This window comes from Streptomyces sp. NPDC033177 (assembly GCF_055577715.1).
Window position 1 is genome coordinate 1,076,124 of the sequence record NZ_JBVIPS010000002.1, and the last position, 57,671, is coordinate 1,133,794.

General features: G+C 71.4%; 34 protein-coding genes and 1 pseudogene (1 of these 35 only partly in view). 17 read left to right on the forward strand and 18 right to left on the reverse strand.

The annotated features are described in order from the left end of the window. Positions 1 to 171: 171 nt before the first annotated feature. From prfB to ACZ5U5_RS10905, 3 genes are all read right to left on the reverse strand, one after another. Positions 172 to 1,278 carry a peptide chain release factor 2 gene (gene prfB, locus ACZ5U5_RS10895; protein WP_363211507.1) on the reverse strand — a complete coding sequence of 369 codons (1,107 nt, stop codon included), beginning with the start codon at positions 1,276 to 1,278 and terminating at the stop codon, positions 172 to 174. A gap of 740 nt (positions 1,279 to 2,018) precedes the next feature. Then, the gene (locus ACZ5U5_RS10900; RefSeq protein WP_469019153.1) at positions 2,019 to 3,254 is read right to left on the reverse strand and encodes a serine/threonine-protein kinase; all 1,236 of its coding nucleotides are present in this window, start codon (positions 3,252 to 3,254) and stop codon (positions 2,019 to 2,021) included. A gap of 142 nt (positions 3,255 to 3,396) precedes the next feature. Beyond that, positions 3,397 to 5,040, reverse strand: coding sequence for a serine/threonine-protein kinase (locus ACZ5U5_RS10905; protein WP_469019155.1), 1,644 nt, complete (start codon positions 5,038 to 5,040; stop codon positions 3,397 to 3,399). A 425-nt stretch (positions 5,041 to 5,465) separates the two neighbouring features. On the opposite strand from ACZ5U5_RS10905, the gene ACZ5U5_RS10910 reads away from it, so the two are divergent. The 6 genes from ACZ5U5_RS10910 (at position 5,466) to ACZ5U5_RS10935 (ending at position 15,805) form a co-directional block, all read left to right on the forward strand. Next, a complete protein-coding gene (locus ACZ5U5_RS10910; RefSeq protein WP_469019158.1) occupies positions 5,466 to 8,669 on the forward strand; it encodes an FHA domain-containing protein in 3,204 nt (1,067 codons plus the stop codon). 174 nt (positions 8,670 to 8,843) lie between these two features. Next, positions 8,844 to 10,238 carry an ABC transporter substrate-binding protein gene (locus ACZ5U5_RS10915; protein WP_469019161.1) on the forward strand — a complete coding sequence of 465 codons (1,395 nt, stop codon included), beginning with the start codon at positions 8,844 to 8,846 and terminating at the stop codon, positions 10,236 to 10,238. 73 nt (positions 10,239 to 10,311) lie between these two features. Then, a complete protein-coding gene (locus ACZ5U5_RS10920) occupies positions 10,312 to 11,592 on the forward strand; it encodes a carbohydrate ABC transporter permease (protein WP_469019431.1) in 1,281 nt (426 codons plus the stop codon). Continuing rightward, complete coding sequence (locus ACZ5U5_RS10925; protein WP_469019164.1) at positions 11,589 to 12,470, forward strand: carbohydrate ABC transporter permease; 882 nt, start codon at positions 11,589 to 11,591, stop codon at positions 12,468 to 12,470. Before ACZ5U5_RS10920 ends, ACZ5U5_RS10925 begins: the two co-directional genes overlap by 4 nt. 162 nt (positions 12,471 to 12,632) lie before the next feature. After that, entirely contained in the window at positions 12,633 to 14,882 is a 2,250-nt protein-coding gene (locus ACZ5U5_RS10930; protein ID WP_469019168.1) for a bifunctional glycosyltransferase/CDP-glycerol:glycerophosphate glycerophosphotransferase, read from the forward strand. A 41-nt stretch (positions 14,883 to 14,923) separates the two neighbouring features. Continuing rightward, a complete protein-coding gene (locus ACZ5U5_RS10935) occupies positions 14,924 to 15,805 on the forward strand; it encodes a class I SAM-dependent methyltransferase (RefSeq protein WP_469019171.1) in 882 nt (293 codons plus the stop codon). An 8-nt stretch (positions 15,806 to 15,813) separates the two neighbouring features. Here the strand turns inward: ACZ5U5_RS10935 and ACZ5U5_RS10940 are convergent, their stop codons facing one another. From ACZ5U5_RS10940 to ACZ5U5_RS10970, 7 genes are all read right to left on the reverse strand, one after another. Continuing rightward, positions 15,814 to 16,995, reverse strand: coding sequence for a glycosyltransferase (locus tag ACZ5U5_RS10940; protein ID WP_469019173.1), 1,182 nt, complete (start codon positions 16,993 to 16,995; stop codon positions 15,814 to 15,816). Continuing rightward, positions 16,992 to 19,814 (reverse strand): bifunctional glycosyltransferase/CDP-glycerol:glycerophosphate glycerophosphotransferase, encoded by a 2,823-nt coding sequence (locus ACZ5U5_RS10945; RefSeq protein WP_469019176.1) that lies wholly within the window; start codon positions 19,812 to 19,814, stop codon positions 16,992 to 16,994. The genes ACZ5U5_RS10940 and ACZ5U5_RS10945 overlap by 4 nt, the downstream gene beginning before the upstream one ends. Continuing rightward, positions 19,811 to 23,305 (reverse strand): bifunctional glycosyltransferase/CDP-glycerol:glycerophosphate glycerophosphotransferase, encoded by a 3,495-nt coding sequence (locus ACZ5U5_RS10950; RefSeq protein ID WP_469019179.1) that lies wholly within the window; start codon positions 23,303 to 23,305, stop codon positions 19,811 to 19,813. Before ACZ5U5_RS10950 ends, ACZ5U5_RS10945 begins: the two co-directional genes overlap by 4 nt. Positions 23,306 to 23,492: 187 nt before the next feature. Further along, the gene (locus ACZ5U5_RS10955; protein ID WP_469019182.1) at positions 23,493 to 24,311 is read right to left on the reverse strand and encodes a TylF/MycF/NovP-related O-methyltransferase; all 819 of its coding nucleotides are present in this window, start codon (positions 24,309 to 24,311) and stop codon (positions 23,493 to 23,495) included. 55 nt (positions 24,312 to 24,366) lie between these two features. After that, positions 24,367 to 25,107: a class I SAM-dependent methyltransferase gene (locus ACZ5U5_RS10960; RefSeq protein WP_469019185.1), complete on the reverse strand. Its 741-nt coding sequence runs from the start codon at positions 25,105 to 25,107 to the stop codon at positions 24,367 to 24,369. A gap of 52 nt (positions 25,108 to 25,159) precedes the next feature. Further along, the gene (locus ACZ5U5_RS10965) at positions 25,160 to 26,323 is read right to left on the reverse strand and encodes an acyltransferase family protein (RefSeq protein ID WP_469019189.1); all 1,164 of its coding nucleotides are present in this window, start codon (positions 26,321 to 26,323) and stop codon (positions 25,160 to 25,162) included. Next, positions 26,320 to 28,053: a hypothetical protein gene (locus ACZ5U5_RS10970; protein ID WP_469019191.1), complete on the reverse strand. Its 1,734-nt coding sequence runs from the start codon at positions 28,051 to 28,053 to the stop codon at positions 26,320 to 26,322. Before ACZ5U5_RS10970 ends, ACZ5U5_RS10965 begins: the two co-directional genes overlap by 4 nt. Before the next feature lie 133 nt (positions 28,054 to 28,186). On the opposite strand from ACZ5U5_RS10970, the gene ACZ5U5_RS10975 reads away from it, so the two are divergent. Both ACZ5U5_RS10975 and ACZ5U5_RS10980 read left to right on the forward strand, forming a co-directional pair. Further along, complete coding sequence (locus ACZ5U5_RS10975; protein ID WP_469019193.1) at positions 28,187 to 29,137, forward strand: hypothetical protein; 951 nt, start codon at positions 28,187 to 28,189, stop codon at positions 29,135 to 29,137. Beyond that, a complete protein-coding gene (locus ACZ5U5_RS10980; protein ID WP_469019196.1) occupies positions 29,134 to 31,962 on the forward strand; it encodes a stealth conserved region 3 domain-containing protein in 2,829 nt (942 codons plus the stop codon). Before ACZ5U5_RS10975 ends, ACZ5U5_RS10980 begins: the two co-directional genes overlap by 4 nt. A gap of 1,558 nt (positions 31,963 to 33,520) precedes the next feature. On the opposite strand, the pseudogene ACZ5U5_RS10985 reads toward ACZ5U5_RS10980, so the two are convergent. Then, positions 33,521 to 33,959: pseudogene (locus ACZ5U5_RS10985) on the reverse strand (ATP-binding protein). A 157-nt stretch (positions 33,960 to 34,116) separates the two neighbouring features. On the opposite strand from ACZ5U5_RS10985, the gene ACZ5U5_RS10990 reads away from it, so the two are divergent. Beyond that, entirely contained in the window at positions 34,117 to 34,980 is an 864-nt protein-coding gene (locus ACZ5U5_RS10990; RefSeq protein ID WP_469019199.1) for a helix-turn-helix domain-containing protein, read from the forward strand. Beyond that, positions 34,977 to 35,186 carry a DUF397 domain-containing protein gene (locus ACZ5U5_RS10995; RefSeq protein ID WP_469019202.1) on the forward strand — a complete coding sequence of 70 codons (210 nt, stop codon included), beginning with the start codon at positions 34,977 to 34,979 and terminating at the stop codon, positions 35,184 to 35,186. The genes ACZ5U5_RS10990 and ACZ5U5_RS10995 overlap by 4 nt, the downstream gene beginning before the upstream one ends. On the opposite strand, the gene ACZ5U5_RS11000 is transcribed toward ACZ5U5_RS10995, so the two are convergent. Next, positions 35,183 to 37,282 (reverse strand): bifunctional glycosyltransferase/CDP-glycerol:glycerophosphate glycerophosphotransferase, encoded by a 2,100-nt coding sequence (locus ACZ5U5_RS11000; RefSeq protein WP_469019205.1) that lies wholly within the window; start codon positions 37,280 to 37,282, stop codon positions 35,183 to 35,185. The genes ACZ5U5_RS10995 and ACZ5U5_RS11000 overlap by 4 nt on opposite strands. Positions 37,283 to 37,433: 151 nt before the next feature. Between ACZ5U5_RS11000 and ACZ5U5_RS11005 the strand changes: the two genes are divergently transcribed. The 4 genes from ACZ5U5_RS11005 to galE all read left to right on the forward strand — a co-directional run bounded on the left by ACZ5U5_RS11005 (position 37,434) and on the right by galE (position 45,259). Then, on the forward strand, positions 37,434 to 40,916 hold the full coding sequence (locus ACZ5U5_RS11005; RefSeq protein ID WP_469019208.1) for a bifunctional glycosyltransferase/CDP-glycerol:glycerophosphate glycerophosphotransferase: 3,483 nt from the start codon (positions 37,434 to 37,436) through the stop codon (positions 40,914 to 40,916). Beyond that, entirely contained in the window at positions 40,913 to 42,505 is a 1,593-nt protein-coding gene (locus ACZ5U5_RS11010; protein WP_469019212.1) for a hypothetical protein, read from the forward strand. Before ACZ5U5_RS11005 ends, ACZ5U5_RS11010 begins: the two co-directional genes overlap by 4 nt. Positions 42,506 to 42,539: 34 nt before the next feature. After that, entirely contained in the window at positions 42,540 to 44,180 is a 1,641-nt protein-coding gene (locus ACZ5U5_RS11015; protein WP_469019215.1) for a glycosyltransferase family 2 protein, read from the forward strand. Positions 44,181 to 44,275: 95 nt separating this feature from the next. Beyond that, positions 44,276 to 45,259 carry a UDP-glucose 4-epimerase GalE gene (gene galE / locus ACZ5U5_RS11020; RefSeq protein WP_469019218.1) on the forward strand — a complete coding sequence of 328 codons (984 nt, stop codon included), beginning with the start codon at positions 44,276 to 44,278 and terminating at the stop codon, positions 45,257 to 45,259. Between the two features lie 171 nt (positions 45,260 to 45,430). Here galE and ACZ5U5_RS11025 read toward each other — a convergent pair whose 3' ends face one another. Together ACZ5U5_RS11025 and ACZ5U5_RS11030 are read right to left on the reverse strand one after the other, a co-directional pair. Next, on the reverse strand, positions 45,431 to 46,075 hold the full coding sequence (locus ACZ5U5_RS11025) for a response regulator transcription factor (protein WP_469019221.1): 645 nt from the start codon (positions 46,073 to 46,075) through the stop codon (positions 45,431 to 45,433). Continuing rightward, positions 46,063 to 47,229: a sensor histidine kinase gene (locus ACZ5U5_RS11030; protein WP_469019224.1), complete on the reverse strand. Its 1,167-nt coding sequence runs from the start codon at positions 47,227 to 47,229 to the stop codon at positions 46,063 to 46,065. Before ACZ5U5_RS11030 ends, ACZ5U5_RS11025 begins: the two co-directional genes overlap by 13 nt. Positions 47,230 to 47,412: 183 nt before the next feature. Here ACZ5U5_RS11030 and ACZ5U5_RS11035 point away from each other — a divergent pair, with 183 nt between their 5' ends. Beyond that, positions 47,413 to 47,595 carry a hypothetical protein gene (locus ACZ5U5_RS11035; protein WP_469019227.1) on the forward strand — a complete coding sequence of 61 codons (183 nt, stop codon included), beginning with the start codon at positions 47,413 to 47,415 and terminating at the stop codon, positions 47,593 to 47,595. An 18-nt stretch (positions 47,596 to 47,613) separates the two neighbouring features. Here ACZ5U5_RS11035 and ACZ5U5_RS11040 read toward each other — a convergent pair whose 3' ends face one another. Then, the gene (locus ACZ5U5_RS11040) at positions 47,614 to 48,234 is read right to left on the reverse strand and encodes a TetR/AcrR family transcriptional regulator (protein WP_469019230.1); all 621 of its coding nucleotides are present in this window, start codon (positions 48,232 to 48,234) and stop codon (positions 47,614 to 47,616) included. 115 nt (positions 48,235 to 48,349) lie between these two features. On the opposite strand from ACZ5U5_RS11040, the gene ACZ5U5_RS11045 reads away from it, so the two are divergent. Further along, on the forward strand, positions 48,350 to 49,261 hold the full coding sequence (locus tag ACZ5U5_RS11045) for an ABC transporter permease (RefSeq protein WP_469019233.1): 912 nt from the start codon (positions 48,350 to 48,352) through the stop codon (positions 49,259 to 49,261). Then, a complete protein-coding gene (locus tag ACZ5U5_RS11050; RefSeq protein ID WP_469019236.1) occupies positions 49,254 to 50,063 on the forward strand; it encodes an ABC transporter ATP-binding protein in 810 nt (269 codons plus the stop codon). Before ACZ5U5_RS11045 ends, ACZ5U5_RS11050 begins: the two co-directional genes overlap by 8 nt. 18 nt (positions 50,064 to 50,081) lie before the next feature. Here ACZ5U5_RS11050 and ACZ5U5_RS11055 read toward each other — a convergent pair whose 3' ends face one another. The 3 genes from ACZ5U5_RS11055 to ACZ5U5_RS11065 all read right to left on the reverse strand — a co-directional run. Next, positions 50,082 to 51,242, reverse strand: coding sequence for a glycosyltransferase (locus ACZ5U5_RS11055; RefSeq protein WP_469019238.1), 1,161 nt, complete (start codon positions 51,240 to 51,242; stop codon positions 50,082 to 50,084). Beyond that, a complete protein-coding gene (locus ACZ5U5_RS11060) occupies positions 51,239 to 54,127 on the reverse strand; it encodes a bifunctional glycosyltransferase/CDP-glycerol:glycerophosphate glycerophosphotransferase (RefSeq protein ID WP_469019241.1) in 2,889 nt (962 codons plus the stop codon). The genes ACZ5U5_RS11055 and ACZ5U5_RS11060 overlap by 4 nt, the downstream gene beginning before the upstream one ends. A gap of 187 nt (positions 54,128 to 54,314) precedes the next feature. After that, on the reverse strand, positions 54,315 to 57,671 hold the 3' portion of the coding sequence (locus ACZ5U5_RS11065; protein ID WP_469019243.1) for an NAD-glutamate dehydrogenase. Its footprint extends 1,590 nt past the window's final position; 3,357 of the gene's 4,947 nt are visible here — the last part of the coding sequence; its start codon lies off the right edge, out of view; it ends in the stop codon at positions 54,315 to 54,317.

Consider the following 57,671-nt stretch of genomic DNA (forward strand, 5'->3'; position numbering starts at 1 on the left):
AGAGATACGCATGCCGCTCGCTAGCCTTTCCAGTTTCCCCAGACACGTCAAGGTCGTTGCGTACGCGATGTCTGAAATAGCAGCAGTTGACCGGCCTACGGAGATGTGACTGTGACGTAAAAGGCAACTGCCGCCTCATGGGCGGCAGTTGCCTTGTCGATAAAGCGGCGCTTACTTCTCCTGCTGCTTGCGCCAGCGAATTCCGGCCTCAAGGAAACCGTCGATCTCGCCGTTGAACACGGACTCGGGGTTGCCCACTTCGCACTCCGTGCGCAGGTCCTTGACCATTTGGTACGGGTGCAGGACGTACGAACGCATCTGGTTGCCCCAGGAGTTGCCGCCGTCCCCCTTGAGGGCATTCATCTTCGCCTGCTCCTCCTGGCGGCGGCGCTCGAGGAGCTTGGCCTGGAGGACGTTCATGGCGCTCGCCTTGTTCTGGATCTGGGAGCGCTCGTTCTGACAGGAGACGACGATGCCGGTGGGGATGTGCGTCAGGCGGACCGCGGAGTCCGTCGTGTTGACGCCCTGGCCGCCGGGGCCCGACGAGCGGTAGACGTCGATGCGCAGCTCGGACTCGTCGATCTCGATGTGGTCGGTCTGCTCGACCACCGGCAGGATCTCGACTCCGGCGAAGGAGGTCTGGCGGCGCCCCTGGTTGTCGAAGGGCGAGATGCGGACGAGGCGGTGCGTGCCCTGCTCGACCGAGAGCGTCCCGTACGCGTACGGGACCTGGACGGCGAAGGTGGTCGACTTGATGCCGGCCTCTTCCGCGTACGAGGTTTCGTAGAGCTCCGTCTTGTAGCCGTGGCGCTCGGCCCAGCGGAGGTACATGCGCTGCAGCTTCTCGGCGAAGTCGGAGGCGTCGACGCCGCCGGCCTCGGCGCGGATGGTGACGAGTGCCTCGCGGGCGTCGTACTCGCCGGAGAGGAGGGTGCGGACTTCCATTTCGTCCAGCGCCTTCTTGACGGCCGTGAGCTCGGTCTCGGCCTCGGCCCGGGTGTCCGGGTCGTCCTCCTCCTCTGCCATCTCGAAGAGCACGCTGAGGTCGTCGATACGCCCGCGCAGGGCCTCGGCCTTCCGTACCTCCGCCTGGAGGTGGCTCAGCTTGCTGGTGATCTTCTGTGCCGCATCCGGGTCGTCCCACAGGGACGGCGCGGCCGCCTGCTCCTCGAGCACGGCGATGTCTGCCCTCAGCTTGTCGAGGTCCAGGACGGCCTCGATCGACTCCATGGTCGAGGAGAGGGACTTGAGCTCTTCGGATACATCGACGACTGCCACGGGACCAGCCTAACGGCTGCACGCAAGCGGTCGGGCCCCCCGGCCTGGGGGTGGCTCTCTCCTTGCCCCGGGGCCCACCCCTCGGGCCCCGGCCGGTGGCCGCCCCCGCTCGGCGGTACGCCTGCCGTCTGGCGGGTGCGGAGGACCCCCGCTCCGGTGGCACGCCTGCCGTCTGGCGGGTGCGGAGGCCCTCCGCTCGGCGGCACGCCTGCCCTCCGGCGGGCGGCTGGGGTCGGTCTGGGCCGCCGCTTCGCGCCGGATCTTTCCCGCCCACCCACCCGATCACCCCGCAGTCGCCCCGGTACCCAGGGGCTTGGGTGGGTGGACGGGGGGGGCTCCGGGGCCGTCACGCGGGTACCGAGGTCTCCGCGGTGATCGGGTGGGCGGGACACCCCGGGCCGCTGGCGCCGGTACCGATGTGGTGCCGGGTGATCGGGTCGGTGGGAGACCCCGGGCCCACACACGCCCGTACCGATGTGATGCCGGGAGATCGGGTCGGTGGGAGACCCCGGGCCCACACACGCCAGTACCGATGTGATGCCGGGTGATCGGGTCGGTGGGAGACCCCGGGCCCACACACGCCCGGACCGATGTGATGCCGGGTGATCGGGTCGGTGGGAGGCCCCGGGCCCGCACACGCCAGTACCGATGTGGTGCCGGGTGATCGGGTGGGTGGGTGGGAGACATCCGGCGCGGAGCGGCGGATCAGGGGAGCCCCCCCCGCAGGGGGGCGTAGAGAGTTAGGGCGCCGAAGGTGCGGAGTTCTTTGTGTCCTGGGGGGTGCCGTCCGCGTTGTCGCTGTTCGTGGCCGCCCAGGTGCCGATGCCCGCGGCTGCCACCAGGACCGCTCCCGCCACGCCCAGCGTGATCCTGCGGCGGCGGGCGGAGGAGCGGTGGCGGGCCGAGCCGGGGCGGGCCGCGCCGGACGCGCGAGGGGCGCGGGCCGTGCCACGGGCGCCCCCGGCGAGCTCGTCCGGGCCCGGGACGCGCATGGAGGTGTGGGTGTCGCGGTTCGAGTCGGGGGACGAACCGGGGACGAGGGGGACCGCTCCGCGCCGGGGGGTGACGGCGGACGGCTCCGGTGCCGGGTCCTCCTCCGCCTCTTCCGGAAGCGGCTCCGTGTCCGGCTCGTCCACGTCCAGCGGCGGCATCCCCGCCACCAGGGACTGCAGCTCCCGCAGCCGCGCCGCCAGCTCCGAGGCGCGCAGCCGGGACGCCGGGGCCTTCGCCAGGCACTGGACCATCAGCTGCCAGAGTTCGTCCGGGATGCCGGGGAGGGGGACGACCGTTTCTGTCACGTGGCGGCGCAGGACCGCTCCGGGGTGGCCGCCCCCGAAGGGGGTGAAGCCCGCGAGCAGCTCGTACAGGACGGTGGCGAGGGCGTAGATGTCGACTGCCGCGCGCGGGGGCAGGCCCTCGATGATCTCGGGGGCGAGGTAGTCCGGCGTACCGATGATCTTCGTCGCGCGGGTCCTGCGCGGGGAGTCGATCAGCTTGGCGACGCCGAAGTCCGTCAGCAGGGCGGGATGCGAGCCACCGGGGCCCAGCGGACCCTGCATGTCGAGCAGGACGTTCTCCGGCTTCACGTCACGGTGCACGATCCCCGCCGCGTGCGCCGCCGCGAGGCCGTCCGCCACGTCCGCCACGATCGCCACCGCGGCCTCGGGGGCGAGGCGGCGCTCACGGTCGAGGCGGGTCCGCAGGTCCGTGCCCCGGACGAGGTCCATGACCAGGGCGAGGTCGTTCCCGTCGACCACCAGGTCGTGGACGCCCACCACGCGCGCGTGGTCGAGGCTGAGCAGGGCCGTGCGCTCCTGGACGAAGCGGCCGACCAGCTCCTGGTCGGACGCCAGGTCCTCGCGCAGCAGCTTGATGGCGACGGGACCCTCGGGTCCCTCACCGAGCCACACCGTGCCGGCGCTGCCCCGACCAAGGATCTGGTGGGCGGTGTACCGGCTGCCGATCTTGCGTGCCAAGACTGCTCCTACGGATGCGTGTTGGCGACAAAACTACGCGGCCTCGACGCCAACCTTCACTCCAGGAGCAGAAATCACCCCGCAGGTGTCGACAAATCCCCAGAGTCGGGAGGGGATTCGCCCACCGCTGTCCGCCGGGCGGCTACTTGCCGCCCAGTTTGCCCATCCAGCCGGAGACCGTGTCGTACCAGTCCGTCAGCTGTTCCCAGTAGCCCTTCGTCGTGCCGATCCACTCCTGGAGCGGGCTCAGCTCCCAGACGAGCCAGCTCGCCACGAAGAGGATGATGAGCGTGAAGAGGCATCCCTTGAGACAGCCGAGACCCGGGATCTTCATGCGGTTCGGGTTCGAGCCGCGCTGCCTGGGCTCACGCGGCGGCCGGCCCGCGGGCGGCTGCTGGGGCGGCGTCTGCTGCGGCGGCGCGTACTGCTGACGCTGCGGCTGCTGGGGCTGCTGCGGCTGGGGCGCGTACTGCTGACGCTGGTGCTGCGGCGCGTACTGCTGGGGACGCTGCTGCGGCTGCGGCTGCTGCACCTGGCGCTGGGGACGCCGGCGGCGCAGCGGGTCGTCGTTCGGGTCCAGGTACTGGACCTGCGTCTGGTCGTTGCGGTCGCGGGCCGCCCGCATCTGGTTCTGCCAGGGGTGCGGGTCGTTCGGGTCGGCGCCCGGCTGGTTCGGCGGTACCGGCGGCATGACGGCCGTCGGGTCGGCGGCGCCGCGGCTGCCGGAAGGAAGCACCGACGTGGGGTCCGCGTCCCCGGAGCCGGTGTTCTGCATGACGCTCGTCGCCGCGTTCGGGTCGTACGAGCCGGCGTTGTGCGGAAGCGCCTGGGTCGGGTCGGCCGCTCCGGCCGTCCCCGGCACCATGGCGGGGTCCGGGTCCGGCATCAGGAGGGCGCCCACGCCCTCGGCCGCGGCGATCTGCGCGCTGGACGCGTGCACGCCCACGCCGTCCGCCACGGCCCGCAGGCCGCGCGCGAGGTTCTCGGCGCTGGGGCGGTGGTCGGGGTTCTTGCTGAGGCACCGCTCTATGACCGTCCACAGCGGGTCCGGGACCGTGGAGGGGCGGCGCGGTTCGGCGCTCAGGTGCTGGTGCAGGACCTCGAGGGCCGAGCCGCCGCCGAACGGCGGGCGTCCGGTGACGAGCTCGTACAGGAGGATGCCCGCGCCGTAGATGTCGACCGCGCTGGTCTGCGGGCGGCCCTCGGCGGACTCGGGCGCCACGTACGCGGGCGTGCCGACGAACTCGTGGGTGCGGGTCAGGCCCGGGGAGTCGGCCAGGCGCGCGATGCCGAAGTCGGTGAGCATCGGGTGCATCGCACCGTCGGGGTCCTGCTTGAGCAGGACGTTCGCGGGCTTCAGGTCCCGGTGCACGACCCCGTCCGCGTGACTCGCGGCGAGGGCGTCGGCGATCTGGGCCGTCATGAGGGCCGCCGCGACCGGCGTGAACGGGCCGTTCTCACGGAGGTAGCGGTGCAGGTCGGGGCCCTCCACCAAGTCCATGACGAGGGCCAGGAGCTCTCCCTCGACGACCAGGTCACGGGTCCGCACGATGTTCGGGTGCGTGAGCCTGAGCAGGACGGATCGCTCGCGGAGGAACCGCATCACGATGTCCGCGTCGTTGGCGAGCTCCTCCTTCAGGACCTTGATCGCGACGGTCTCGCCGGGCTGGCCGGCAACAGCCGCCTCGGCACCCGCGGTCTCACGCTGGCGGGCTCGCCAGACGGTGCCCGTGGCGCCGCGCCCGAGCGGCTCCTCGAGCAGGTACTTGCTGCCTACCGGCCGCACGTCATGCTCCCTGCTGATCTGCTGATCTCGCTGGTGTGTCCGGACCCGGCTACCCGCCGGAAGATGTTCCGACCCACTGTAATGCCGCCGAACGGGGCACCAGCCGGTCACATTCCGCCCCGGCCGCCGGGTGACCGGATAGCTGTTCGGTGGAAAGACGCCTCATGGGTGCCGTTGGTTGCCGAATGGCGTCGAATTGACCTTCGTCACGAAGGGATGACCGGTGATCGCATCGGTCCAAGCAGGCACTTTTCCGAGCAGAGCCGACCAATCAAGATCACTTACGGGTGGCCGCCGGGCGTGTTGTCAGTGGCAGGTGCGAGGATGCTTCTCTGTTACTGGCCGACGTGGCCGTGTGCGGTGGGGGGAATCACAGCGCGAGTCCCCGTGCCCGGCGGCAAGGGCAGAAGGGACCGCTGACGGCGATGCAGATCCGGCTGACCGTCCTCGGGCCGCGCAGCGGCCAGACCGCCGAGCCCCATGGCCGCCTCGCCGCGCCGCGCGGCGCCTGTGACGTGCTGGTCACCGCCCCCGCGGGGACCGCTCTGGCCACCGTCGCCTCCGGTCTCGCCGCCGCCGTCGCGGGCGGCGAAGGACCCGTCGTCCTGTACGCGGAGTCGGAGCGTCTGGACGCCCAGCGCTGCACCCTCGGGGAGCCCCCGCTGATAGACGGGGCGGTGCTCTCCCTCGGCTCCCCCGCGGAGCCCGGGCCCGAACTCGCCGGAGCCGCCGCCCAGTTGCATGTGGTCGCGGGGCCCGACGCGGGCGGTGTGCACCTCCTGCACGGCGGCCAGATCCGCGTCGGCCGCTCGGCGGACGCGGACGTCCCGCTGGACGACCCTGACGTCTCGCGGCTGCACTGCGCGGTGACACTCACCCCGGACGGCCAGGTCACCGTCACGGACCTGGGGTCCACGAACGGCACGACGGTGGACGGCCACGAGATCACCGACCGCCCGGTGCGCCTGACCCCCGGCTCCCTGCTGCGGCTCGGCGAATCCGCGCTGCGGTTCACCGCCGGGGACGGCACGGGCGGCGCGCTGCCGACGGCTCCGGACGGCGAAGGGCACGTGCGCGTGCGAGTCACCGCGAGCGCCGAGGCCCCGCACAGCGCGCCCCCCGAAGCGGGCCGCACGCCCGCGGACGGCACCCGTCACGCGTACGGCTCCGCGGGCTGGGGCGCCGCGGGCGAAGGCGGGCAGGGCGATCAGAGCGGTCAAGGCGCGACCCACGGGGCGTTCGGCCAGACGTCCCTCACCGATGCGGCGCACGTGCCGCAAGTGCCGCATCAGGGCGGCGCCCCCGACGCCGAGTACACCCGCGTCGGCACCCCCTTGCGCGGGACGCCCGTGCCGCGCGCGCTCCGCAAGCGGGGCGGCCTCTCGGCCTGGGCCCGGCGGCTGACGGGCGCCCGCGACGACGAGTACGGCCCCGCGGGCCACGAGGACGACGCGTACGGGACGGGGAGCGAAGCCCCGTTCCCCGCACCGGCGGCCCCCACCCCGGAGGATCTCGCGATGGCCGCCGCCGCGCGGACCCCGGAGTCCTGGCCCGACCCCGCAGCCCTGCTGCTCACGGCGCTCGGCCCCGGTCCCCGGCTCTGGGAGCGCGGGCCAGGCCACCCCGAGGCGCTCGCGGTCCGGCTCGGCACTGTGGACCGCGCGACCCCCGACGAGCGTGGCCTGCTGCCCGCCGTCCCCGTGACGGTCAGCCTGCGCGAGGCGGGCGCGCTCGGCCTCGCGGGACCGCGCGAGCGGCTCGCGGGCCTCACCCGTGCCGTCGTCGCCCAGCTCGCTGCGCTGCACTCCCCCGACGCCCTGGAGATCGTGCTGCTCAGCACGGACCGGGCACGGCCCGCGCCGGAGCGCACCGCCGAGTGGTCCTGGCTCGGCTGGCTCCCGCACCTGCGGCCCACCCACGGCCAGGACTGCCGCCTCCTCCTGGCCTACGACCGCGAGCAGGCGGCCGCGCGCACCGGAGAGCTGCTGCGCCGCCTGGACGACCACGTGGCGGACCGGGCGTCCGCCAGCGCCGCCACCGCCACCGCCGACGACGACGAGGTCAGCGCCGCCGCGAGCACCCCGGACGCCGGGCCCCGCACCGTCGTCGTGGTGGACGGCGATCCCGGGTCGGCCGGGCTGCGCGAAGCCGTGGTGCGGCTGACGCGGGAAGGTGCCGGTGCCGGCATCCATGTCGTCTGCCTTGCGGAGACCCCCGCCGCGTCGCCCGCCTCCCCGGTGACGGCCACGTACGAAGCCGCGTGCTCCGTGTCGCCCGCCTTCCGCGCCTGTGGTGCCGTCGCGCTGCTCAGCGGCGACGTGGCCACCGCGCTGCGGCTGCTGCGGGCCGTGGACGGCCGCCTTGCGGGGCACGGGACGGTCGCCGCGGTGGACGCGGTGTCAGAGGCCTGGGCCGAGCGGTTCGCCCGTGCCCTCGCGCCATTCCGCACGGACGGGGCGCACGGCGACGGGCACGCGCGTGTGTCCGCTCCTCTGCCTCAAATGGCGCGGCTCCTGGACGAGTTGGGCCTCGCCCGCGCCACCCCCGCGTCCCTGATGGCGCGGTGGGCCGCTGCCGCCGATGACGCCGAGGCGCTGGGCGGGCGCGCCTGGACGGTGCTCGGCGCGGGCCCGCGCGGACCCGTGGTCGTGGACCTCGCCACCGAGGGACCGCATGTCCTGGCCGAGGGCCCTTCGGGCAGCGGGCGTACGGAACTGCTGCGATCCGTCGCCGCCTCGCTGGCCGCGGCCGAGCGCCCGGACCGTCTCGGCATGGTCCTGATCGACGGACGCGACACCACGGGAAGCGCAGGCAGCGGCACGAACGGCGGGAACGTCCGGCTGGTCGAGGGCCTCGCGGTCTGTACGGACCTGCCGCACGTCACGACACATCTCGCCGCCAACGACCCCGTCCGCATGCGGGAGTTCGCCCAGTCGCTGACCGCCGAGCTGAAGCGGCGTGCCGAACTCCTGGGGCGGCTCGGGTTCGCCGAGTGGCACACACAGGCGCCCGCGCCTCAAGCCGGCGGGGGTGGTGCGGCTGATCTCGACCCGCCGCCGAGTTCCACGATGCGGCTGCGGCCCGTCGCCGCCCGCAAGGGGATCGAGCCGGGGCCTCCGCTGCCTCGGCTCGTCGTGCTCGTGGACGACTTCGACGCGCTGCTCTCCCCCGCGCTCGGGTCCCCGGGGCGGCCTGCCGCGGGCTCCGTCGTGCGGGCGCTCGAAGCCGTGGCCCGGGACGGGGAGCGGCTCGGGGTGCATCTGGTCGCCACCACCGCGGGTGGTGAGCGGATGGCGGAGACGGAGCTGGGGCGTCGGGCGACGCTGCGGATCGTCCTTGACGCCGTCACCCCGGGGCCGGAGGAACCCGCCCCGGGCCGGGGCGAGCTGCGTACGGCCGACGGCCGGGTGAGCCCCTTCCAGGCGGGCCGGGTCACGGGACGCATTCCTCGTACGTCCACGGTGCGGCCCACGGTCGTCCCGCTGGAGTGGGAGCGGATGGGCGATCCTCCGGCCCGGCGCCCGGTGCGTGAACTGGGCAACGGGCCAACGGACTTGGCGCTCCTGGCCAGTGCGCTTGAGCGGGCCGCCCGCTCCGTCGCGGCGGATCAGGTGCCTTCCCTCCTCTAGTTCCGCACCGCCTGCGCGTCAGCTGCGCACCTCACCGGGGACCAGGTCTCATGACGGCACGTCACAACGCCATCACGATCAGCTGGTTGACACTGTTTGCGCTCTTGCCGCCCCTCCCTGCCCGGGCGTAGACAGACCGCACGGGACTCGCCATGGCAGAGAAACGGGGCAGTGATGCGCAGCAGTCTTCGAACACGCAGGGCACCGCACCACCGGCGTACCACCGCCAAAGTCGCCGCGGCCTTCGTCGCGGGCGCGCTCGCGCTCACCGTCACCGCGTGCGGCGGCGACGGTGACGACGACGGGGACAGCGGCGACAAAGGCGGCGGCAAGGAGAGCGCCGCCGCGGTGAAACTGCCCAAGCTGGACGGGCAGACCGTCTCCGTGGCCGCCGTCTGGGGCGGCTCCGAACGCAAGGTCTTCCTCAAGGTCCTCGACGAGTTCGAGAAGCGGACCGGGGCCGAGGTCACCTTCGTACCGGCGCAGGACCCCATCATCAGCTTCCTGGAGTCGAAGGTCGCGGGCGGTCAGCCGCCGGACGTGGCGATGCTGCCGCAGGTCGGCGCGATCGAGCAGGCCGTGAAGAACAAGTGGGCCAAGCCGGTCGGGCCCGAGGCGCAGAAGCAGCTGGAGAAGAACTACGCGCAGGGCTGGCAGGACCTCGGGGCCGTCGACGACAAGCAGTACGGCGTGTACTTCAAGGCCGCCAACAAGTCCCTGGTCTGGTACAACACCCAGGTCTTCGACAACGCGGGCGCCAAGGAGGCCAAGACCTGGGACGACTTCATGAAGACGGCCCAGACCGTGTACGACTCCGGCGTGCCGCCGGTCTCCGTGGCGGGCGCGGACGGCTGGACGCTCACCGACTGGTTCGAGAACATCTACCTCTCGCAGGCGGGCCCGGAGAAGTACGACGACCTCGCCGAGCACGAGATCAAGTGGACGGACCCCTCCGTGAAGGAGGCGCTGACCACGCTCGGTGAACTCTTCGGCAAGAAGGGCTTCGTCGCGGGCGGCGCGAACGGCGCGCTGCAGACCGAGTTCCCCGCCTCCGTGAAGCAGACGTTCACCGGCGGCGACCAGCCGAAGGCGGGCATGGTCTTCGAGGGTGACATGGTCTCCCTGCCGATCTCGGAGACGAAGGCCGAAGTCGGCACGGACGCCAAGGTGTTCCCGTTCCCGGCGGTCGGTGACGAGTCCCCCGCGGTCGTCGGCGGCGACGCCGCCGTGGCGCTGAAGGACAGCAAGGGTGCGCAGGCGCTGCTGACCTTCCTCGCCTCGCCGGACTCGGCCAAGATCTGGGCGGAGGCGGGCGGCTTCGTCTCGCCGAACAAGGAGCTCGATCTGGCGGCGTACCCGAACGACGTGCAGCGGGACATCGCCAAGGCGCTGATCGCGGCCGGTGACGACATCCGCTTCGACATGTCCGACCAGGCCCCGCAGGCCTTCGGCGGCACGCCCGGCAAGGGCGAGTGGAAGGCGCTGCAGGACTTCCTGAAGAACCCGAAGGACGTCGCGGGCACTCAGAAGGCGCTGGAGACGGCCGCCGCCGCGGCCTACAAGGACTGACGCGGTGGCGTCCGCGAACGCCGGGGGCACGCCGAGTGTGGCGCTGCCCCCGGCTCCCAAGCCGCGCAAGAGCGTGACGGGCACGCGCAAGGGCGTGGCGGTGCTGTTCCTGGCACCGGCGCTCGTGCTGCTCGGCGCGCTCGTCCTCTACCCCATCGGGTACTCGGTCTTCCGCAGCTTCTTCGACAAGTCGGGCGACTTCACGGCGTTCGGCAACTACACGACCCTGTTCACGGACAACACCATCCTCACCGCGATCAAGAACAACGCGGTCTGGGTGGTGGTCGCCCCGACGGTCGCGACGGGTCTCGGCCTGATCTTCGCCGTGCTCACCGAACGGATCCGCTGGGGCACAGCGTTCAAGCTGGTCATCTTCATGCCGATGGCGATCTCGATGCTCGCGGCCGGCATCATCTTCCGGCTCGTCTACGAGTCGGACCCCGACCGGGGCGTCGCCAACGCCATCGCCGTGACCGCGCACGACACCTTCGCCGAGTCGTCCGCCTTCCCGCAGGCGCACCCCAGTACGGAGTCGCCGCTGAAGTCGGCGAGCGGCGGCGCCTTCATCACGCGGAAGCCGGTCAGCGCGGGCACTCCGGTGATGCTCCCGCTGACCGGTGTCGCGCCGGACAACATGCCGGACGACGCCAAGTCCGCCGCGGCCGCGAAGCCGGACCCCGACAAGGTCACAGGAACGGCCTGGCAGGACTTCACGCGCGGCAAGGGCAGGGGCGAGATGAACGCCCCGGACAAGGCCGAGTTCGGCTACCCCGGGATCAAGGTCGAAGCCGTCAAGAACGGCAAGGTGGTGGCATCGGCCGAGGCCGCGGCGGACGGCACCTTCGCCCTCCCCAAGGAGGCCGACGGGGCCCAACTCCGCTTCCCGGCATCGAACTTCCGCGAGCCGTACAACGGCGTGGACTGGCTCGGCCCCTCCCTCATCACGCCCGCGGTCATCGGCTCGTACCTGTGGATCTGGGTGGGCTTCGCGATGGTCCTGATCGCGGCCGGCCTGGCCAGCGTCCCGCGTGAACTCCTGGAGGCCGCCCGCGTGGACGGCGCCAACGAGTGGCAGGTGTTCCGCAGGATCACCGTGCCGATCCTCGCGCCCGTGCTCGCGGTGGTGGCGGTCACGCTCATGATCAACGTACTGAAGATCTTCGACCTGATCTTCATCATCGCGCCGAACTCCTCGAAGGACGACGCGAACGTCCTGGCGCTCCAGCTCTACAACTCCGCGTTCCTCGACAAGGATTCGGGGGTGGCGAGCGCGATCGCCGTGCTCCTCTTCCTCCTCGTGATCCCGGTGATGCTCTTCAATGTCAGGCGACTTCGGCGGGAGGCTCGGCGATGACCACCCAAGTCGAAGTGGTGAAGGCGAAGCAGTCGCTCGGGGGGCGGGTGGCCTCCGTCCTGAGCGGGACCGCCGTACGCGTCTTCCTCACCGTCGTCGCGCTCTTCTGGCTGGTGCCGACGGTCGGTCTGCTGCTCGGCTCGCTGCGCAGCTCGGCCGACATGGCGGAGAGCGGCTGGTGGAAGGTCTTCTCCACGCCGTCGCAGATGACGCTGGACAACTACACGAACCTCCTCAAGGACGAGACGATCACCGACTCGATCCTGTCCAGCATCATGATCACCGTCCCGGCGACCCTGCTCGTCGTGATCATCGGGTCCCTCGCCGGATACGCCTTCGCCTGGATGGAGTTCCCGGGCCGCGACTGGTGGTTCATCGGCGTCGTCGGGCTGCTCGTGGTGCCCGTGCAGGTGGCGCTGCTTCCGGTGTCGAAGATCTTCGGCGCGATCGGCATCTTCGAGACGACGATCGGCGTGGTCGTCTTCCACGTGGCCTTCGGACTGCCGTTCGCGATCTTCCTCCTGCGCAACTTCTTCGCGGAGATCCCGCGCGAACTCCTGGAGGCCGCGCGCCTGGACGGAGCCGGCGAACTGCGGCTCTTCTTCCGGGTCGTGATGCCGCTCGGCGCGCCCGCGATCGCATCGCTCGGCATCTTCCAGTTCCTCTGGGTCTGGAACGACATGCTGATCGCGCTGATCTTCGCCGACTCCCAGAGCCCGCCGATCACGGTCGCGCTCCAGCAACAGGTGCGGTCCTTCGGCGACAACGTGCAGATCCTGGCACCGGGCGCGTTCATCTCGATGGTGATCCCGCTGGCCGTGTTCTTCGCGTTCCAGCGGCAGTTCGTGTCCGGCGTGATGGCGGGTGCGGTGAAGTAGCCGACCACGAGCCGACACAGGCACTTGCGTTCGACGAGTGAGGCGGGCCCCGCGCCGGGTCCGCCTCACTCGCGTCGTCCCCCGTATGCCGCATACGACGTAACCCGACCGGACGTCCGGGCGTTTTCGGGCAGTATGCCCGCGTCTACCCATGGATGTGCCTTGCCCCGGTTCAGTGTCATCGTTCCCGTGTACAAGGTGCAGGCATATCTGCATGCATGCCTCGAATCCGTACTCGAGCAATCGTTCACGGATCTTGAGCTGATCGTGGTCGACGATGCCTCCCCCGACGCGTGCGGCGCCCTCATCGACGAATGCGCGGCCCACGACACCCGGGTGAAAGCCGTCCACCTCAAGGAGAACGTCGGCCTGGGCCGGGCCCGCAACGCCGGCATGAAGCACGCGAGCGGCGACTACCTCATCTTCCTCGACAGCGACGACACCCTCACCCCGGACTCCCTCCACGCGATCTCCGACCGCCTCAAGGAGACGGACGAACCCGACGTCCTGCTCTACGACTACGCACGTGTGTTCTGGTCGGGCGAAACCGTGCGCAACCAGTTCGCGAGCGTGCTCAGGGAGGAGGGCCGGGCCCCGTTCCGGCTGATCGACCGACCCGGCCTGCTACGCCTCCTGATGGTCGCCTGGAACAAGGCATACCGCCGCGACTTCATCGAACGCGAGGCCCTGGCCTTCCCGCCCGGACTCTACGAGGACACGCCCTGGACCTATCCGGTCCTGATGAAGGCGGACACGATCGCCACCCTCGACCGGGTCTGCGTGCACTACACGCAGCGCCGCAGGGGCAGCATCCTGCGCACCACGACCCGCAGACACTTCGAGATCTTCGACCAGTACGAGCGGGTCTTCGCGTTCCTCGACGAGCACCCGGAGCTCTCGGCGGCCTGGCGGCCCGTCCTCTTCCGGCGGATGATCGACCACTACTCGACGGTCTTCACCAAGCACGACCGGCTGCCGCGCGGCAGCCGCGCCGCGTTCCTGCGCAAGGCCCGCACCCACTACCGCCGTTACCGCGTCCCCGGCACCCGCCCACGCGCCAGCACCCGCGTGCGGCACGGCCTGGTCCGCCTCGGCACGCACCGCACCTACCGCGTCCTGTGGACGGCGCTGCGGGTCAGGTCGAGGGCCAAGCGGTACGTGGCGAGAACGCGGCGCCGAGCCAAGGGCGCCGTGTTGCAACTGCACTACCGCGTCCAGCTGCGCCTGCCGCTGCGCGCCGACCGCGCGGTCTTCTCCTCGTACTGGGGCCGTGGCTACGGCTGCAACCCCGGCGCCCTGGAGGCCGCGCTGCGCGAGCACGCCCCGCACGTGCGCACCGCCTGGATCGCGGACCCGGCCCACCACCACACCCTGCCGACGGCCACCCGCAGGCTGCGCCCCGGCACGGCCGCGTACTGGAGCGCCCTCGCGCGCTCCAAGTACCTCGTCAACAACGTCAACTTCGACCGCAGGCTCGTCAAGCGCCCCGGCCAGATCATGATCCAGACCCAGCACGGCACACCCCTGAAGCTGATGGGCCTCGACCTCCAGGACCGGCCGGCCGCCGCCCGGGACATGGACTTCGGCGCCCTCCTGCGCAACGCCGACAAATGGGATTACGTCCTGTCCTCGAACCGCCACTCCACGCTGGTCTGGGAGCGCGTCTACCCCGCCTCGTTCACCACGCTCGAGTACGGCTATCCGCGCAACGACATCTACCAGCGGGCGAGCTCCGCCGACGTGGCCCGCGTGCGCGAGTCCCTCGGCATCCCGCACGACGCCGTCGCCATCCTCTACGCGCCCACCCTGCGCGACTACCGCCACTCGCAGCTGCGCTCCCTCGATCTGGAGCGGCTGCTGCGAAGCCTCGGCCCCCGCTTCGTCGTCCTGACCCGCGCCCACCACTCGTACGGGGAGCCCCTGGCGCCCTCGTCGGACCGCCTGATCGACGTGTCGGACCACCCCAGCGTCGAGTCCCTCTGCCTGGCCTCCGACGCCCTGGTCACGGACTACTCGTCGCTGATGTTCGACTACGTCAACCTCGACCGCCCCGTCGTCCTGCACGCCACCGACTGGGAGGCGTACGAGGCGGCCCGCGGCACCTACTTCGACGTGCGCGCGTTCCCGCCCGGCGCGATCGCCCGCAGTGAGGACGAACTCACCGACATCTTCGCCACCGGCCACTGGCGCGGATCGCGCTCGGCCCAGCTGCGCGCCGCCTTCCGAAACCGCTTCTGCGTGTACGACGACGGTCGGGCCGCTGAACGGGTTGTGAGGCATGTGGTGCTCGGGGAGACAGGGGGTCTACCGTCTGTGGCGCCACTTGCGGACCGGCACCCGGCGCCGGCCGCGGGGGTGGCCGACGAGCCGCTGCCGCGGGTCGACGCCGCCCCGCCCGCTCCGCGTTTCTAGCCCCCCGCACCGTCCTCCTTCCCCCATCCCCGGGACCAGACATGCGACACGCTTCCGCCAACACCGGCCGGCTTCCGCGTCCGCGCCGGCTCTCCGACGTGAAGGGGTGGTTCCACCCGGTCGACCAAGTGCTCTTCGACTGGATCCTGAGCCGCCAGCGCGACCACGAGCAGCGGGGTGATCTGCTGGAGCTCGGCGCGTACATGGGCAAGAGCGCCATCTTCATGGGCGGGTATCTGCGGGCCGACGAGACCTTCACCGTCTGCGACCTCTTCGACTCGCCCGCCCCCGACGAAGCCAACTCCGCCGAGATGGGCCGCTCGTACGCCACGCTGACGCGCCGTGCCTTCGAGGCCAACTACGGCGCGTTCCACGACGGTCTGCCGCGGATCGTCCAGGAGCCGTCGTCGGGGATCACCGCGCACGTGGCGGCGGACAGCTGCCGCTTCGTGCACATCGACGCCTCGCATCTGTACGAGCACGTCCACGCGGACATCGCCGCCGCCGAGGAGGTGCTCGGGCAGGACGGGATCGTCGTGCTCGACGACTTCCGCGCCGAACACTGTCCGGGTGTGGCCGCGGCGACCTGGGGCGCGGTGGCGAGCTCTGGGCTCAAACCGCTGTGCATCACGGCCACCAAGTTCTATGGCACGTGGGGGAGTTACGACGCGATCCACGCCGATCTCGCCACGTTCCTGAAGGGGCGGGACGACATGTGGCACGGCGCCGAGGAGGTCGCGGGCTTCCCGATGATCCGGATCAGCGGCAAGAAGGCGAGGTCGCCCGAGCACCCGGTGTCACGCCACGCGGACGAGGAGGTTCCCGAACTGCCGGACAAGGCGCCCCAGCCGGCCGCGGCAGGAGCCGGGGGCCGGGCCAGGGGCCTGCTGTCGTCGCTGCTCGCCCGCTCGGGCCGTTCTTGACGGCGGTGTCACCGCTCGAGGAGCTCGAACAGCTCCTCCCATCGCTCAAGGACCCGCGCCTCGGAGAACCGCTGCACGTTCCTGCGGGCCCGCTCCCCCATCGCGTCCCGCAGCCGCGGGTTGCCGGTGAGGCGCAGGAGGCGGTCGGCGAGGGCCTCGATGTCACCGGCGGGGGCGAGCAGGCCGTCCTCGCCGTGGCGCACGATCTCGCGGACGCCGGGCGCGCAGTCGAAGGCCGCGCACGGCACCGCGCTGGCCATCGCCTCCATCAGGGCCAGCGGGAAGCCCTCGCCGCGGGACGACTGCACGAAGAGGGAGCTCTCGGCGAGCACGCCGGGCACATCGCTGGTGCGGCCGCGCCACTGGACCGAACCGTCGAGGCCCAGGCGCGTGCACTGCCGCCTGAGGCCGGCCTCGTCCGCTCCGGCGCCGTAGATCCGCAGCGTCCAGTCGGGGCGGTGCGGGGCCACGAGCGCCCAGGTGTCGACGAGCATGTCGACGCCCTTCTGGTCGGCGAGCCTGCCGATGCTGCAGACCACCTTGCCCTCGCGCCGTGAGGGCACTTCGGGGAGGTGGGCCAGGGCGTTGGGCATCGCGCCGACGTTGTGCATGCCGTCGGTGATCCAGTCGTCGGCATCCTCTTGGGTGAGCGCGAGCCAGCGGTCCACCGAGGGATAGCTGCGCTTGACGGCGCGGTAACGGTGGCAGGCGCGGGTGTAGGCGTACGACTCGTGGCTCATGCCGATGATGCGCAGGCCCGCGGTGTCCGCCTCCCTGATCCACTCCATCGGCCAGACCTGCGTGACGATGGCGACCGCTCCGGGACGCGCGGCACGGAAGAGCTCGGAGAGCCGGTCGACGGTGCGGCGCTTGGCGGTGACCCGGGCCGCCTCGCGGCGGCGCGCCACCACGTTGAGGCGGCCGAGGCCGCGCGCCGGGCGCGGGCTCGCGGGATGCTCGTCGTAGAGGCTGGTCACGGGGTAGCCGCGGTCGTCGGGGAGCGCGAGTTTCAGCTCGGCCTCGTGGACGCCGATGACGTGCACCCGGTGGCCGTTGCCCTGGAAGAGCCTGGCCATCTGGTGGGCCCACGCGGTGACGCCGCCGAGTTCGTCGACGGTGTTCGCCACGAGGAAGAGGTCGCGGCTCTTCGTCGGGGCCACGATCCTGTTGGTCGCGATCGTCGTGGTCATGCCCCGCCCCTCTGCTCCGTGTCTCCTGCCTGCTCCCCCGACCGTTTCCCGAAGAGCGTGTCCACCACGTCGGCCGCGGCCCGCCCCTGGTCGTACGCGCCGAACCGCGCGGCGAACGCCCGCCGGGGCCCGGCCCACGAGGCGTCGGCCTGCTTCAGCGTGGCGAGCACGCGCAGCAGCTCGTCCTGCGTCTCCACGACGGGCCCGCCCGCGTCGTCCCGCAGCGCGAAGTAACTGCCACGCTCGGCCGCGTACGCGTCGAGGTCCGGCGCGAAGTGCACCAGCGGCCGGTTCAGAAGCGCGAAGTCGAACATGATCGACGAGTAGTCCGTCACCAGGACGTCGGCGAGGCAGAGCAGCTCGCTCACGTCGTGGTGCGCCGAGACGTCGACGACGGTGCCCGGCGGGCAGATCGGCAGGTCGGCCGTCTCCGAGTAGTGGGCGCGCACCAGGAGGACATGGGTGTCGCCGAAGCGGGCGGCGAACTTGCGCACGTCGAGCGGCAGTTGGACCGGCTTGTTGTTCTTGGGCAGCCCGCGGAACGTCGGCGCGTACAGGACCACCGTCTTGTGGTCGGGGATGCCCAGGTCGGCGGCCACGGACGGGCGGGGGAAGCGGCCCGACGCCTCGTCGCGGGCGCGCGCCGCGACCAGGCGGTCGTTGCGCGGGTAGCCGCAGCGCAGCAGCCGGTCATCGGGGATGCCGTAGGCGCGGGCGAGGGTGTGCACGTCGTGTTCGGAGCGCACCAGGAAATGGTCGAAGCGGTCGACGGCCTGCCGCAGGTGTTCACGCTGCGGGGCGTTCTGCGTCTTCAGGCGCGCCTCGTCGAAGCCCATGCGCTTGTACGCGGAGCCGTGCCAGGTCTGCAGATACGTGGTGTGGCGCGGCTTGTCCAGGGCGTGCGGGAAGCCCTGGTTGTCGATCCAGAACTCGGCGCGGGCCAGGGCCCACAGATACCGCCAAGACCAACGGCGCACCAGGCGGGCGGAGTCGGGGTAGCCGTCGGCCGAAGTGGCGTACGCCCAGGTGCAGCGCAGCCGCAGCCCCCGGTCGACGATCTCCTGGTGGATCGCGCGCGGGCTGTCTCCGTAGCACCTGCCCATGTGGCTCTCGAAGACGACCGAGCCCTTGCTGACGGGGAGGCGCCGCAGCACCCGGCGGTAGACGCGCAGCTTGACCCCCTTGCCGCTGAGCCCGTCCCACCGCTTGCGCAGGGCACGCAGCCTGAGCCGCAGTTTGCGCGCGGGCCGGAAGTGGGTGGCGTAGTGCAGTGCCGCGCGCAGCGTGCGGGCGGCACGATGGCGGGGCATGAGGCGCAGCTCCAGTGTGTTCGCACCGGTGACGGTGACGCCTTGGCCCTGCCCCACGGTCTCCGGTTCGGCGACGAGTTCGGTGGTCATGTCCTGGCCCTCGGCGGAGAGTTGGAGCCGCGGATCCCATGCGCGGTCGCCGACACCGAGATCCCGCAGCCGGGCGGTGAGGACCACGGTGGCCCGCCAGAGGACCGCGCCGCCGTCGTAGTGCACCTCGTCCACGGGTACGCGGAAGCCGCGCCGCCCCGTGCCGTGTGCCCGCACGTCGAGCCAGGCGGTGAGCGGCGGCCGGTCGGGCGCCAGGCCGCCGGGGAGTACGACCCGGCCTTCGAGGACCGCCTTGCCCGCCTCGACGTCGCACCTGGTGAGGCGGTTCAGGAGGCGTACCTCCGTCAACTCCTGGTGCTGGTGGCCGAGTTCCGTGACGTCGAGCAACTCTCGTACGCGCGGGTCGTCGAGGCCGTCCGCGCGCCAGTAGACCTTCCCCTCCCGCTCGGTCAGCTCCGAGACGACGGTGCCGGGCCGCGCGAGCGCGTACGCCGCCGCGAGGACGCCGTCCGTGTCGCCGTCCGCGAGCAGCCGTACGCACACGCGCTCCACGGGGGCGAGGGCGTCCAGGGCGCGCACGTCCACGCGGCCTTGGAGGTGCGGGGCGGTCCCGTCGGTGGCGCGGCGCCGCTCATCGGCGGTGAGCTGGGGGAACGTACGGGCACAGGGCAGCACGTGGTCGACGAGGAAGGACCGCTCGCGCCGGTCGGCCAGGTCGAGGCGGCCCAGGCTCACCAGGAGTCCGGCGACACGGGCGTTGGCGGCGGCGAGCGCGGGGGTCTCGCGCTCGGGCGCGGACGGTGCGCGGTGGGTGGTGATCAGGTTCGGGACGAGGGTGAGCACGCGGGCCCCGAGGGCGGCCTCGACGCCGAAGAGGACCTCGCTGTGGTCGAGGTCCTGCGCGTACCGGAGCCGCAACCGGTCAAGGACGTCACCGCGGACGCAGAATCCGGTGACCAGCGAGTCCCTGGTGATGAGTTCGGGGGCGTCGGAGAGGTTCTCGATCCTCCGTGTCCTGGCGTGCAGCGGGGCCTGCCAGCCGGGCCCGCGCTCCTTCTTGCCGCTGCCGCCCGTGAGCCGCGTCCAGCGTCCCGCCACCAGGTCGGCCCCGGTGGAGCGCGCGGCGTCGAAGAGGTTGCGGCAGGCGTGCTGCTCCAGGAGTTCGCCGTCGCCGAGCACGATGACGTACCGCCCGCGTGCCGCGTCGAGCCCGAGGTTGCGCGCGGCGGCGACCGGCAGCTCACCGTCGGCGCGGACCAGGCGTACCCGGTGCGGCTGGTCGGCGGCGAGCTCCCGTGCCGCGTCGCGGGCGGGGCCGTCCGCGCCGGGGTCGACGACAACCGCCTCGACGTTGGCCATCGTCTGGTCGAGCACGGACCGCACCGACTGCCGCAGCGCCTCGGCGTCCGTGCCGGCGACCACGACGCAGCTGACGTCGTGCAGGTCGGGCGTGCTCATGCGCGGCCTCCTTCGAGCAGGGCGTCCGCCACTCCCGCTGCCGCGTTCCCGTCGTCCAGGTCGCAGAAGACCTCGCGGAACCTGTCGTACTTGTCGGCGTACGCGGCGGTGGCCGCCAGCGGGTCGCGCAGCGCGGCGATCACCTCGTCGCTCGTGGCGAGCAGCGGGCCGGGTGCCTGCGCCTCGAAGTCGAAGTAGAAGCCGCGCAGGGTGTCGCGGTAGTGGTCGAGGTCGTGGGTGTGGAAGAGCATCGGGCGCCCGGTCTGCGCGAAGTCGAACATCAGGGACGAGTAGTCCGTCACCAGGACGTCGCTGATCAGGAGCAGTTCGCTGACGTCGGGGTGGCGTGTGACGTCGCGGACGAAGTCCGAGCCGGGGACGGTGCCGCCGACGAGGTAGTGCCTGCGCACCAGGAGCACCGTGTCGTCGCCGACGGCGCGCTCGGCTGCGCCGAGGTCGAGTGGGAGGTCGAGGGCGTAGCGGCCCGCCTGCTTGGGCTGGTTCTCGCGCCAGGTGGGCGCGTACAGGACGACGCGTCTGTCCTCCGGGATGCCGAGCCGTTCGCGTACGGAGGCGGCGACCTTCGCGCGGTCGGCGGCGTGCAGCAGGTCGTTGCGCGGATAGCCGCGTTCCAGGACCTCGCCGGTGTAGCCGAAGGCGCCGCGCAGGAGTGGCGTCGAGAAGCGGTTGGGGGAGACCAGCAGGCTCCACTGGTCGGCACGTCCCGGCAGGGTCGCCATGTAGGCGCGGTCCGCGGAGGCGTGACCCGCGAGGTCGCGGCCGATGCGCTTGAGCGGGGTGCCGTGCCAGGTCTGGACGACGTACTGGCCGTCGGCACGCTCGAACCATTCGGGCAGCTGGGTGTTGGTCACGATGTACCGGCAGCGGGCGAGGGCCTCATGCCACTCGGCGCTCCACAGGGCGAGCGGCGTGGCGCTCTCGGGCAGCGCCACCTGCTGGTCGCGGACCACCCACAGGTGCTCCAACTCGACGCCTCTGGCGACCAGTTCCTCGTGTACGGCGCGGGGCGAGTCGGAGTACTGCCGTCCGTCGAAGCTGCAGTACAGGACGGCGTCGCGCAGCGGTCCGCCGCGCCGGGCCGCGTACTCCTCGCGCAGTTTGCGCTGGCGCGGGCCGCCCCGGTCGGCGACGGGGAGGGAAGAGCCCGCGCGCAGGTGGAGGCCGTCGTGGGCGTGGCGCTTCAGGCTGATCTCGCGGCCGGACCTGGTGCGCACGAGGGGCAGTTCGCGGCCCTTGCCCGGGGCCACGCACACGGCGGTGTACTGCTCGGGGTCGCTCTCACCGGGCGCGCGCAGGAAGAGGTTCCAGCGTCCCTCGGCGAGCGGCAGGGTCCCTCCGGGTCCGGGCACGGCCTCGGGCCGCAGCGCCGCGGTGAACCGCCCGCCCTCGATCCGCACCGGCACCACGGCCTCGTCGCCGTGGCCCGCGTGCACGAGGACCAGCTCCCCGGCGCGGGTCCGGGCGTCGGGGTGGCTGCCCTCGACGATCAGCTCGTCGTCCCAGGTCACGGTGTCGGCGAGCGGCCGCACGGTCTGGTCGCGCAGCTCCAGGTTTCCCGACGCGTTGGCGAGGACGAGGAGTTCACGCCCCGGGAGGAGGGCGTACCGCCCGGCCGGCACGTCGGGGCAGGTGGCGAGCGGTGTGCGGTCGCCGCCCTCTCGGATCACCGAGACGCCCCACGGGTCGGCTTCGCGCGGCTCGCCGGTGCGCTCGTCCTCGGCGGCGTGGAAGAGGCCGAGCGGTACGTCGGCGCTGAAGTCGCGGCCGTTGACCAGAGCGGGGACGTGGTGCGTCTCCTTGGTGGCCCAGTTCTCCACCCGCAGGGTGTCGACGCCCTGGGACTCCCCCGGCGCGAGCCGCCCGTGCAGCCGTACGGTGCCGCCGCAGCCCTCGTGCGTGACGAGCCGCGCCGCCACCCGCTCCGTGCGCAGCCTCAGCCGCCCCTTGCTGACGGTGACGGCCACCCGCAGGAACTCCTCCAGATACCGCACGGGAAGCCGCGGCGGGCTGCTCGTCCTGACCGGCCCGGTGCGCGGCAGGAGGGCGCTGACCACGCCCATCTCCAGCTTCCAGGTGGTGCTGCGCCGCTTGGTGACGGTCCTGCGGGGGTCGATGACCGTCTCGAACCCCGACCGGTCGTAGCTGTGCAGGCCCTGTCTGGAGCGGTACGTCGCCTCGCGCGCCCGCACCGTGCGCAGCTTCAGCGGCAGGACGCGCCGCCGCCCGGCCCGCAGCCAGACGACCCTGGCGCGCGCCCCGACCCGTCCCGCGGGCAGGTTGGGGATGTAGGCGTAGCCCTTGAGCCGCAGCCTGCCCCGCTCGTCCCAGGCGATGTGCGTGAGCTGCGCGGAGAGCGGCAGATCGGAACGTTCCAGGGCGACGGTCTCGCGCGGCAGCCCCTTGATCCCGGGGTACTCGGCCCGGCGCCCGCGCAGGCCGCGGACCCGGAAGGCATCGGGGTTGGCCTTCTCGTACGCCATGAAGGTGAGCAGGTCGGTGACGCGGCGCCCGCGGATGAGCTGCCAGCGCACGCGCAGGGCGAGCGGCAGCGCCGCCAGGACCGCGGGGTCGACGGTGTCGGCGAAGGCGTTGGCCTGCTCCATGAAGACGTCGTGGTACGTGGAGTCGCCGTGCGGCAGGGCCTCCATGAACAGCCACAGGTCCCCGGCCAGCACCGTCGTGTCGTAGCGCCGCTTGGCCTCCGCGAGGATCTCCCCCCGCGGTGTGCCCGCCGTCTCGGCGGCCTTCGACGCGAGGAAACCGCTGGCCGCGAGAACGGCGGCGGTGCGGTCGCGGACGGCGCGGGGCTTGGCGCGGCGGGTGGTGATGGAGCCGTCGCGGTCGCGCCAGAGGTAGACGGGCTCCTTCAGTACGTCCACGGCCTCGGCGAGGAAGTGGGCGGGGACCATCACCGGGGTGTCCTCGAAGAGGACGCCCTCCGGGAAGGTGAGGGCGTGGCGGTCCCAGAAGTCCCTGCGGAAGACCTTGTTGCAGGCGATGCGGTCGCCGAGCAGCTCCCAGTCGCGGGTGACGTGCGTGCCGCTGCGGTCGCTCGCCATCATCTTGCGGAACATCGGCGACTGCTCGCTCCGGTCGCCGGAGCGCAGCCGGTGGACGTTGCCGGTGACGAAGTCGGAGCCCGACTTCTCCAGTGCTGCCAGCATCCGCTCGTACGCGTCCCGTGGCACGACGTCGTCGCTGTCGACGAACGTCAGGTACGTGCCCCGTGCCTCGCGCACCCCCGTGTTGCGGGCGGCCCCGAGCCCCGCATTCTCCTGCTCGACGAGACGGAATCTGGCGTCATCGGCGGCGAACTCGCGGGCGATGCGTGGGCTCCCGTCGGTCGACCCGTCGTTGACCATGACGACCTCGATGTCCGGCATGGTCTGCTCGGCCAGTGACCGCAGGCAAGGGGCGAGAAACTCCTCGACGTTGTAGACGGGGACGACGACGGCGAGTCGGGGTGTCATGCGCTGCGCACATTCCTTCCGGAGAGCTGACGGGCACGGCCGCGCGTCCTGCCGAGGGCCACTCGGATAACAACCACCGCCCTTCCGGGTCACCCGCACAGAGCCATTCGAGTGATCGCGCGAGCGGGCCCGGAACCCGGTGGCCGAAGCCGCCGGGCGCTGGGCCCGCTCACGTGCCGCCGCCCGGTCAGGGCTTCACGGCGATGCGTCCTTCGTCCATGCGCAGGAGCAGCAGCCGTTCGCCGGTCTTGTCCATGAACTCGTCGACCGCCTGGCGTGAGCCCTGCCAGTAGCCGTAGTCGTCGATGAGCAGGACGCCGCCGCTGACCAACCGCGCGTACAGGTGCTCCAGTTCGTGCTTGGTGGAGGCGTACCAGTCGGTGTCCAGGCGCAGGATCGAGATCTGCTCGGGTGCCTCGCGCGGGACGGTCTCCTCGACCATTCCCTTGACGTAGTGCACGCGCTCCTTTGGATACGGCACCTTCTCGAAGCCCGACTTGACGTCGTCGAGGGAGGCGACCGCCCAGATCGGACGGTCCTTGCCCTGGAGCTTGAGCAGCTCTTCGGCGGACTTGCCGTCGAGGCGGAGGTCCTCCTCGGTGGGCGGGGTCATGCCCTCGTAGGTGTCGAAGAGGTACAGGTCGCGCTCGGTGACACCGGCGGCGAGCAGCGCCTTTGCGCAGGCCTGCATCGAACCTCCGCGCCACACGCCGCACTCGACGATGCCGCCGGGGATGTCGTGCCGGACCACGTGCCGGGTCGCCAGGATGAAGGCGTTGAGCCGTTCTGGAGAGGTCATCGTGTACGGCTTCACCGCACGGATGATCTCCTTCGCCTCTTCGTCGTAGTCGGCGGGGAGGTTCAGGACCTTCGGCTTCGGCTTGGGTGCCGGAGCGGGCTTCGGCGCCGGGGCGGCCGCCGCTCGCTGGGCAGGCACCGGCCTGCGTGTCAGCTGATATCCGGTCAGTTGCTTCAGAGCGCCATTCACAGCGCGTCGCCATGCCATGGGAGCGGACAGTACGCGCCGAACATCCTGGATGTCACCTTTCGTCAACATGAAGTCATTTGACCTCACTTGTCGCCGAAACGGGCTGTTCGTCGGTCTCGCGCGGCGCCACCACCTTCGGCCTGCCGCAGTCGGCGCGGCCCTCGACGGGCTTGGGCAGCGGGACTCCGTCGACACCGCCGATCCTGTTCGCCCACCAGTTGGTCGTGCCGCGCACGAAGGCCATGGTGAGGGCCGGGTAGTTCTTGGGGCGCTGGAACACGCCGACGGAGTCACCCCAGTAGGCGTGCTTGGCGTCGATGCTTCCGTAGGCGTGGCGGATGCCGTTCATGGGCGGGAAGTCCGTGTACGCCTCGCGGAGTTCGAGCCGGGTGTAGGCGGCCAGGGCGCGGAACCCGTCGGGGTAGTAGCGCCAGCAGTCCTGCGCGTCGTGCACGTGGCCGCGCGAGGGCGCCGTCACGAAGGCGATGCCCTCCGGCTTCAGGACGCGGGCGATCTCCAGCATCGTCGCCCAGAAGAAGGGGATGTGCTCGAACGCCTGCCCGGAGATGACGAAGTCGGCGCTGCGGGACTTCACGGGGATGCGGTACGGCTTCGTCATCACCGCGTCGACGTTGCGGCCGTCGAGCACGTCGACGCCCACGTACTCCGTGTCGCGCCCTTCGAGCAGGGTCTTGTGGGTGCGGGTCTGCCCGTCGGAGACCCGGGCCCCGAGGTCGACCACCCGGTGACGCTTCCCCGCGGGCATGTACTGCTCCACACAGAGTTCCATCTGTTCGTACGCGGACTGGTGCACGTCTCCTCCTACACAGGGGCCTGAACCGGGATCTTCTCGACATCACGCCCGTTTAACGTGTACCGACACAGCTGCGCCAGCCGCGCGGAGTCCGCCGGGCGCACCACTTCCTCGCCGGTTCCTCGACGTACGTGTAGAGCGCCCAGGACAGGGCCGTCACCGCGACGCCGACGCCGAGCAGCGTGAACACCGCGACGTTCTCCGGCTGCGGGCGGCCGTAGGTGTCGATGATCAGCCGGTTGAGGGTCTGGTGGAGCAGATAGAAGGCATACGACCAGAGCCCGAGCAGCACCATCGGTCGCGAGCAGAGCCAGCCGCGGTGCCCGGACAGCTCACGCTGGACGTAGGCGGCGATGAACAGGACGGCGAAGAGCGCCGCGACCGACCGCAGGGCCCAGGTGAGCTGGCCCGCCGCGTACGGACCGAACAGTTCCGCGCGGTGGCTGTGGACGACGGCGTACGCGACGAAGCAGGCGAAGAGCACCGGCGGGCTGAGGCGGAGGCGGTGTCCGCGGCGCAGGGCCAGGGCGCAGGCCATGCCCACGCCGAACTCCGGGAGCCGGGTCACCGGGTGCCGCATGACCCACTCGCTGGCGAAGGGCGAAAGGTGGGTGGCCGTCCACCAGTTGAGCGCCCACATCGCGACGAGCCCGCCGACGGCGAGCAGGGCGAGGGTGCGGGTGCGCAGGCGCAGGACGTGGCGGATCGCGAGCGGGAAGAGGAGGTAGAAGAAGACCTCGACGCTGAGGGTCCAGGCGACGCCGTTGCCGGGGAACATCGGGGTGACGCCGGGGAACCACGTCTGCACCAGGAACAGCGAGGCGACGAAGCTGAGGGCGTCCGTCGGCACGCCTCCCCAGAGGTAGAAGACCCAGATGCAGGGGATGGTGGCGACCAGGTGGGCGGGCCAGATGCGGCCGAATCTGCGCCAGTAGAAGAGGCCGGCGCGGGCGCCGGGGCGGTGCCCCCAGGTGAGCAGGAAGCCGGAGAGCACGAAGAAGAAGTCGACGCCGGTCGCGCCAAGGCGCGAGTACGGGAAGAGCAGCGGCGCGTGGGCGACGCCGCCGTACGCACTGAGCCCGGTGAAGTGGTGCACGAACACCGCGAAGGCGGCGAGGAAACGCATCCCGGTGAGGGAGTCGACCCGGGACTCGGGGGCGACGGGGGTGGCCGGTGCGGGGCGGGTCCGGGTCTGGCGCGGGAGAGCAGTCGTCATGCCGGGGCCCCCTCGCCCGCGCGCAGGGCGGGGCCGCAGCCCGCCGGGCGCATCTCGGCGACCATGGTGTCCAGGACCGGGCCCACGCGTGCGCGGAGTGCGGTGATCCGGGCCGGGTCGCGCACCGCTGCCACCCGGACGTAGTCGCCGCCGTTGCCCTCGCGGTAGATCGGGACGTAGCCCGCGGCGGCCAGACGGGGCTCGGTCAGGCCCGACTTGGCGGTCCAGGCGGCGTGCACGTGGAGCAGTTCGGGGCGTACCTCGTCCAGCAGGTAGCGGCGCAGGGCGGGCGTGTCGCGGGCCGCGTACGCGTCGGCCACGCGGCGGTCGGTCAGGCCCGCGACGTCCACGACCCGCAGCCGCGAGGTCAGCAGGGTGCCGCCGAGGTCGGGCAGGGCGACGGTGGCGTCTCGCAGGCCCAGATACGCGGCGTACGCGTTGAAGGTGTGTCCGTAGCGCTCGGCGACGAAGCACATGGACAGGGTCGGGCGGTCGACGAACCTGCCGTTCTGCGCGGCCTGTCCGGTGACCGAGAGCAGCAGGGCGCCCGCGAGCGCGCAGCCGACGAGGGCACGCGCGCGGGTCTGTTCCGCGCGCCAGACGGTGGCCGCGGCCAGCGCGAGCGCCGTCGCGGCGAGCACCCACACCGGGGTCGCGAAGCGGTACAGGGCCATCCAGTCGCGCCCGAGCACGCCGTACGCCAGGAGGGTGAGGGCCAGCGGGACGAGCAGCGCGGCCAGGGCCCTGCGGGACGGCCCGGGGCGGGCGAGCGCGATGCCGGCGCAGGCCGCGCCGATCAGGGCGAGCGCCCAGCCGCCGTACGTCAACAGCTCGCCGGTGGCGGCGAGTTGACCGAGCCGCGGGGGTTGCTGCGCTTTGGCCACCGCCGTGTTCGGGACCCAGAGGCCGAAGGTCGCGCGACGCCACAGCAGGAACGCCGCGTACGGCAGCGCGAAGGTGCCGCAGCTCAGCGCCACCGCCCGCGCGGCCCGCGCGAGGTGGGCCTTGCGCAGGAACAGCAGGGCGGTGACCGGGTAGGCCGCGGCGAGCACCGCGCCGTCCGGGCGGGTCAGCGCGGCGAGCAGGGCGATGGCCCCCGCGGTCGCGGCGACGGCGGGCCGCAGCAGGGTGCCGCGCACGGCCGCCCGGACGAGCAGGGCGCCGGTCGCGGCGGCCGTCAGCACGTACAGCGGATTTTCGAGCCCCGAGAAGGACCACGCCACGTACGACAGGTTCGCGGCGAGGACGGCGCCGGTCAGCAGCGTCACGGCCCAGGCGCGGCCCGGCAGCACGGCCCGCGCCGTCACGGCCACGCAGGCGAGGACGCCCGCCGTGCAGAGCAGCGCCAGGGCCTTGGGGTAGAGCACCAGGTCGCTGACGCCGAGGAGCGCGCCGTGGTCGAAGAGGCCGAGCCTGCGGCCGGCGACGAGCAGGGCGAGCCAGGAGGGGTTGGAGTAGCCCTCGACGGGGTCGGCGCCCGGCTGCTGCACGGGGCCGAGGCCCTCGTCGATGCTCCGGGCGTAGGCGAAGGTGATCGCCGCGTCGTCCACGATCCACTGGCCGAGCGCGCTGGCACGCCAGGCGATGAGCAGGGTCGCGAGGGCCACGGCCGCGGGGTCGGCCCAGCGGCGGAGGGCGGCGGCGGTCGACTTGCGGGCCGAGGACGGGGTTTCGGCCGGTGGTGCGGAGGGTTCTTTGCGGCGCTGGAACTGCGCGAGGGGACTGATCATTAAGGGGCTAACTTACACATATCGCCCTAAGTCACTCTCGCGTCCGCCACGCGGGTGACCCGTACGCGGCCTCACCCTGCCCTGGGGCGAGCAACGGGCAAAGTGGCACAATGCACCACATTGGGTTCACGCCATGACCCCGGCCCTGCCGCCCGCGGCACGGCGGCTTTTCGCCACCGCACGGACGACCCGCTTCCGGGCGGAACGTGCCGCCGCGGGGCGGGCCGGTGGCCTCCGGGCCGGTGGCGGGGCCCAGTCGCTGCCGGCGCCCGTGCATCTGTCGATCCGGGACAGCCGTACGCTCAACGTCGCCGTCGCGGCCCTCCCCGGTGAACAGGGCGAGGGCGCACATCTGTTGATCTCGCGCGGCCACCGCCGCTTCCGGATCCCGCTCGCCCCCGAACAGCACACCCACGGTGGCCTGCTGCTCGCCGGGACGGCCACCTTGCGCGACCTGCGTGAAGGTGTCTGGCGGCTCACGGTCGTCACCGCCGACACCCACGGACGCGTACGACGGCGTGGCATCGGCATCGAGGGGGACGCCGAACTGCCGCCCACGCCCACCGTCCGTCATGCCCCCGACCCCCGGACCGGAACGCTCATCCGCGTCGTCCGGTGCCGCAGCGGGCGCGCGGCGCTGCAGGTGACCCTGTCCAGGCCGCGCGCCGAGCTCGTGCGGTTCGTGCCCGGCGGTGACGGCATCGTCGTCCACGGGCGGCTCGTCATGGCGGGCACCTCGCGGCGGTGGCGGGCCAAGGCGGTGCGGCGGCGGGACGGGGTCACCGTGCCCGTCGGGGCGGTGTGGGACGGCGCCGAGTTCAGCTTCCGGCTGCCGCTCGGGGAGATGGCGGGGGCGAGTCCGGGGCAGTGGGTGTGGGACTTCCACGTGGAGGCGGAGACCTCCGGCGCCTCGCTCCCCCTCGGGCGCTGGCTCTCCGACGTACGCGACCCCTCGGCCGCCTACCCGACGCCCTTCCGTGTCTTCGCCCTGCCGAGCGGCGCCCTGATCCGCGCGCACGCCCACTTCACCAAGTCCGGCGCCTTCGGACTGACGTGCTGGGACATCTCGAAGGAGACCTCATGAAGATCACGTACCTCCTCGGCTGGGGCGACGAGATGGGCGGCACCGAGCTGGCCACCTACACGCAGGCGCAGCACCTCGCCGACCGGCACGACGTCGAGGTCATCTCCGTCTTCCGGACCCGCCCCGAGCCCTTCTTCCCCGAGGCCCGCAGCCTCCCCGTCCGCTACCTCGTCGACCGCACGGCCTCCCCCGAGCGTCCGGTGCGCGGCTCACGCCTGGACGAGGCCGCCTGCCGCACCCTGGCCGCGCTGCCCAGCGAACTGATCAGGCCCTCCTGGGAGTCCGCCTTCGACCGCCTCTCCGACATCGAGATGGCGACCGCCCTGGCCACCCTGGACACCGACGTCCTGGTAACCACGACGCCCGCCCTGATGGCCGCCGCCGTCGAGCTGGTCCCGGCCAGCGTCGTCACCGTGCACCAGGAGCACCGGCCCACCCAGCGCCGCGGCCCGTCCGGCGAACCCCTGCTCCTGCACGCGCCGCGCCTCGACGCCCTGGTCACGCTCACCGACCGCACCCGCGACTGGATCGCGGAGTCCCTCGGTGCCACCGCCCCCGAGCTCGCGGTCATCCCCAACGCCGTGCCGGACGGCTTCAGGCCGCGCGCCGACGGCGAGAGCAAGGTCATCGTCATGGCCGCGCGGCTCACCGGCGAGAAACGCGTCGACCACGCCGTGCGCGCCTTCGCCGAAGTCGCCGACGCCTACCCCGACTGGACCCTGCGCGTCTTCGGGGGCGGCCACCGCGAGCAGAGCCTGCGCCGCCTCGTCGACGGCTTCGGCCTCCAGGACCGGGTCGAACTCCTCGGCCCCTGCCAGGACATGGCCGCCGAATGGGCCAAGGCGGGGCTCACGCTGATGACCGCGGGGCACAACGAGGCGTTCCCGCTCGTGCTGCTCGAAGCGCTGGCCGCGGGTGTGCCCGTGGTCGCGTACGACGTACTGACCGGGCCCGCCGAGATCGTCAGGCACCGCGTCGACGGACTGCTCGTACCGCCCGGCGAGGTGGGCGAACTGGCCGCCGCGATGAGCGAGTTGATGGGCGATCCGGAGACCCGGCGGTCCTTCGCACGGGCCGCGCGCGAAGGCGTCTACGCCCGCTTCTCCTCCGCCGACGTCACGGCACGCTGGCAGGAGCTGTACTCCCGGCTCGTGGCGCGGCGCGACGCCCCCGAGCGGCTCGACGACCGGGCGGACCGGGTGGCGCTCGGCGTGGCGTCGGGCGGTTGCGGCTTCCGGCCGACCACGCCGTACACCCTGGACGCCGCGCCCGGCGCCGATGAGCGTGCCCGCGAGGACGAGATCGCCGCCGCCGACACCAGCGGCCTGCTGATCCGCTCCGTGGGCCGCCTGGCCGAGCGCCGCGACGACATCCTCGCGCCGGCCATGACGGACTGGAACCTCGAACTCACGGCCACCGCGCTGGAGTCGGAGGACATCCCCTACGTCCTCGTCCGTACGTCAGGCACCGCGCACACGCTCGCCGTGGCGGACGACGAACGCGACGGGGTGCTCAAGGCGCTCTCCGCGTCCCTGCATGGCCAGCCCGTCTACGCCGAACTGGTCCATCCCCGCGACGCGGCCCCCGGTGTCGTGCTCGCCGAGCGGCTCGACGGCATCGGCGAGGTCGCGGGCATCAGGCTCTTCAAGCCGGTGACCACGACGACGCTCTCCTTGCGCCACGGCGTCCAGCAGGCCTGCACGGTGGCGTTCTGGCCGCGGGTCGACGGAACCGCCGGTATCACCGAGGCCCGGCGCGCTCCCTTCGGCACCACCCTCGCCGGGTCCGAGCTGCCTTCGCTCGCGCCCACCGCCACCCTCCGGGTGGGTGACCGCACGTACCCCACCCTCGACGTCTTCGCCCAAGTCCTCATCGGTGACGTCGACTTCCCCATCGACGCGGTCTACACGTGGGTCGACGACTCCGACCCCGAGTGGCGTGCCCGCCGCCAGGCGGCCCTCGGCCGGCCCGAGGACGACACCTCGCCGGACCACGGCGCCGTCCGCTTCCGCAACCGCGACGAGCTGCGTTACTCGCTGCGCTCCCTCGCCATGTACGCACCCTGGATCCGGCACGTCTACCTCGTCACGGCGGGCCAGAAGCCGTCCTGGCTGGACGAGGAACACCCGGGCCTCACAGTGATCGACCACCGTGACCTCTTCGCCGATCCGGAGGCCGCGCTGCCCACCTTCAACTCCCACTCCATCGAGAGCCAGCTGCACCGCATCGAGGGCCTGTCGGAGCACTTCCTCTACCTGAACGACGACATGTTCCTCGGGCGCCCCACCACCCCGGAGATGTTCTTCCTCAGCTCGGGCACCGCCCGCTTCTTCTGGTCGTCCGCCTCGGTGCCCGCGCTACCCGTGTCAGAGGAGGACGAGGGCTACCTGGCGGCGGCGAAGAACAACCGGGAGCTGCTGCGGGAGGCGTTCGGCAGGACGACGACCCACAGCTTCTTCCACGCCCCCTACGCCCTGCACCGCAGCGTCCTCGCCGAGCTCACCGAACGCTTCCCCGATGAGCTCGAAGCGACCGCGCGCAGCCGCTTCCGCTCGAACAGCGACCTGGCTCTGGCGTCTTCGCTGCACCACCACTACGCGTACCTCACCGGCCGGGCGGTACCCGCGGGCATCGCGTACGACTTCGTGGACATCGGCAGCCGCGCCGACCACGCACGCTTGGGCCAACTGCTCCAAGGCCGCAACAAGACGGCGTTCTGCATCGGCGAGTCCCCCGACAGCGAACTGACGGAGGAGGAAATGACACTGGCCATCCGCGCCTTCCTGGCGGCGTACTTTCCGGTGCGGTCGCCGTTCGAGGTGTGAGGGGGTGGGGCTGAGTGGTGCTGGGTGGGGGCTGGGTGAGGTTGGGTGGCGAGTTCGGTTTCCGTAGGGGCGGTCGGGGGCGTTGTGTGGCCGGGGGCGTTGATGGTGGCTGTTGCCGCCCGGCACTCGGAAGTGTGGCGGTTCCGGCGGTCCTGTAAAGGGCGCTCCTGCGTCGCGTCGGCTACGCCGATTCCGCTGCGCTCCACCCTTGACAGGCCCGCCTCCACCGCGAGAACTCTTGCTGGCCGGGCGGCCCGGGGGGGGCGTATGGGGGGGGCTGGGGGGCGGGTTCGGTTTCCTGCCGGGTGCGGACTGGTTCTTCTGGGGTGAGCGTCGGGTGACGAGGAGGGGCCCGGCCGATCGGGGGCGGTGGGGTGGTGGTGCCGGGTGTCATGCCGGGTGCGGACTGGTTCTTCTCGCGTGAGCGTCAGGTGACGAGGAGAGGCCCGGCTGATCGGGGACGGTGGGGTGGTGGCGCCGGGTGTCATGCCGGTGCGGACTAGTTCTTCTGGTGCGGGCGTCACGCGGTGAGGCGGGCGGGGGCTCTTGGGGGTTGGTGGTGGGTGTCATGCCGGGTGCGGACTGGTTCTTCTCGCGTGGGCGTCACGGGTGAGGCGGGCGGGGCGGGGGCTCTTGGGTGGTAGTGCCGGGTGCTGTGCCGTCTGCGGACTGGCTCTTCTCGCGTGAGCGTCAGGTGACGAGGAAGGGCACGGCTGATCGGGGGCGGTGGGGTGGTGGTGGCGGGTGTCATGCCGGGTGCAGGCTGGTTCTTCTGGTGCGGGCGTCACGCGGTGAGGCGGGCGGGGTCTTCTGGGGGGTGGTGGCGGGTGTTGTGCCGTCTGCGGGCTGGCCCTTCTCGCGTGAGCGTGGCGCAGTGGGCGTGGCCTGGCAGGCGGGTGCGGGCCTGTTCGTACGGGGTTCCCGTCCAGGCGAGGCCCGGGTCAGTGGCGTGGGGGCGGAAGGCCGCGCGGCTGGCGGCGGATCGGCCGTGACGCCCACACTCGATGGGCCGGCCGCACAGCCCTCTCCCCCAACGACATAACGGGCATCCCGGGCCTCGCGAGGGGTAACTCGGAGCAGATTGCGAGAAAGTCCCACGTACTGGCGCCCGGACACGGCATGTCGTGGGATTTCACTGCCATCCACCCATCACAAGCTGCCCGCATCGCCGCCCCCACCCATGAACCCCGCCGCGCCCGCCTCCCGTGACGCCCACGCGAGAAGAGCCAACCCGCAGACGGCACAACACCCGGCGCCTCCACCCAAGAACCCCCGCCCGCCTCACACGTGACGCCCGCACCAGAAGAACCAGCCCGCACCCGGCATGACAGCGGCACAACCACCCCACCGCCACCGCCCCCGATCGGCCGGGCCCTTCCTCGTCACCTGACGCTCACGCGAGAAGAGCCAGTCCGCAGACAGCATGACACCCGGTGCCTCCACCCAAGAGCCCCCGCCCCGCCCGCCTCACCCGTGACGCCCACGCGAGAAGAACCAGTCCGCACCCCGCACGACACCGAACACCGAACACTCGGTCTGTCAGCCGTGGATGTTCTCGCTAGCAACCGTCCAGTTCCGCCCACACCGTCTTGTGCGGAGACGGCCCCAGCTCCGTTCCCCAGCGGGTCGACAGCGCCTCCACCAGCGCCAACCCTCGGCCCGACTCCGACTCCGACTCCGCGTCCGCTGCGGGAAGTTGGGCCGGGCCCGGCGGTGCATCCCCTCGCGTGTCCGTCAGCTCGATCCGCAGCCTTCCCGCCGGCCGTCAGCGTCAGCGCCAGGCGGAAACTCCTGCCGGCCACCCGGCCATGCGTCGCCGCGTTGTTCGCCAGCTCGGCGATGACGTGCTCCGCCTCCGGGAGCCGCGTGTGCCAGCCCCAGTCCGCCAGTTGCTGCACGGCCAGCCTTCGGCCGAGGCGCGCCCCCCTCGGGGTCGGCGACAGCAGGATCATGAAGTGTCCAACCGGCAGGGGGGTTTGAGTGATTCTTGAGTTCACGTCACTCAGCGTGGCCGAGCCTGCCTACCCTGAACAGCGATGACTCCTGTGCGTACAGCGACTGTCCACCCTCTGTCCCGGCCTGTCCCGGCTGTCCGGAGTGACGGCCGGGTACGCCTGCCCGTTGAGCAATGACGGTACGTCGGAGGTGGCAGGTATGAGCGTGGACGGTGACGGTACGGAGCGTACGGACGAGCCCGGCTGGGACGTCGAACCCGAGGACGAGATCGCCTCCGTCGTCGAGGCGCTGGGCCATCAGCAGAAACGGTGGCGGGAGGCCGCGGGTCTGCGCGTCGCCGAGTTCGCCGAGGCGATCGGGTACGGCGAGGACCTCGTGCGGAAGGTCGAGCGCGGGGCGCGTATCCCCCGCCCCGAGTACCTGGACAAGGCCGATCAGGTTCTGGGGGCGAAGGGGTTCATCTCCGCGATGCGGGAGGAGATGACCAAGGCTCGATACCCCAAGCGCGTACGGGAGTTGGCCAAACTGGAGGAGCGCGCGGTCGAACTCCTTCTGTACAGCAACCACAACCTCCACGGGCTGCTTCAGACAGAGGAGTACATGCGGGCGCTGTTCGACATGAGGCAGCCCGCGTACACGCAGGACGTCGTCGAGCGGGACGTGGCGGCGCGTCTGGGACGGCAGTCCGTCCTCGGGCGATCCCCCGCCCCCGCGCTCAGCTTCGTCCTGGAAGAGGTAACGCTGAGGCGGCCACTCGGAGGCAGAATGGTATGGCGTCGCCAGCTCGAACACCTGCTGGAGGTAGGGCGATTGCGAAACGTGGCCCTACAAGCGATGCCCACCGACCGCGAGGAGCACGCAGGAATGGCGGGCCTGATCGAGGTGTTGAAGTTCGGCGACGGTACGGCAGTTGGGCGCTCCGACGGTGCGTTCAACGGCCGCCCGGTGTCCGATCCGAAACAGCTCCGAATCCTTGAGCTGCGTTATGGCATCATCCGGGCTCAGGCTCTCCCACCAGGGGAGTCGCTGGCGTTCATCGAGCAAGTGCTGGGAGAGACATGATCCACAAGGCCGCCGCCGAGGACACGTCCGAGCTGAAGTGGTTCAAGAGCAGCTACAGCAGCAGCAACGAATCCGGCGACTGCGTCGAAGTAGCCCCCACCCCCACCACCATCCACATCCGCGACTCCAAGACCCCCCAAGCCCCCCACCTGACCTTCCCCCCCACCTCGTGGTCCGCCTTCGTGGCCCACGCCTCCGAGGGTTAGTCCGCGCTCACAAACAGCCGCCGCACCACCCGTTCCGCCGCGCCCCCGTCGTCGTACGGGCAGAACCGGTCGCGGAAGGCCGCCCGCAGTTCCGCGGTCTCCGGCGAGTTCCATCCGCCCGTCCGGAACAGCTCGATCAGCTCTTCCTCCGTCGTGGCCACCGCCCCCGGTGTCTCCCCCGCCCGCCCCGAGAGCAGGTCGAAGTACGTGCCGCGCGCCAGCCGGTAGGCCTGCCAGTCCGGGGCGTACGTCACGATCGGGCGGTCCAGGCAGGCGTAGTCGAACATCAGGGACGAGTAGTCCGTGACGAGGGCGTCGGCGGCCAGGCAGAGGTCCTCCACGCGCGCGTGGCCGGTGACGTCGATGAGTTGGGGGTGGGCGCGCAGGCCCGCGTCAGCGCCGTAGAAGTAGTGGGCGCGGACCAGGACCACGTGCTCCTCGCCCAGCGCACGCACGAAGCGCTCCAGGTCGAGGCGGGGTGAGAAGCCCTTCTGGTAGTCGCGGTGCGTGGGCGCGTACAGCAGCACCCTCCGGCCGTCCCCGACCCCGAGCCCCTCCCGGATCGCCGCGATCTCCCTCTCCCCCGCCCCGAAGTACACGTCATTGCGCGGGTAGCCCGCCTCCAGGGCCTCGTACGCCGTCGAGGGGTACACCCGTTCCCAGATCTCCGTGGAGTGCGGGTTCGCGGAGAGGCTGTAGTCCCACTGGTCGGTGTGGTCGAGGATCTTCTGGAAGCTGATGCCGTGCGTGCCCGCCGGGTAGCGGCGCTGGTCAAGGCCCATCTTCTTGAGCGGTGTGCCGTGGTGGGTCTGGAGGTAGACCTGGCCGGGGCGTTTGGTGAAGCCTCCGGGGAAGCTGGAGTTGTTGATCAGGTACGTCGCTCTCGCCATGGTCCGCCAGTAGTCGCGCGAGCCCTCGATGACGTACTCGACCCCGGCCGGCACGCGGTGCTTGTTGCGGGACGAGACCACCCATACGCCCCTGATGTGCGGGGCCAGTTCGCGGGCCTTGGCGTGGATGGCGGCCGGGTTGCAGGAGATCCCGCGGTTCCAGTAGGAGCCGTAGACCGCGAGATGGGGGTCGAGGGGGCGGCGCAGGTCGGCTCGGTAGGTGAGGCGCATGGCGCGGGCGCGCAGTTTCTTCTTCTGCTGCTTGAGCCTGCGGGTGAGGCCGCTCCTGCGGGACCGGCTCTTGCGGTGCGCCTCGTAGGCGGCGTACGAAGCCGTGGCCAGGGCGCGTTCCCCCGGTGTCGCCGCCGGGTCAGCCGGGCCGTACGTCCGGTAGAGGCGTGCCGCCCCGCGGAAGAAGTCCTTGCGGTCGCCCGGCGTGATGCGCCCCGCGTCGTCGAGCACGGCGAGCAGATGCCCGGCGGCGTGCGGGACGAGCCGGGCGCGGTCGGCGGGGTCGGCCGCGGCGAGGAGTTCCTCGTACCGGCCGATCAGGGCGAAGTGCGCACGGCCCGGCGTCTTGGCGAAGCTGCCGCCGCGCCGCTCGCGCCAGCGGACGCAAGGCCGGTCGAGGACGGCGGTGCGCGCCCCGGGGGCCAGGGTCGCGCGGCGCACCGGCACCACGTCCTCGTACGGACCGTCGCTGAAGGCGAGGCGGCGCTCCTGCCAGAACGCGCGCCGGTAGACGCGGTTCCAGGGCGCGACGGTGACGGCGAGGGGGTCTCCCGCGAGGTCGTCGCCGCCCGCGCGGACGTTCTCCCACCAGTCGACGCGGTCGTGGCCGAAGAGGAGGACGTCCGGGTCGTCGGCCGCGTCGAGGGCCTCGGCGATCGCCTCCAAAGCGCCCGGCAGGAGCAGGTCGTCGCCGTCGAGGAAGAGGAGGTAGGTGCCGGTGGCGCGGTCCGCGCCGATGTTGCGGGCGGGTCCGGCGCCCGCGTGGGCCGGGAGGCGTACGAGTTGCACGCGCGGGTCGCGTTCCGCACACTGCGCGGCGATCGCGGCGGACGCGTCGGGCGACGCGTCGTCCACGACGATCAGTTCCAGATCGCCGCCGGTCCGGCAGAGGGCCTGGTCGAGCACGGAGTCCAGGCATTCCCGCAGGTAGCCCTGGACGCGATGGGCGGGGACGACAACCGAGAAGCGCGACATGGACACCGACGGTAGCCAGCCGGACACGCCCTGTCGAAGACCCCGCATCACTCATTGGGGTGAAGGGGGGCAAAGAAATTGACCGGAACGGGCAAAGGGGATGAATACGCCCGTACTCCCATGATTGCTCCCCCGTGAAAGGCCGGTCGCCGTGCAGCCCCGTCTCAGCGTCGTCGTGCCCATCTACAACGTCGAAGAGTTCCTGGAGGAGTGCCTGGAGTCGATCGCCGGGCAGACCATGGCCGACCTGGAGGCCGTGCTCGTCGACGACGGCTCCACGGACGGCAGCCCGCGGATCGCACGTGAGTTCGCGGCGAAGGATCCACGGTTCGTCTATGTGCGCCAGCCGAACGCGGGGCTCAGCGCCGCCCGCAACACCGGGGTGCGGCACGCGACCCCCACCGCCGAATACCTGACCTTCGTCGACAGCGACGACGTCGTGCCGCACGACGCGTACGCCCGGATGACCGCGAGCCTGGACTCGACCGGGTCCGATTTCGCCAGCGGCAACGTCTGGCGCCTGAACGAGCGCGGCCGCCAGCAGGCCTGGCAGTACAAGTGGCTCACCGAACCGCGCTCGCGCACCCACATCAGCCGCGACCTGGAACTCCTCGCGGACCGCGTCGCCTGGAACAAGGTCTTCCGGCGGGCTTTCTGGGACCGGCACGGCTTCACCTTCCCCGAGGGGAAGCTGTACGAGGACACCCCGGTCATGATCCCCGCCCACTTCCTCGCGGGGTCCGTGGACGTGCTCAGCGACCACGTCTACTACTGGCGGGTGCGCGAGGGCTCGATCACCCGGCGGCGCACGGACGTCAAGGGCGTGCGCGACCGGATCGCCGCGTGCGCGCACGTAAGCGCGTTCCTCGCCGAACACGCGCCTGAGATGCGCAGGACGTACGACACCTCCTGCCTGCGCGACGACTTCGTGTACTTCCTGGAGGGCCTGCCGATGGGCGGGCCCGAGTACCGCGCCGCCTTCGTGAAGGGCGCCGCCGCGTTCCTGCGCCGCGCCGACCCGGGGGTCATCGCGGGGCTCCCGGTGTCCCTGCGGGTGAAATGGCACCTCGTCCGCGAAGGGCGCACCGCCGACCTGATCGACCTGCTCACCTTCGAACAGCGCAACAACAAGAACGCCTTCCAGGTCCGCGGGGTGGTGCGGCGCAGCGCCGCCTACCCGCGCGGTTCCGGCGGTCACATCCGGGTGCCGCAGGAGATCGCCCGGCTCGGGCGGGGCGAGCTGCCGGTCATCGCCCGGGTGCGGGAGGCCGGTTGGAGCCCCGACGGGCTGCTGCGGATCAGCGGATACGCGTACGTCCGCAATCTGGAGGCGACGCGCCCCGGACACTCCCTCAAGGCCGCCGTCCTCAAGTCGACCAGTAGCCGCACCCAGTTGAGGAGGGTCGCCACCCGGACGGTCGCTGCCCCGCAGGCCACCGAGAACTCCCGGCAGCGGCTGCACTGTTACGACCTCTCCGGGTTCGAGATGACCGTCGATCCCGAGCAGCTGAAGACGGGCGGCCGGTGGCGGCCGGGCAACTGGCTGCTCGGCGTGGTCGTCGCGGGCCACGGTTCGGTGCGCCGGGCCGCCGTACGCCCGCTGGACGGGTCGGCCGCCCAGTCCGTCGTGCGCGAACTGGGCGACGGGCTCCGCCTCGTCCTCGGCTTCAGCAAGGGCCGCCTGGTGCTGCGGATCCAGGAGTACGTGGCGCGGGTCGACACCCATCACCGGGACGGCGACGGGATGGTCCTGAGCGGCCATCTGCCGAGTCACCTGCGTCCGACGGCCCTGCGCCTGACGCACAAGCACGCGGCGGCGGAGTTCGAGTACCCCGTGACGCTGCCGGGCGACGACCGCTTCGACGTACGCGTGCGCCTCGCGGACCTGGAGGACATCGCACCGACCCCGCACCTGGCCCCCAAGGAGGTCGAGCCCCCGCACGGTGACCGCTGGCAGGCCAACCTGGTGCTGCCCGACGGCAAGCTGAAGTCCCTGGCGGCGGCCCTCGACCTGCCGCCAGGGCGCTACGCCTCACGCGCGGGCGGCCGCGAGCTGTGCGCGTCGGCGAACGACCAGGGCCAGCTGGTCGTCGAGCTGACCCGGCAGCCGATTGCCGACCGGGTGGCGTGGAGCACGGACGGCACGCTGACGATCGAGGGCACGGTGTCCGACGCGGGCCGGGACGCGGCGGAACTGGTCCTCCGGCACAGCGGCAGGGACGAGGAGGTGACCGTCCCGGTGGAACGTTCCGCCGGGCGCTTCCGGGGGGTGGTGGCGCCCGGGAGCGGGGTGCTGCGGGAGGGGCGGTGGTACGCGTTCCTGCGGGAGGCGGGGGGTGACACGGCCGCGCACGGCGCTTCGCAGGACGGCATGCCCGTGCGGCTGCTCGCCTCAGTGTCCGCCGCGTTCCCGCTCCACCAGTCGGTGGACGGGCGGGAGTTCACCGTCGACCGCCGGTTCGGTGACCGGCTGCTGATCGAAGCCGGGTCCGTGCTCACCCGCGGCGAGCGGGGGGCCTACCGGCAGCACCGGCTGCGCACCGCGCACTATCCGCAGCAGCGCACCAAGCCCCTGCGGGACGCGGTGCTCTACTTCGACGGCGACTCCCCGCGCGCGGTCCACGAGGAGCTGGTGCGGCGCGGCGCGGACGTCGAGCACCTGTGGGTGACGCAGGACCAGCAGACGCGGGTGCCCGCCGGGGCGAAGGGCGTGGAGGAGCACGGCACCGCCTTCCACGAGGCGCTCGCCCGCTGCCGGCGCATCGTCACCGCGGGCCATCTGCCCGACTTCTTCGAGCGGCGGGACGGGCAGACCGTCGTACAGACCTGGAACGGGGCGCCCCTCAAGCGCATCGGCACCGACCTCACCGACACCCTCTACGCCGACCACGGTCACCTCGACGTCCTGCCGAGGCTCTCGCGCCAGTGGGACGTGCTCGTCTCCCCGAACCGCTTCTCCACACCCCACCTGGGGCGCGCGCTCGCCTACGAGGGCGAGGTCATGGAGGCGGGCTCGCCCCGCAACGACGTGTTCTTCTCCGACGACCGCGCCAAGGTCGCCGAACGCGTGCGCCGCGAGCTGGGCATCGCCCCCGACAAGCGGATCGTCCTGTACGCGCCGACCTACCGGGACCACCTCGCCTACTCCCCCGGCCGCTTCCGCTACGAACCCGCGCTCGACTTCGCCGCGGCGCAGGACGTGCTCGGCGGCGACCACGTCCTCCTCGTGCGCAAGCACCCGCTGACGGCGGGCCGGCTGCCCGGCGCCCGCGCTCCCTTCGTACGCGACGTGTCGTCGCACCCCCGCACGGCCGAACTCCTCCTGATCGCGGACGTGTTGGTGACGGACTACTCCTCCCTGATGTTCGACTTCGCGCACACCGGGCGTCCGATGCTCTTCCACGCCTACGACCTGGAGCACTACCGCGACACGGTCCGCGGCTTCTACCTCGACTTCGAGACCAGCGCCCCGGGTCCGCTACTCGCCTCCACCGGCGAGGTCGTCGAGGCGCTTCGCGACCTGGACTCGCTCACGGCGCGGCACGCGGAGGCGTACGCGACGTTCCGCGAGGCCTACTGCGACCTGGACGACGGGCGGGCGGCGGCCCGTGTCGCGGAGAGGCTCATGCGATGACCACGGCCACGCTCGGGACCCACCGGGAGACGCACGGCGCGACGGCACTGAACAAGCGCAAGCGGTGGCGCCCCAGCCCGTACCTCGTGTTCGGCGGTCTCTTCTGGATCGTCATGTCGCTCGCCTTCTGGCGGGTGCCGATGTGCTGCGACTTCGGACAGCACGCGGCGGTGATCGAACGGCTCAAGGCCGACCTGCTGCATCCGCGGCACCCGATGGCGGACCTGCCGGGCGCGGGCAGCCCGTACTACTCGCCGTACGCGGTCGCGCAGGGCGTCTTCGCGCGGGTGACCGGGCTCGCGGGCTGGGAGGTCGTGAAGCTGGCCGGGCCCCTGAACCTCCTCGTGCTGCTCACGGGTCTCGGCCGGTTCGTGAAAGTCCTGACGCCACGTCAATGGGCGCCCGTGCTGGCCCTGTTCGCGATGGTGCTGCTCTGGGGCACCCGGATGGCGTGGTGGAGCGGTTACCTCGGTCTGATGTCGATGACGGGGAACCTCGCCTACCCGTCGACTTTCGCGATCGGCCTGGCGTTCTGGGCGTGGGCATGGGCGGGTTCGCTCGCGAAGTCGCCCCGGGGCGTGCTCGCGTACGTGGGTCTCGGCGCGCTGTGCGGGGTGATCCTGCTCGTCCACCCGATCTCGTCCGTTGCCGCGGTGATCGGGGTGGTGGCCCTCGCCGCCTCGGCCCGGCGGCCCTTCGCGGGGCTGTGGAAGTGGGCGGCGACCGCCGTGACGGCGGCGGTGATCGCGGCGAGCTGGCCCTACTTCTCCGTCTTCTCGCTCGTCGGTGACGAGAGCGTCGACTGGATCCACCGGCAGCTCTACACCGAGATGCCGCAGCGGTTCTGGCTCGCGCTGATCGGGCTGCCCGCGCTCGTCCTCAGGTTCCGCGGGAACCGGCGCGACCCGCTGGTCCTGATGTTCGCCCTGGACTGCGCGGTCGTGGCGTACGGCTGGCTGAGCGGCCACTACACCTACGGCCGCATCATGGGCCTGACCCTCGTCCCGCTCCAGTTCGCCCTCGCGATCGAGCTGGCGGCGCCCCGCCCCTGGCGCCGGTGGCGCATGGCCCTGGGGGGTGTGGCGGCGTCCGGGGCGGCCGTCGGCTTCTTCACGCTCCAGGCGGGCGCTGTCGTGCCACGCGCCCTCGACCCGGTGGGCTTCGACCAGCCGCCGCGCTGGCCGGGCTACGGCTGGGCGGTGAGCCAGATGCACCAGGGCGACGTCGTCCTGACCAACGGCTACTACCCCACCCGCTCCCTCCCGGCGTACGGCGCCAACCTCGTCGCCCCCGCCTGGCCGGACGCCGCGCTGGCCGAGGACACGCGCAACCACCGCCTCCAGAAGGTGCGCGACTACCTCTCCGAGGATTCGACCCGCGCGGAACGCACACGGATCGTGCGGCGCTACGACGTGCGCTGGCTGCTGCTCTCCCCCGACCAGAAGGTGCCCGAGGAGGCCGTGGTGGTGGCGTGGGGGCCGCGGACGGGCGAGGTGCTTGCGCGGGTCAGCGGCGGGCACACGGACGCGGGCGACGGGAGTAGTACCGAGGCGGGGACAGGAAGTACGAAACAACCCAACACCCCCTAATCGGATAATTACCAGAAACCTATAAAATTCCCCCGTGGATTCCTCTTTGTCTCTCCCGCCCCCGTCGCCCCAGGTCTGCGTCGTCGTGATCGGCTACAACGACGCCGCGCACGTCACGGACGCGGTGCGCTCGGCGCTCGCCCAGGGCCCCGCCGTCCGCGAGGTGATCGCCGTCGACGACTGCTCGACCGACGGCAGCGACGAGCTGCTCGCGGCGCTCGCCCAGGAGGATCCGCGCGTCAAACCCATCCGCCGCGCCACCAACAGCGGCGGCTGCGGCACCCCACGCAACGACGGCATCGAGGCCACGACGTCCGCGTACGTGATGTTCCTCGACAGCGACGACGTGCTGCCGCCGGGCGCGGTGGACGCCCTCCTCGACGCCGCCGCGCGGCACGACGCCGAGGTGGTCACGGGTCTGTGCGTACGCCGTGAACTGCCATCGGGCCGCGAGAGCCCCTGGCAGCCCATGCTCTACGCGAAGCCCCGCCTCATCGCCCGCCCCGAGCTGCGCCCCCGCCTGGTCCACGACACCCTCTGCGTCAACAAGCTCTACCGCACCGACTTCCTGCGAAAGCACACCCTCCGCTTCCCCGAGGGCCGCTTCACGTACGAGGACTTCGTCTTCACGGCCCGCGTCCTGGCCGCGGGCCCCCGCATCGCGCTGATCACGGCCCCCGTCTACGTGTGGAACGTGCGGCGCACCGCGGCCAGGCTGTCGATCTCCCTGGACCGCTCCGGCATCGACAACTGGCGGGCCCGGCTGGAGGCCCACCGCCAGGCCGTCGAGATCCTGCGGGAGGCGCGGAGCGCGTCGGGCGACGCGGGCAAGCGGCTCGCCCGTGCCGCGCGCGCCAAGTTCATCGACCACAGCCTGCGGATGTACGCGCGTGAGCTCACCACCCGCAGCCCGGAGTACCGCCGGGAGTGGTGGACGGCCACGCGCGCGTACCTCTCGGCCTTCGACACGGCCGATCTGGACGCGGCGCCCGCGCCGGGCCGCATCATCGCCCGCGTGATCCTGGCGTCCCCCGAGCCGCGCGACCTGCCCCGCCTCCAGGAGGTGGCCGCCCGCCCCGCGCGCCTTTCGCCGCCCTACGCACGATCGGCCGACGGCGAGACCCCCGTCTGGTCCCCCGACCTCCCCCAGGTGACCCTGGACCACCTCCTCGTACGCCCCATCCGCCTCCTCCCGCTCGCGGTGGACGCCGAGCTGCGGCCCCGCGCGGGCGGCAGCCGCCTCACGCTGCGGCTGCACGAGATGTACGGGCGGGTGGCGGAAGCGGGCCCGACGACGGTCGACGTGGAGCTCGTGCCCAGGAGCGGCGAAGGGCCGGTGCTGCGCCGCACGGCGGCGTTCGGCCCGTCTCCGGACGGGGAGACCTGGCTGACCGAGGCCGTCCTGGACCTGGGCTCGCTCGGCGGTGGCGTATGGGACCTGCGGCTGCGCCTGCACTTCGGCGACGGGACGGCGCGCGAGACGACGGCGCGCGCGGTGGCGGGCCCGGGTCTGCTGCGGCGCACGGCGCTGCCGTCGCTGCGGGGCATCCTGCTGGCCCAGCCGTACCGGACGCAGGCGGGGAACCTGGCGGTGCGGCTCGCGCCGGGGGTGCGGGGCGTCCTCGGGGTGGTGCGCAGGCGGCTCGCGCGCTGGGTGGGCGGAGCCGGCCGCTGACACCGCCCGAACACAGACCTCTGCGACACTGCACAACCATCCAACCGGAACCGCACAACCATTCACCCGGACTCACGGAAGAAGGCTGACTGACGATGACCTGGCTGATCACCGGCGGCGCCGGCTACATCGGGGCGCATGTGGTCCGTGCAATGACGGAGGCGGGCGAGCGGGCCGTGGTCTACGACGACCTGTCCACGGGCATCGCCGAGCGCGTGCCGGAGGGCGTACCGCTGGTGACCGGCTCGACGCTCGATGCGGAGCTGCTGGCCCGCACGCTGAAGGAGCACGCCGTCACAGGCGTCGTGCACCTGGCGGCGAAGAAGCAGGTCGGCGAGTCCGTGGAGCAGCCGCTGCGGTACTACCACGAGAACGTGGAGGGACTGCGGGTCCTGCTGTCGGCGGTGGCGGAGGGCGGGGTCACGTCCTTCGTCCTCTCCTCCTCGGCGGCCGTGTACGGCATGCCGGACGTGGACCTGGTGACGGAGGAGACGCCCTGCCTGCCGATGAGCCCGTACGGCGAGACGAAGCTGGCGGGCGAGTGGCTGGTCCGCGCGACGGGCCGGGCGCACGGCCTGTCGACGGCGTCGCTGCGGTACTTCAACGTGGCGGGCGCGGCGAGCCCCGCCCTTGCCGACACGGGCGTCTACAACCTGGTCCCGATGGTCTTCGAGAAGCTCACGGACGGCGAGGCGCCGCGCGTCTTCGGCGCGGACTACCCGACGCCGGACGGCACCTGCGTACGCGACTACATCCACGTGGCGGACCTCGCGGAGGCCCACGTGGCGACGGCCCGCAAGCTGGCCACCGCACCGGCCGGCACCGACCTGACGCTCAACATCGGCCGCGGCGAGGGCGTCTCGGTCCTGGAGATGGCCACCCTGATCAACGAGGTGACGGGGTACGACCTGCCGCCCACCGTGGCCCCCCGCCGCCCCGGCGACCCGGCCCGGGTGGTGGCATCGGCGGACCGCATCGCCACGGAACTCGGCTGGTCGGCCAAGCGCGACGTACGCGAGATGGTGACATCGGCATGGGCGGGATGGCTCCGGACGCACCCGGGGGCGGCGCGGAAGTAACACCCGCCCACTGGCACGACCACCCGCCTTCGCGACGACCCACGTCCGATCCGGCCTCCACCGCCGACCCCGCCGACCCCGCCGATGCAGAAAACTCCCGCCGAACCGTTCCCCGGCGGTCGCAACATGGGACTTTCCTGCGAACCTCCCCTCCCTCCCCCTCCCCTTCGCTCACCCCCTGTTCAAATACGCCAGCACAGCCAGCACCCGCCGGTGCCCGCTGTCGCTCGGCGGGAGGCCCAGCTTCGCGAAGACGTTGCCGATGTGCTTGCTCACCGCTCGGTCCGACACCGTCAGCGCCGTCGCGATCGTCCCGTTGTCCCGGCCCTCCGCCATCAGTTGGAGCACCTCGCGCTCCCGGGGCGTGAGCGAGTCCAGGGGGTCGTTCCGGCGTCGGGTCAGCAGTTCTGTGACCACCTCCGGGTCAAGCGCCGTTCCGCCCCCGGCCACCCGCTCCAGCGCGTCGAGGAACTCGTCGACCCGCCCCACCCGGTCCTTCAGGAGGTAGCCGACGCCGCCCGCGCCCCCGCCCAACAGTTCGGCGGCGTACGTCTCCTCGACGTACTGGGAGAGCACGAGCACCGGTAGCCCGGGGATCTCCTGCCGCGCCGCCAGCGCGGCCCGCAGCCCTTCGTCACGGAAGCCCGGCGGCATTCGTACGTCCAACACAGCGACGTCCGGGCGGTGTTCGAGCAGCGCGGGCAGTACCTCGGGCCCACTCGCCGCCACCGCCACCACCTCGTGCCCGGCGGAGGACAGCAACAGGACCATCCCCTCCCGCAGCAAGGCGTTGTCCTCGGCGATCACCACGCGCACGGCAGCTCCACATCGATCACGGTCGGCCCCCCGACGGGGCTCGCCACTTCCACGGTCCCGTCAAGCGCCGCGACCCTGCGCCGCATCCCGAGCAGCCCGGTGCCACCCGCGTCGTCGGCACCGCCCCGCCCCTCGTCACGTATCGACATCCTCAACACGCCCTCCGACCGGGCGAGTTCAACCGCAGCCACCGCCGCCCCACTGTGCTTGGCGGCGTTCGTCAGCGCCTCCGCGACGACGAAGTAGGCCGCCGCCTCCACGGCCGCGGGCGCCCTCGGGCCCTCCTCCACGCCCTCCGCACGCACCGCCACCTCCAGCACACTGCTCGCCGCAAGCGCCCGCACCGCCCCCGCCAAACCCCGGTCCGTCAGGATCGGCGGATGGATGCCGCGTACGACGTGCCGAAGCTCGGTCAGGGCCTCCTCCGCCTGGTCCTGCGCGTCCACGAGAAGTTTCCGTGCCGCCTCGGGGTCCTTGTCGAACGCGCGCCTCGCGAGCCCCACCCGCATCGACATCGAGACGAGACGCGCCTGCGTGCCGTCGTGCAAGTCCCGCTCGATGCGCCGCAGTTCGGCCCCGTGCGCGGCGACCGCGCCGGCCCGTGTGACGGTCAGCTCCTCGACCCGCTCGGTGAGCCGCGCGGCCCGCTCCGCCTCCGGCGACGCCCTGAGCAGCGCCCCCGACCAGGCCGCCTCCAGATCCGCGATGCGTGCCACCAGCGGCAGCACCACCGCGCGGCGGCCGAAAAGACCGCACCACACACCGTCGACCAGCACCCCGACGACGAACACCGGCAGCGACACGTACAACAGCAGCCAGCCGTAGACGAAGTGCAGACCGAGCCACCGCAGATCGCGGTACGTCGCCGGGTCCGTGACCCCCGCGCGCACCCGCTCGGAGAGCGTGCCGGTCAGCGGCACGTACGCCTCGGGGATCTCCTGACCCGTCCACAGGGCGACGCGGCGCCGCTTGAAGCCCGCCATCCGGCGCAGCATCAGGACCGTCTCGGGCATGACGCCCGCGCCGACGACGATGAGCGTGGTGACGAGGGTGAGGAGGATGACTCCGACGAAGAGGTACGACGCCAGGGAAAGAAGCGCCGCCACGGCCAGTTGCTCCAGGGCCCGCCTCGTACGCCGCAGTGTCTCCCGCATGGCCATGAGGCTATGCGACCCCGCTCGCACGCGCGGTCGAGGCCGCTCCCGGGCCGGGGTGTAGCTGGCTACACCCCCGCCTCGGGAGAGCGCACCCTCGCCACGCGGCCCACTCCCAGCCAGAGTTGCTCTCGCAGCGGAACACGCCCCGCTCCCCGCACCCGACTTGAAAGGCACCGCCCCATGAAGCCCCTGCTCTGGATCGTCTTCGCGCTCGCCCTGGTCACCAACGTCTCCACCAGCTTGGCCTTCGACGGGGTGAAGCAGGTCCTGATCAGCGTGGGCACCGGCGTCGTCACGCTCGGCTCGGCCGCGGCCCTGTTCCTGCTGCGGGAGAAGCGGGAGAGGCAGGAAAAGCGGGCCTGACCCGGTCCCGAGGCGCCCTCACAGCGCCCGCAGCGCCGCCGCCGTAGCCGTGGCGAGGCTGGCCAGGTAGCCCTTGGGGAGCTCGGCCCGCACCACCACGGACCGCCAGTAGAGCGGGCCCGACACCAGGTCGAGGGCGAGGTCCTCGTCCACCCCGTCCCGTACCTCGCCTCGCGCCACTGCGGCCCGCACGATGCCGTTCGCCACCCCGTGCTGCCCCTCGCGCAGGGCCTTCTGCATGGCCTCCGCGATCTCCGGGTTGCGTGCCGCCTCCGCCTGGAGGTCGGGGATCACCTGCGAGGCCACGGGGTGCCGCAGGGCGCGTGACGTCACCTCGTACAGCAGCCGCAGGTCGCCCTCCAGTGAGCCGCTGTCCGGCATCGGCAGGCCCTGGACCGCTATCGCCGACACCAGGTCGAGCACGAGGTGCAGCTTGGAACGCCAGCGCCGGTAGACGGCGGTCTTGCCGACGCCCGCGCGGCGCGCGATGCCCTCGATGGACATGCGCGCGTACCCGACCGCCGCCAGCTCCTCGAAGACGGCGGCCCTGATGGCCTCGGTCACATCCTCGCGGAGCACCGCCGCGCCCGCGGGCGCCCTGCGGCGGGGCTGTTCATCTCCTGGCCTGCTCGTCGTCATACGGACAGCATAGAACGTGACGACGATACGGTTGCGTTCCGACGTCACATCGTCCTACTCTCGACGATGCGACGATACGGGTCCGTCCCGACGTAACGAGTAAGGAGCCGCGGAAGTGAGTCAGGTCCTCGACGCACCACCCCGCACAGCGGACCCGGCCCCCGACCCGGCCGAGCTCGCGGCCCGCCACGGCCTGACCGTCAGCGGCGCCCGCCCCACACTCCCCGGGTACGTCCGGCAGCTGTGGCAGCGCCGCCACTTCATCACCGCCTTCGCGACCGCCAAGCTCACCGCCCAGTACAGCCAGGCGAAGCTCGGCCAGGTCTGGCAGGTGATGACGCCGCTCCTGAACGCGGCGGTCTACTACTTCATCTTCGGCGTGCTGATGAACACCAAGCACGACGTCCCTGACTACGTCCCGTTCCTGGTCACCGGCGTCTTCATCTTCACGTTCACGCAGAGCTCGGTGATGGCCGGCACCCGCGCCATCGCGGGCAACCTCGGCCTGGTCCGCGCCCTGCACTTCCCGCGGGCCGCGCTACCGATCTCGTTCAGCCTGCAACAGCTCCAGCAGCTCCTGTTCTCCATGGGCGCGCTGATCGTGATCCTGCTCTGCTTCGGCGTCCCGCCGAGCCTGTCCTGGCTCCTCGTGGTCCCCGTCCTGCTCCTGCAGTTCACGTTCAACACGGGCCTGGCCCTGGTGGTAGCCCGCCTGGGCAGCAAGACGCCCGACATCGCCCAGCTGATGCCGTTCGTGCTGCGCACGTGGATGTACGTGTCCGGGGTGATGTGGAGCATCGACGCGGTCCTCAAGGACCAGCACCTGCCGCACGCGCTGAAGGTCCTCCTGGAGTGCAATCCGGCCGCGATCTACATCGACCTGATGCGCTTCGCGCTCATCGACAGCTTCCAGGCGGGCCGGCTCCCGCACCACGTCTGGGCGTGGGCGGTGGGCTGGGCGCTGCTCGCCGGCGTCGGCGGGTTCATCTACTTCTGGAAGGCAGAGGAGACGTACGGCCGTGGCTGACACCAGGAATGACCGGAATGACAACGCCCCCACCGTCATCGTCGACCAGGTCGACATCGTCTACCGCGTACACGGCGCGGGTGCCACCGCGGGCCGCGGCAGCGCGACCGCCGCGCTCGGCCGCATCCTGAAGCGGGGCGGGAAGGACGGCGAGGAGTCCGGCGTACGCAAGGTGCACGCCGTCAGGAAGGTGTCCTTCACCGCCCACAAGGGCGAGGCCATCGGCCTGATCGGCACCAACGGCTCGGGCAAGTCGACCCTCCTGAAGGCGGTCGCGGGGCTCCTGCCAGTCGAGCACGGCCGCATCTTCACCGACGGCCAGCCCTCCCTGCTCGGCGTGAACGCGGCCCTGATGAACGACCTCACCGGCGAGCGCAACGTCCGGCTCGGCGGCCTGGCGATGGGCATGTCCCGCGAGCAGGTCCAGGAGCGCTACCAGGACATCGTCGACTTCTCCGGGATCAACGAGAAGGGCGACTTCATCACCCTCCCGATGCGTACGTACTCCTCCGGCATGGCGGCCAGGCTCCGCTTCTCCATCGGCTCCGCCAAGGACCACGACGTCCTGCTCATCGACGAGGCCCTGGCGACCGGCGACCGCTCCTTCCAGAAGCGCTCGGAGGCCCGCATCCGCGAGCTGCGCAAGCGCGCGGGCACGGTCTTCCTGGTCAGCCACAACAACAAGTCGATCCGCGACACCTGCGAGCGCGTGCTCTGGCTGGAGCACGGCGAGCTGCGCATGGACGGCCCGACGGCGGACGTCCTGAAGGAGTACGAGGGCTTCACCGGCGGCAAGAAGTAACCCCGGGGGCCTCCCGCCTCACCGCTCCAGGAACGCGAACAACTCCTCCCAGCGCCGCACGACTTCATCCGTCGTGTAGCGCTGGATGTTCACCCTGGCCAGCTCCCCCATCCGGTCCCGCAGCTCCTTGTCGGACATCAACGTGTCGAGCCTGCGCGCCAGTTCAGCCGTGTTGCCGAGCCGCGCCAGCAGTCCGTCCACACCGTCCTGCACGATCTCGTGCACGCCGGGCGCGCAGTCGAAGGCCGCGCACGGCACGGCGGTCGCCATGGCCTCCATCAGCGCGAGCGGGAAACCCTCGCCCCGCGACGACTGCACGAAGACCGACCCGCCACGCAGCGCTTCCGGCACGTCGTCCGTGCGGCCCATCCACTCCACGGAGCCGTCGAGGCCGAGGGACGTGCACTGCTTCTTGAGGATCTCCTCGTCCTCGCCGGAGCCGTAGATCCGCAGCTTCCAGTCCGGGTGCAGCGGCGCGACCTCCGCCCAGGTGTCGAGGAGCATGTCGATGCCCTTCTGGTCGTGCAGGCGGCCGATGCTCGTGACGACCTTCTCCGTGCGCCGCGAGGGCACATCAGGCATGAACGGCAGCGGGTTCGGCATGAAGGCCGCGTTGTCCATGCCCTGTCTGATCCACAGGTCGGCGTCCTCACGGGTCAGCGCGAGCATCCGGTCGACGTCCTTGTAGTGCTTCTTCACCCGCCCGAAGCGCGAGCACCCCCGCGAGTACGCGAACGACTCATGGCTCATGCCGATGACCGACATGCCGGTGGTGTCGGCGAGTTCGACCCACTCCATCGCCCACACCTGCGTGACGATGACGACGGCTCCGGGCCGGGCCCGCGCGAAGAACGCGGTCAGCTTGGCGGCCTGCTCGTGCATGCCCTGCTCGCGCCGCGTGCGCTGCCGGTGCTGGGCCACGTTCAGCCGCCCCTTGATGCCGCGGGCCGGTCCGACGCGCGGCGGGTGCTCGTCGTACAGCGTCGTGGTGGGGTACGGCAGGTCCGTGCCGATGTCCTGCGGTACGTCGGGTTCCGTGATGCCGACGACGTGCACACGGTGGCCGCGCCCGACGAAGAGGCGTGCCATCTGGTGGGACCAACTGGTGACCCCGCCCAGCTCGTCGACGCTGTTGGAGACGAAGAATATGTCCCGCGTCTGCTCCGCTGTGTGACTCACTTGCCGCTCCAGTGCGAGAAGAACTGATCGACGATGCTCTTGGCGGCGTCGCCCCGGTCGTACTCACCGAACTCGGCCACGAACCGCTCCCGTGCGGCCGCGTACTCGAGGACATGCTCGTCCAGCGCCTTCAGCGCCCCGAACAGCTCCTCCTCGGTGTCGACCACCGGCCCGGGGGCCCGTTCCCGCAGGTCGAAGTAGGTGCCGCGGCCTTCGTGGACGTACTCCTCGTAGTCGTACGTGAAGAAGACCATCGGCCGGTCGAGGAGCGCGTAGTCGAACATCACGGACGAGTAGTCGGTGATCATCGCGTCCGCGAGTTCGTAGAGCGGCGTGACGTCGTGGTGCGCGGAGACATCGATGACGCTGCCGCGCACGGACGGCGGGAGCACCACGTGGTTGAGGTAGTGCGAGCGGACGAGCAGCACGTAGCGGTCGCCGAACTCCTCCGCGAACCGCTCGACGTCGAAGGGCAGTTCAAAGCGTCCGTGCCGGCCGCCGTGCCGTCGGAAGGTCGGCGCGTACAACAGCACCTGCTTGTCCTCCGGGATGCCCAACTCCGCTGCCAGCGGACCGCGTTCGCGCACTCCGCTCGCGTCCTCGGCGCGCTTGGCCCGCACCAGCGCGTCATTGCGCGGATAACCGACCCTGAGCAGCACCTTCTCCTTCAGGCGCAGCGCCTTGGCGAGGGTCCGCACGTCGTGCTCGGAGCGGATCAGGAAGCGGTCGAAGCGGTCGAGCACCCGCTCCTGCTCGTCCTGCCTGGCCTTGCTGCGCAGCTTCCAGGCGGGCTCGTCGAAGCCCATGCGCTTGAGCGCCGAGCCGTGCCAGGTCTGGATGTACGTCGTCCCGGGCCGCTTGGTGAGCTTGAGCGGGTAGCTCTGGTTGTCGACCCAGAACTCGGCCTGCGCGAGGGCCTTCAGATACGGCAGCGACCAGCGCCGCACCAGCGTGGCGTCCTCGGGGAAGCCCTTCGGATCCCCGGCATAGGACCACACGGCGTCGAAGTCGAGGCCCTGGCGCCGCATCTCCTCGTAGATCGCCCGGGGGCTGTCGCTGTACTGCTTGCCGAGGTGGCTCTCGAAGACGACCGTGCCCTTCTTCACCGGCAGGCGGCTGAACACCTCGTCGTACACGCGCAGTTTGCTCTGCCCGGAGGTGATGTCCTTGCGCAGCTTCTTGGCCTTGCGGACGCCGGACTTGGCGAGCCGCCCCGGTACGCCCTGTGTGCCGCGCGCCACGAGGTCCTGGATCCGGCCGCTCGCCGTCTCCCGCGTGACGAGCCGGAACGCGAGGTGTCCGCGCTGCGAGACCTCGGGCTCCATGTGGTCGGCGACAAGGCGGGTCAGCCGCGGCCGCACGGGGAGCTTTCCCTCGGCGAGCCCCGGGTCGCAGGCGGTGAGCCGCGTCCTGGTGCGCACGCCGTCGGCGGTCAGATGCAGGCGCACGTCCCACACCGCGTCGACGACACCGAGCGGGCGCAGGCGCCGCGCGAGGTCGACGGTGGCCTCCCAGACGAGGGCGTCCCCCTCGTACCGCACGGCGGAGACCGGGAAGCGGAACGTCTGCAGGCTGCGGCGTCGCGCGCTGAACTCAAGGTCGGCGGTGAGCACGGCGTCCGGGCCGACGACGCCGAGCGGGTTGGTGACGCGGCCCGCCATGCGGACGGTCCCCGCGGACTCCTCGTACCGCGTCAGGACGTTGCGCAGGAACATCTGGTCGAGCCGCTTGGTGTGATAGCCGAGCTCGGTCACGTCCAGGACGTGGCGGCCGAGCGGGTCGTCGAGATGCTCGGCACACCAGTACACGCGCCCGTCCCGCTCGGCGAGCGGTGCGGAGACCTTGTCGCGGTTGGTGAGGGTGTCGACGGCGGGCAGCAGGTTCGGCCAGTCGCCCTGCTCCAGGAGGTAGGCGCAGATGGCCTGAATCGGCTGCACCTCGTCGTACGCGGCGTGGTCGATCCCGGCGAGATAGTCGCGGGCGAGCCCGGCGAACTCCTGCCGGTAGGCGGCGTCACGGAACGGCAGGTCGCGCAGGTGGAGCACCAGGTCGTGCTTGAGGTACTTGACGTCCTTGGCGAGCCGCACCTCGTCGAGGCCGCGCTCCGCGAGCAGTGCGTCGATCCGGCGGTGGATCTCCATCCGGTGCTGGAAGTTGACCATCTCGTGGCGTCGGTTGCTCACCGACTTCACCGGGCCCCGCGCGTAGACGTGCCAGAAGTAGACCTGGTTCGGTATGAGCGTGATGCGCCCGGCGGCGAGGTAGGCCTCCGCGATGAACATCAGGTCCTCGTAGAACATCCCTTTCAGGAAGCGCAGGCCGTTCTCGACGAGGAAGTCGCGCCGGTAGAGCTTGTTCGTGGACAGCGTGTCCCAGACGAACAGGTCGGTCAGCTCCTCGACGGATTCCAGGGTGCGGGTCCTGGCGTACAGCCACGGGTACCACTGCTCGCGCTTCTTGTTGCGCGTGTCCATGTGCACCCGTACGCAGAGCCCGGAGACGATGTCGGAGCCGTCGCGCTCGGCGGCTTCGAGGAGGTTGCGGCAGGCGTTGCGCTCCAGGACGTCGTCGCTGTCCAGGAACATCACGTGGCTGCCGACGGTGTGGCCGATGCCCACGTTGCGGGGCTCGCCGCATCCCCCGCTGTTCTCCGGCAGCTGGTAGGCCCGCACCCGCTCGGGGTGCTCGGCGGCCATGCGCTGCGCCGCCTCGTACGAACCGTCCGTGCTGCAGTCGTCGACGATGACGACCTCGACGCCGTGCAGCGTCTGGTCGAGCACCGACCGCACGGCGGCCGGCAGCCGCTCGGCGTCGTTGTAGACGATCACCACGACGGACACATCGGGTCGCTCCCCCGGCGTCCCCCGCTCACCTATCGCTCCCATGTGTCCCTCCAGTCAGATGCCAGCTCCTCCTACTAATTATCGCTAATGCCCGATTAGCACCCTTCGAGGGGGTGTGAATGGCTTACGGAGGTGCCGCTATAGGGTCGCGCGCGAGCCACCACGCGTGAAAAAAGGGGGGGCGCCCCGAGCCATCAGGCCCGGGGCGCCCCCATCGACGTACGACGGACTACGTGTGCGAACGCAGCAGCGTCCGCATCGTCCGCATGGCGACCGACAGGTTCGCCAGGTCGAAGGCGTCCGAGCTCTGGATCTCGTCCAGCGTCGACCGCGACCGGCTCAGGATCGCCGCGTTCTTCTCCTCCCAGGCCTTGAAGCGCTGCTCGGGAGTGTCCTCGCCGTTCCCGGCGGCCAGCACGTCGGCCGTCAGGGCGGCGTGCGCCGCGTACAGGTCCTCGCGGATCGACGCACGCGCCATCGACTGCCAGCGGTCGGCCCGCGGCAGCTCGATGATGCGGTCCATGAGCTGGGTGATCCGCAGCCGGTCCGCGAGGTCGTAGTACACCTCGGCGACCGCCATCGGGTCCTTGTCCGTACGGTCGGCGATCGCCACGATGTCGAGCGACGGGAAGGCCGACGAGAACCCGGCGACGCGCTGCGCCAGTTCGTCGGGGACTCCCGAGCCCACCAGCTCGTCGCGGATGCTCTGGTACCACTCCTGGTCGGAGCCGCTCAGCAGCTTCGGCAGCTCGGTCCAGACCTCGGCGACACCCTGACGGAAGAAGTCGATGGTCTCGGCGAGCTGGAGCGGCTGCGGCCGGTTGTTGAGCAGCCAGCGCGTGCCACGCTCGACGAGGCGGCGCGAGTGCAGCCGGATCTGCGTCTGCACGTCGGCCGTCACCACGTTGTCGAGCGCCTCGACCGCGTCCCAGACCTTGCTCAGACCGAAGATCTCGCGGGCCGCGAGCTGCGCCCTGACGATCTCCTCCAGGGAGGCCCCGGTCTCCTCACGCAGCCGGTGCAGGAACGTCGAACCACCCGTGTTCACCGTGTCGTTGACGAGCACCGTGGTGACGATCTCGCGGCGCAGCGCGTGCCCGTCGACCTGCTCCGGGAACTTCTCCCGCAGGGCCTTCGGGAAGTACGCGTGCAGCAGCCCGCGCAGGTACTCGTCGTCCGGCAGCGTCGTATGGATCAGCTCGTCGGCCGCCGTGATCTTCGTGTACGCGAGGAGCACGGCGAGCTCGGGCTGGCTGAGCCCGCGGCCGGAGTTCAGGAGCTCACGGATCTGCCGGTCGGTGGGCAGGAACTCCAGGCCCCTGTTCAGGTGACCGTCACGGCCCAGGCGGCGCATGAAGCGCTGGTGGGCGTGGAGGAGGGACGGGGACTGGGCGACCGCGTTCGACAGGGCGGTGTTCTGCGCGTAGTTGTTGCGCAGGACCAGGGTGCCGACCTCGTCCGTCATCGCGGCGAGGAACGTGTTGCGCTGCTTGACGGTCATGTCACCGGCGCCGACGACCGCGTTCAGCAGGATCTTGATGTTCACCTCGTGGTCGGAGGTGTCCACGCCCGCGCTGTTGTCGATGGCGTCGGTGTTGATGCGCCCGCCGGCCTGCGCGAACTCGATGCGGCCGAGCTGGGTCAGGCCGAGGTTGCCGCCCTCGCCGACGACCTTGACGCGCAGATCGGCGCCGTTCACACGGATCGCGTCGTTCGCCTTGTCGCCGACGTCGCTGTTCGACTCGGCCGACGACTTCACGTACGTACCGATGCCGCCGTTCCACAGCAGGTCAACCGGCGCCTGGAGGATGGTCTGCATCAGGTCGGCCGGCGTCATCTTGCCGACGCCCTTCTCGATGCCGAGGGCCTCACGGATGTGGGCGTTCAGCTGGATCGCCTTGGCGCTGCGCGGGAAGATCCCGCCGCCCGCGGAGAGCAGCTCCTTGTTGTAGTCGGCCCAGGAACTGCGCGGCAGCTCGAAGAGCCGGCGGCGCTCCGCGTACGAGGTCGCGGCGTCCGGCCTGGGGTCGATGAAGATGTGCCGGTGGTCGAAGGCGGCCACCAGACGGATGTGCTCGGACAGCAGCATGCCGTTGCCGAACACGTCACCGGACATGTCGCCGACGCCGACGACCGTGAAGTCCTCGCTCTGCGTGTCGGTGCCCAGCTCCCGGAAGTGCCGCTTGACGGACTCCCAGGCGCCGCGGGCGGTGATGCCCATGCCCTTGTGGTCGTACCCGGCGGAGCCGCCGGAGGCGAAGGCGTCGCCGAGCCAGAAGTTGTACGACTCGGCGACCTCGTTCGCGATGTCCGAGAACGTCGCGGTGCCCTTGTCGGCGGCGACGACGAGGTACGTGTCGTCCTCGTCGTGGCGCACGACGTCCGCGGGCGGCACGACCTCACCGGCGACCAGGTTGTCGGTGATGTCGAGCAGTGCCGAGATGAACGTCTTGTAGCAGGCCACGCCCTCGGCCAGCCACGCGTCACGGTCCACGGACGGGTCGGGCAGCTGCTTGGCGACGAAGCCGCCCTTGGCGCCGACGGGCACGATGACGGTGTTCTTCACCATCTGCGCCTTGACCAGGCCGAGGATCTCCGTGCGGAAGTCCTCGCGCCGGTCGGACCAGCGAAGACCACCGCGGGCGACCTTGCCGAAGCGCAGGTGAACGCCCTCGACGCGCGGCGAGTACACCCAGATCTCGTACGCCGGACGCGGCGCGGGGAGCTCGGGGATGGCCTGCGGGTCGAACTTCATGGAGACGTAGTTGTGCGGCTTGCCGCCCTCCGCCTCCTGGAAGAAGTTGGTGCGCAGCGTCGCCTTGATGACGGTGAGGAAGGACCGCAGGATGCGGTCCTCGTCCAGGGAGGCGACCTGGTCGAGCGCCCCGTCCAGCTCCTCCAGGAGCCCGTCGGTCAGCTCGGTCCCGGCGCGCTGGCGGTCCGGGGACATCCGCGCCTCGAAGAGCGAGACGAGCAACCGGGTGGTGTGGACGTTGTTGAGGAGGGTGTCCTCCATGTAGTCCTGGCTGAAGGTGGAGCCCGCCTGGCGCAGGTACTTGGCGTACGCGCGCAGGACCATCGCCTGGCGCCAGTTGAGCCCGGCCCGCAGGACGAGCGAGTTGAACCCGTCGACCTCGGCCTCGCCCGTCCAGGCGGCGGAGAAGGCCTCCTGGAAGCGCTCGCGGCCGTCGTCACCCAGGTAGTCGCCGTTGCCGTTCTGCGCCTTGGGCAGGCGCAGACCGAAGTCGTAGATCCACGCGTTCGTGCGGTCCGTGCAGCGCAGCTCGTAGGGCCGCTCGTCGGTGACCTCGACGCCGAGGCGCTGGAGGACCGGCAGGACCGCGGAGAGCGAGACCTGCGCGCCGGAACGGTAGATCTTGAAGCGGCGCTCGCCCGGGGCGGCACCCACCGGCTCGTAGAGGCTGAGCGCGAAGTCCTCGTGCCCGTGCTTGAGCTGCTCCAGGTTCTGGAGGTCGGCGACGGCCGCCCGCGGCGAGTGGTCGGCCTTGTAACCCTCGGGGAAGGCGCCCGAGTAGCGGCGGAGCAGCTCGGCGGCGCGCTCCTCACCGCACTCGGCGGTCAGCGC

Excerpts from the sequence above, each read along its gene's own strand:
- ACZ5U5_RS10950 (WP_469019179.1), bottom strand. The coding sequence starts at position 23,305 with ATGACACCCCGACTCGCCGTCGTCGTCCCCGTCTACAACGTCGAGGAG.
- ACZ5U5_RS11030 (WP_469019224.1), bottom strand. The coding sequence starts at position 47,229 with ATGCGGGAGACACTGCGGCGTACGAGGCGGGCCCTGGAGCAACTGGCC.
- ACZ5U5_RS10940 (WP_469019173.1), bottom strand. The coding sequence starts at position 16,995 with ATGACCACGACGATCGCGACCAACAGGATCGTGGCCCCGACGAAGAGC.
- ACZ5U5_RS10935 (WP_469019171.1), top strand. The coding sequence starts at position 14,924 with ATGCGACACGCTTCCGCCAACACCGGCCGGCTTCCGCGTCCGCGCCGG.
- ACZ5U5_RS10990 (WP_469019199.1), top strand. The coding sequence starts at position 34,117 with ATGAGCGTGGACGGTGACGGTACGGAGCGTACGGACGAGCCCGGCTGG.
- ACZ5U5_RS11060 (WP_469019241.1), bottom strand. The coding sequence starts at position 54,127 with ATGGGAGCGATAGGTGAGCGGGGGACGCCGGGGGAGCGACCCGATGTG.
- ACZ5U5_RS10955 (WP_469019182.1), bottom strand. The coding sequence starts at position 24,311 with ATGGCATGGCGACGCGCTGTGAATGGCGCTCTGAAGCAACTGACCGGA.
- ACZ5U5_RS10945 (WP_469019176.1), bottom strand. The coding sequence starts at position 19,814 with ATGAGCACGCCCGACCTGCACGACGTCAGCTGCGTCGTGGTCGCCGGC.
- ACZ5U5_RS10910 (WP_469019158.1), top strand. The coding sequence starts at position 5,466 with ATGCAGATCCGGCTGACCGTCCTCGGGCCGCGCAGCGGCCAGACCGCC.
- ACZ5U5_RS10925 (WP_469019164.1), top strand. The coding sequence starts at position 11,589 with ATGACCACCCAAGTCGAAGTGGTGAAGGCGAAGCAGTCGCTCGGGGGG.
- ACZ5U5_RS10970 (WP_469019191.1), bottom strand. The coding sequence starts at position 28,053 with ATGATCAGTCCCCTCGCGCAGTTCCAGCGCCGCAAAGAACCCTCCGCA.
- ACZ5U5_RS11035 (WP_469019227.1), top strand. The coding sequence starts at position 47,413 with ATGAAGCCCCTGCTCTGGATCGTCTTCGCGCTCGCCCTGGTCACCAAC.
- ACZ5U5_RS10995 (WP_469019202.1), top strand. The coding sequence starts at position 34,977 with ATGATCCACAAGGCCGCCGCCGAGGACACGTCCGAGCTGAAGTGGTTC.
- ACZ5U5_RS11000 (WP_469019205.1), bottom strand. The coding sequence starts at position 37,282 with ATGTCGCGCTTCTCGGTTGTCGTCCCCGCCCATCGCGTCCAGGGCTAC.
- ACZ5U5_RS10915 (WP_469019161.1), top strand. The coding sequence starts at position 8,844 with ATGCGCAGCAGTCTTCGAACACGCAGGGCACCGCACCACCGGCGTACC.
- ACZ5U5_RS11010 (WP_469019212.1), top strand. The coding sequence starts at position 40,913 with ATGACCACGGCCACGCTCGGGACCCACCGGGAGACGCACGGCGCGACG.
- galE (WP_469019218.1), top strand. The coding sequence starts at position 44,276 with ATGACCTGGCTGATCACCGGCGGCGCCGGCTACATCGGGGCGCATGTG.
- ACZ5U5_RS10965 (WP_469019189.1), bottom strand. The coding sequence starts at position 26,323 with ATGACGACTGCTCTCCCGCGCCAGACCCGGACCCGCCCCGCACCGGCC.
- ACZ5U5_RS11040 (WP_469019230.1), bottom strand. The coding sequence starts at position 48,234 with ATGACGACGAGCAGGCCAGGAGATGAACAGCCCCGCCGCAGGGCGCCC.
- ACZ5U5_RS10980 (WP_469019196.1), top strand. The coding sequence starts at position 29,134 with ATGAAGATCACGTACCTCCTCGGCTGGGGCGACGAGATGGGCGGCACC.
- ACZ5U5_RS10975 (WP_469019193.1), top strand. The coding sequence starts at position 28,187 with ATGACCCCGGCCCTGCCGCCCGCGGCACGGCGGCTTTTCGCCACCGCA.